The sequence below is a fragment of the Prevotella sp. P5-50 genome (assembly GCF_002251295.1).
Lineage (GTDB): Bacteria > Bacteroidota > Bacteroidia > Bacteroidales > Bacteroidaceae > Prevotella.
The window spans coordinates 1-57,671 of record NZ_NPJA01000052.1; the positions used below are offsets into that span (position 1 = coordinate 1).

A 57,671-nucleotide genomic window follows, 5' to 3' on the forward strand; every position below is an offset into this window, starting at 1 on the left:
CTCCCATCGTCTTCCCATTCCCTCTGCAAAAAATGGGACTTACTTGGGACTTACATGGGAGGAACTTGGGACATACTGCCTCTGTTTCTTTTAGCACCTTCATCCCGAACACATCCCGAATGCATCCCGAACACATCGAGAAGGCATCGAGAAGTCAAGAACTCCAATAGTTTCATTATAAACTTAGCGTAGATTTACCGCTTATATTAATTTGAACTTTCAGAATCTATCGAACAGCGAATGTAACTTTTCCGCAACCCACAATAAGTTTGTATTTGGACTTTAGGTCTATATAAATGCCTTATGAGGCTAAGCGTCCAAGCTACTTACGCTCGGTAATAAAAGAAAAAACGAGTTTTTTCTTTGTATTACGCTCGCTTATTCGTACCTTTGCAAAATGAGTATGCAAACAGAAAAGACAAACGAACAAACACCAGCCAAGACAGACGAAGTGCTGAATGTGGCAGGTAAATTGGCCGATATCAGTACGTCTATCGGACATATCATAAACGCTGACTCTATGAGCCAGATACTACACACATGTCTCAACGCACTAGAACCGGAACAGGCAAACTTCATGTTCCAACTGATTTCACACGTAGTCAACAAGGCGGCGAGACCAGAAGTGACAGAGGTCAGGCCTAAGGAACTGGAATGTGACGTGGTGCGCTTTCAAAACAATAAAGACAAATGGGTGGCACTCGTAGGACTGCTCGACGGATACCCTTACGAGATTTTTACTGGTCTGCAAGACGACGACGAAGGCATTATGTTGCCTAAATCGGTCACACACGGAAAAATCGTAAAACAGGTAAACGAAGATGGAACAAAGCGTTATGACTTCCAGTTCGTCAACAAACGAGGATACAAAACAACCGTTGAAGGACTATCTGAGAAGTTCAACCCAGAATACTGGAACTACGCAAAACTGATTTCTGGTGTGCTGCGCTACCGCATGCCCATCGCACATGTGGTAAAACTGGTAGGGTCGCTCCAGCTCCAAAACGAAAGCATCAATACATGGAAGATCGGTGTGGAACGTGCACTCAAGAAATACGTCAACGATGGAACCTTCACAGAAAAGGAGAATGAAGACACCATTTGATACGAGCATCATCATCAACAAAGCTCGCTTCCATGCCTACCACGGCGTCATGCCGCAGGAACAGACCGTCGGAAACGATTATGAGGTTAGCATCCAGATAGGATACGACTTCACTCATGCCATGCAAACTGATGATCTGAGCCATACCATCAGTTATGCTGACGTCTATCAAACAATAAGTCAGGAGATGCAGACTCCATCAAAGCTGATTGAACATCTGGCGGGAAGAATCTGCAAAAGACTCTTCGACACATACCCCAACATTACAAAAATCGACCTCAACATCATCAAGAAAAACCCACCGATGGGAGCTGATTGCGAGGGAGCCGGAGTAAGGGTAATTATGACAAATGAGCAAAAAACTATGCTTTAGCAGTTGGTTTTTGACTGAAAATGCGTACTTTTGCAAACGGTAAACAATTAATATGTGTAAAAAGAATACCTTATACCTATTATTATTAATGGTGGCGACGGCCTTACAGGCAGCCGCCAAAGATAGATTCACCCTTGTCATCGACCCAGGTCACGGCGGTCACGACGCTGGTGCTGTAGGCTCTTTTTCTAAGGAAAAGAACATCAACCTCAATGTTGCACTCGCCTTCGGAAAATACGTAGAAAACAACTGCCCAGACGTAAGAGTCATCTATACTCGCAAAACAGATATTTTCATACCGTTGCACACACGTGCTGACATAGCCAACAGAAACAAAGCAGACCTCTTTATCTCCATACACACCAACTCACTACCCGGTGGACGCATAGCACGAGGACTCGAAACCTATACCCTCGGTATGCATAGAGCCAACGACAACTTAGAGGTAGCTAAACGAGAAAACTCAGTTATTCTCGTGGAAAAAGACTATAAGCAACGCTATCAGGGATTCGACCCACGGTCAAGCGAGAGCTATATAATGTTTGAACTCATACAAGACAAAAACATGGAGAAGAGCGTCGAACTGGCCCGAGCAGTACAACGCCGCACATGCGCATCAGCCAACAGACCCAACAAAGGCGTTAAGCAAGCCGGATTTCTTGTACTCCGCGAAACATCGATGCCCAGTTGTCTGATCGAGTTAGGCTTCATCTCTACTGCAGACGAAGAGCGCTTTCTGAACTCTAAAGACGGTATTGACAAACTCGGTTTCGGCATCTATCAAGCATTTCTCGACTTTAAAAAAAAATCAGACGCGGCAACACAACCTTCATACCAAATACAGGAACCGGAAAAGGTAAACGTGCCGACAATAGCCACGCCAAGCCAAAAACAACAAGCGCCAAAGACCAAAAACGACAAAACGGACAACAAACCGCTGGCAAACAACATACCGCAGGCAAAGCCAAAAACAGACAACAAGACGCAAAAAAATCAGGTATTGCAGGAACTGGCCAACGCCAGAGCAGGAAGAACAACCGTTGACGACAACAATAAAAAGCCATCAACCGATGTGGATTCTATCCTCATGGCAGATCCAACTCGCAATAACGAGACAGGGAAAGACAGTTCTCAACAAGGAGAACCAATAATGCCGGCTTCAAAACCAACACCAAAGGCGGAAGTAAAACCAGTAGAAAAACCCGTTCATAAGACAGAGGTACGTCACGGCAAAACCATTGTTACACCAACCCCAAAGGCGGAACAAAATGCCGAAACTGCGGCAAAACCAGTACAAAAGACTGAAGCAGAAACCGTAAAGCCTGCGGAGAAACCAACACCAAAGGCAGTTGAGAGATCTACGAGTACCATTGCCACACCTCAACAGACAAGCGGACAACCCATATTCAAGGTACAGATACTTGCCAGTTCAGCTCGTCAGAATCCAAACAGCCCCATGCTGAAAGATTTGGAAAACGTAGATTATTACGAAGAAAACGGCATGTTCAAATATACCGTAGGCGCATCAACCGACTATCAGGAGATTTACCAACTCCGCAAGTCATTATCAGAACGCTTCCCCGAAGCATTCATCATCGCCTTCAAAGACGGACGTAGGGCCAATGTGCAACAAGCAATACAAGAATACAGAAGAAACAAAAACAAGAAATAAAGAAAAAACTTAAATATGAAATTTTTCACAAAAGAAGTCAAAATCGCACTAACTGCCATCTTCGGCATACTCGTGCTTTTCTATGGATTGCAGTTTCTTAAAGGACTCAACATATTCTCAAACACCAACACCTACTATCTCGTGTTCAACGATGTAAGTGGACTGTCGGCTTCATCGCCTGTCTATGCCAACGGATATAAAGTAGGTGTCGTGGAACGCATAGACTATAACTACAACGACCCCAACAACATCGTGGCTGTTGTAGGACTTGATAAAGCCATGCGCATACCTGTCGGATCACGTGCCGAACTGGCAAGTGATCTGCTCGGCAATATCAAAATCAACCTGATTCTGTCGGGCAACCCCACACAACTCATGGCTGCCGGCGACTCTATCAAAGGCGGAATGGAACTGGGACTCATGAACCAAGTGGGACAAATGATGCCGACCGTAGAACGTATGCTCCCAAAACTCGACTCCATCATGGCAAGCCTCAACATCCTATTGGCAGACCCTGCACTACGCAACACCCTGCACAACGTGGAAGGAATGACCGACAATCTCAATAAAACAAGCGTAGAACTCAAATCACTATCTGCCAGTCTGAACAGAGATGTCCCATCGGTTATGAAAAAAGCAGATGGAGTTCTCACCAATACAGAGCAACTCACAGCAAACCTCAGCGCCGTGGATATTGCCACTATGACGGCAAAAGTCAACCAAACGCTGGATAACGTAGAGCAAATGACCAACAGGCTCAACAGCAAAGAGGGCACACTCGGACTGCTCATGAGCGATCCACAACTCTACTACAGACTCAGTTCAACTGCTGCAAGTGCAGATTCTCTACTCATCGACTTGAAAGCACATCCTAAGCGTTACGTACACTTCTCTGTGTTCGGAAAGAAGGATAAATAAGAGAGATGCTTGTTTTTAATTAGTCTAAATAACAACCATCAGAAGCACATGACCCAAAAAGACAGGTCTTATGCTCGTTATCAGACGATTTCGTGACCATCTGAGAGATAGCAGAACAGACCTGCAATAGGTCTTGAGTCACAGCGTTAATAGACTATTATATAAGGAGTTACATTATTACAATAGTGTTTCACGACTACAAAAACAAGCCATATCCCGTAAATACCACAGGAATAGGCAGTTAGAGGAATATATATATAACAAACAAAAAATAAAGATTTGGTTAATTGAAAAAAAAGTGCGAACTTTGTATCCGCTTTACGAAAAGCAACCGTATCTTTTAACTATAAATACAAAAGAAATTCCATAATGGACAAAGCTCCTAGACTGCTTTGGAACGACTGCCTCTCGCTAATAAGAGATAACGTTTCTGAGCAACAGTACAAAACATGGTTTGAACCTATTGTCTTCGACTCTTACGACGAAGACAACAGGACACTTGTCGTGCAAATACCAAGCCGCTACGTCTATGAAGTATTGGAGCAGTATTATGTGGAATTGCTAAGCAAAGTACTGCATCGCTGTTTCGGCACTAATATTGCGCTGAAATATCGTGTTGTGGTTGACAAAGCACACGGTCTTACCGTTGACGAAGAAGGTAGCGAATCTGTTGCTATCGACAAGCCAAAGGTTTCAACACGTGCCAACCAATCCCCCACCACCCTCGATGCAGCAACCCCACAGGATTTAAATCCACAACTGGATCCCCATAAGAATTTCCAACGATACATCGAAGGCGATAGCAACAAGTTGCCACGCACCATCGGTCTCTCCATTGCCGAGCACCCCGGACGCACCACTTTCAATCCATTCTTTATCTACGGTCCGTCAGGTAGCGGTAAAACACACCTTATAAATGCTATTGGTGTGCGCTGCAAAGAGATTTATCCACAGAAACGAGTACTCTACGTATCTGCCAGATTATTCCAAGTGCAATATACCGATGCAGTACGTCAGAACACGGTCAACGACTTCATTCATTTCTATCAAACCATCGATGTGCTCATCGTTGACGATGTTCAGGAATGGGCTGCAGCCACCAAGACCCTCGACACATTCTTCCACGTATTCGATCATCTGTTCCGTTGTGGAAAGCAGATTATATTGGCTGCCGACCGTCCACCAGTTGATTTGGTAGGTGTGAAGGATCGCTTGCTGACTCGCTTCTCATGTGGTATGATAGCCGAATTGCATAAACCCAACGTGCAATTGTGCATTGACATCCTCAATACCAAATGTCGCCGTGACGGTCTAAAATTCCCTGCCGACGTCATTCAGTTTATTGCCGAAACCGCCAATAGTTCTGTACGTGAATTGGAAGGAGTGGTCAACTCATTGATGGCATACTCTATTGTATATAATAGCGATATTGACATGCGCCTCGCTGAACGTGTTATCAAACGTGCCGTGAAGGTGGACAACCGTCCCCTGACCATCGACGATATCATCGAAAAGGTATGCGCACACTATAATGTCACCCAACCCAACGTAATGAGCCGTTCTCGCAAACGCGAATTTGTAATTGCCCGACAACTCTCCATGTACTTCGCACAGAAATACACCAAGATGCCTGCATCGAGAATTGGACAGTTGGTAGGTGGTCGCGACCACTCAACAGTCATTCACAGCTGCAATACGATAGACCAGCGCATGAAAGTTGATAAGGCATTTGTAGAAGAAGTGACCAGCATCGAAAACTCTTTCAAACTGAAACAATAGCACATCAACTCCAATCGTACACATTCCAATTCCTATATTGATTGGGGATGTACCTTACAAACAAGAGGATAAAATACAAGCAGGATTATCATTTTCGATAATCCTGCTTGCGTTTATCTGTCCGTTTGTCTTCAGACGACGAAAGTCTGACAGCTATTCGCCTTTGACATTCATCGCAATTGTCTGATTACAACAGATTGTCTTTCTCTATATCCTTGAAATACTTGTAGGTGGCAACTTTCAGTTCGTCAGCAGCTGGTTCATCAGCCACGATAATACCATGTTGATGCATCTGAAGGGCAGAAATAGTCCACTCCTGAGTAACAGCACCCTCTACAGCCGCCTTCATGGCACGAGCCTTATGGTGGCCGTTGACGAGAATCATCACTTCGCGAGCATCCATCACAGTACCAACACCTACAGTAAGCGCCAACTTGGGCACCTTGTTTACATCATTGTCAAAGAAACGAGAGTTGGCAATAATCGTATCGGTTGTTAATGTCTTGACACGAGTGCGAGATGTCAACGAAGAATAAGGTTCGTTGAAAGCAATATGACCATCAGGACCTATACCCCCAATAAAAAGATCTATACCACCTGCTTCGGCTATCATCTGCTCATAACGAGCACACTCTTCTGCAAGATTTTCTGCATTACCATTAAGAATATGGATATTCTCTTTCGGACAATCAATATGGTCAAAAAGATTACGAGCCATAAACGAATGGTAGCTTTCTGGATGACTTTCAGGCAATCCTACATACTCATCCATATTAAATGTCAGCACATTCTTAAACGACACACGACCTTCCTTGTTGGCTTTTACCAGACAAGCATACATTCCCTCTGGTGAAGAACCAGTTGGCAAACCGAGTACAAAAGGATGTTCTTTGGTAGGTTTGGCAGCATTAATACGCTCAATAACGTGTTCAGCAGCCCATTGCGACAATTTCTGATAATCAGATTCAATAATAACTCTCATATTTAAAATGTATTTGGTGTTAACTTTTGTAACGCAAAGGTAGTATAAATTCATGAAAAATATACATGCTAAAGGCTATTTTTTTCAAAAGAACCCTATAAATCGGAATTTTATGTTTATCTTTGCACATTACATATAATAATATATATAAATACTGAATGAAAGAATTTGTTATTTCAGAAGTCAAGGCCGAAACCGCCGTACTCGTGGGACTTATCACTCAGGAGCAGGATGAGGCAAAGACCAAAGAATACCTTGACGAACTGGAATTCCTTGCGGATACAGCAGGAGCCGTCACCGTGAAACGCTTCACACAGAAGGTGCAAGGCCCCAGCCAGGTTACCTATGTGGGTAAGGGAAAACTGGAAGAAATCAAGCAATATATAAAAATGCAAGAGGATGCTGCCGACGACGACCCTACCGGCGAAACCCAACCTGTAGGTATGGTGATATTCGATGATGAGCTGTCTGCCAAACAGATGCGCAATATCGAGGCTGAACTGAAAGTAAAGATTCTCGACCGCACCTCGTTGATTCTTGATATATTCGCCATGCGCGCACAGACCGCCGAAGCTAAAACACAAGTAGAATTGGCACAGTATCGCTATATGTTGCCTCGTCTGCAACGCCTGTGGACCCACTTGGAACGCCAAGGCGGCGGCTCTGGTAGCGGTGGTGGTAAAGGTAGTGTTGGTCTTCGTGGTCCTGGTGAAACACAGTTGGAGATGGACCGCCGTATCATTCTGCACCGCATTACGCTATTGAAACAACGTTTAGTAGAAATCGACAAGCAGAAAACCACCCAACGTAAAAACCGCGGTCGCCTGATTCGTGTAGCCTTGGTGGGATATACGAACGTAGGAAAATCGACCATGATGAATCTGCTTTCTAAGAGCGATGTGTTTGCAGAAAACAAGCTATTCGCCACGCTCGATACCACAGTACGCAAGATGGTTATCGACAATCTCCCTTTCCTACTTGCCGATACAGTAGGTTTCATCCGTAAGTTGCCAACCGACTTGGTAGATTCCTTCAAATCCACTCTTGACGAAGTGCGCGAGGCCGATTTATTGGTACATGTGGTAGATATCTCGCATCCCGACTTTGAGGAACAGATAAAAGTTGTGGAGAAAACCTTATCCGATTTAGGCTGTGCCGACAAACCGTCAATGATTGTATTTAACAAAATTGATGCCTACACCTGGATAGAAAAAGAGGCAGACGACCTCACTCCCTCTACCAAAGAGAATGTGACACTCGACGAATTGAAGAAAACCTGGATGGCAAAAATGCAGGGAGACTGTCTTTTTATATCAGCCAAAGAAAAGCGAAACATCGACACGCTTCGTGAGATCCTCTATCAAAAGGTTCGCCAACTCCATGTACAGAAATATCCCTACAACGATTTTCTCTATCAAGTAGAGGAATAAGAAGCATTGTGAGCAAAAACGTCATATAGAACATACAACAACAAAGTAAAGCATGTACAATCAAACACAGATAGAAATGAGAGATTACAGACAATTGACCCAAGAGGAAATAGACATCCTCGAACGGAATAACTGCTGGGCAGAAAATTGGGAAAGCGTTAAAGTGGCAGATGATTTCTCACCATACGGATTCCACCGCGTGATGTTTTATGGCGACATTCGGCTTGGCGTATTCGACCTTCAAGTAGAAGTCACAAAGGGATTTACCAAACATGCAGGCATTAACGATGCCACACTTCGCAACGTAACCATTGGTGACAACTGTCTGATAGAGAAGATTGGCAATTTCATCAACAACTATACCATCGGCGACAACTGTTATATCTCTAACGTATCAACAATGGAGACGACAGAGGGAGCCACCTATGGTGAAGACCACATGATATCGGTGCTAAACGAAATGGGCGATGGCAACTTGGTGCTTTTCCATGACCTCAACTCCCAGTTAGCCGCTTTCATGGTGAAACACTTCAACGATAAGGTATTAAAAGAGAAGATTACTCGTCTCATCCGCGAAGAAGTGCGTTTCTCCCTTCCCGACCGTGGTACCATCGGCAACAACGTAAAGATTATCAATACCAAGGAGATTACCAATACGGTTGTGAAAGATGACTGTGAGATCAATGGCGCATCACGATTGAGCGATTGCACGATCCTCAGTTCGAAAGATGCCTCTGTATATATTGGCACAGGTGTAATCTGCGAAAACTCCATCATTTCCAATGGTTGCAGTATCACCAATTCTGTCAAGATGCAAGACTGTTTTGTAGGCGAAGCCTGTCAGGTGGCCAACGGATTCACAGCCCAAGCCAGCGTCTTCTTTGCCAATTCCTATATGGCCAACGGTGAGGCATGTGCTGCCTTTTGCGGACCATTCTCAGCCTCCCACCACAAATCAAGTTTGCTCATCGGCGGCGAGTTTTCGTTCTATAATGCCGGTTCAAACACCAATTTCTCCAACCATGCTTACAAAATGGGACCATTACATTACGGCACTCTGGAGCGCGGCACCAAGACGGCCAGTGGTGCCTATGTCCTTATGCCAGCAAAGATTGGAGCCTTCTCCGTATGTTTCGGCAAACTGATGAACCACCCCGACATGCGTTGTCTGCCTTTCGCCTATCTGCTGGCTTACGGCGACACCATGTATATCGTACCTGGACGCAACATCACCACGGTAGGTCTCTACCGCGATATCAAGAAGTGGCCCAAGCGTGACAAGCGTGCCGCCTCCTGTCGTAAGAGCATCATCAACTTCGACTGGCTATCACCCTTTACCGTGGGCGAAATCGTGCAAGGCAAGAAAATCCTTGAAGCACTTCGCCAAGCCGGAGGTGACAACGTATCTTCATACAACTACCATGAATACATCATCAATGCCACATCGCTACGCAAAGGCATTAAGTATTACGATATTGCACTTCGCATCTATATGGGTGCCGTTCTAAAGCGCGCCATCAAAGGCGGATTCCTCGGCAAACCAACATCAGATATCGGTTTGGGCCACTGGACAGATCTCTCAGGCCTTCTCTTGCCCATCAGCGAAGAGGAACGACTTATTGATGATATCAAGAATGGCAACATTGAAAGCATCAAAGAGATTCTCGACCGCTTTATCGATATCGACAACCACTATCGCCAATACCAGTGGACCTGGACCTATCGTCTCATTCTCGACTACTATGGACTCGACGAACTGAGCGATAGCGACCTGCCCCGCATCCGCGAAGACTATATCCGCGCACGTCGTGCATGGGTGGCAGAGATTCGTAAGGATGCCGAGAAAGAGTTTGCCATGGGCGATGTAGAACAGTCTGTCTTCGATGATTTCATCACAAAACTCGATCACGAAATAGACTTTGAAGACTAAGCCGATACGATAGCTAAGTGTTGCAGCGACGCAGAACAACAAAAAGACAACTCACACGCTTCTCAATCCGCAAACATCGGAAGTAGGCAAAACATCTGGAAGAATAACAGAACAAAGTATAAAACATCCGCATATGAAATTAAAGAGTATCCTCTCCCTGTTGGCACTTGCTGTTGCCACCACAGCGGCAGCCAAGGACTACAAGTTTGAGACCGTCAGCGGCGACATGACGAAAACCCGCATCTACACGCTTGACAACGGTCTGAAGGTTTATCTTAGCGTCAACAAAGATAAGCCACGTATTGAGGCACACATCGCCGTTCGCACCGGTTCGAAGAACGATCCTGCCGAAACCACGGGTCTCGCCCACTATCTGGAGCATCTGATGTTTAAAGGCACCAACCATTTCGGTACCAATAATGCCGAATCCGAAGCACCATTGCTTGCCGACATCGAGGCTCGTTATGAGCGTTACCGCCAACTGACCGATGCCATGGCACGCAAGCAGGCCTACCACGAGATAGACAGCGTGAGCCAAATAGCAGCCCGCTACTTCATCCCCAACGAGTATGACAAACTCATGTCAACCATCGGCGCACAGGGTACCAATGCTTATACCAGCAACGATGTGACCTGCTATACAGAAGATATTCCCTCCAACGAGATTGACAACTGGGCCAAGATTCAGTCTGATCGTTTTCAGAATATGGTAATTCGCGGCTTCCATACCGAACTTGAGGCCGTTTATGAGGAGTACAATATCTATCTCACCGACGATAACGACAAACTTTGGAGCGCCATTGGCAAGAAACTTACCCCAACCCATCCCTATGGCACACAGACTACCATCGGTACCCAGAATCACCTGAAGAACCCTTCCATCACCAATATCAAGAACTATTTCAGGAAGTGGTATGTGCCCAACAATATGGCGATCTGTATGGCTGGTGATTTCGATCCCGATCAGGTAGTAGCCATCATCGACAAGTATTTCGGCACTATGCAACCCGGTCAGGATGTCAGCCAACCAATATTCCCTGCCCAACCAGTATTGACCACTCCGTCCGATACAACTATCGTTGGTCAGCAGGCAGCCTTTGTCTGTGTGGCATGGCGTGGCGAAAAGGCAGCATCTCTGCAGTCCGACACCCTTGACGTCATTTCTTCTATGCTGAGCAACGGTCGTGCCGGACTCTTCGACACAAACCTCAATCAGCCTATGAAGGTTATGGCAGCACAGGCTTTCTGTCAAACTCAACAAGACTACTCCAGCTTTGTGCTCTATGGCGTTCCCCGTCAGGGCCAGACACTGGAAGAGGTAAAGGATCTGATGGTAGCCCAATTGGATAATCTGAAGAAAGGAAACATCGACGATGACCTGTTGCCTTCTATCGTCAACAATCTCAAGCGCAAATATATGCAAGCACTCGACAACAACAGATGGCGCGTCTCAGAGATGGTCAACTCGTTTGTCAATGGCGACAGTTGGCAACAGCATGCCAATAGCATTGCACGCATTGAGAAGATGACAAAGCAGGATATTGTGGCTTTTGCCAATCGTTTCTTCACCAACGGTTATGCTGTAATCTACAAAACACAGGGCACCGACAGTCTTGCCAAGAAGATTGACAAGCCTGCCATCACTCCTATTCCTGCCAACCGCGACATGGTGAGCCAGTTTGTGAAAGACATTCAGAACACAGAGGTGACGCCCATCCAACCCGTCTTTGTGGATTTCAAGAAAGACTTGACCCTTGCCACCACCAAGAAAGGCATACCCGTTGTCTATAAGAAGAACACCGATAATGGTCTCTTCTATCTCGGTTTCGCCTACGATTTCGGTAATCAAGACGACAACCGTTACGATATGGCAAGCAACTATCTGAATTATGTTGGAACCGACAAATACTCGGTGGCAGAACTTAAACGCAAGTTCTACAAGCTGGGTTGTGACTATGGAATTAGTGTATCTGGCAACCGTATCACCATCCGTCTGAACGGCTTGAGTGAGAATATGGCAGAAGCACTGTCACTGATGGAGAATGTGCTCCAAAATGCTCAAGCCGACCAAGCATCCTACGACCAGTTCGTATCGCTCATCTTGAAAGAGCGCGACGATGACAAGAAAGACCAACGTAACTGCGCCGAACATCTATACGCTTATGGTGTATATGGTAGCCGTAATATCTATACCGACATGATGAGTGCCGACCAGTTGCGCAATACCAATCCACAGGAGTTGCTCGATCTCATCAAAGGTCTCCGCAACATGAAGCATGAGCTCTACTACTATGGTCCGATGGAGTTGAAAGACATGACAGCCGTTATCACAAAGTTGCACGCCACTCCCAAAAAACTTCAGGACGTGCCCCATGCCACTCCCTATCAAGCCACTCAGACTCCAACAAACGAAGTGTTGATGGCACCGTTTGATGCCAAAAACATCTATTTCCGCATGTACCACAATGAAGGCCGTCCCTTCAATCTTGCCGATGCAGGAAAGATTTCCGTATTCAACGAATACTTCGGTGGCGGTATGAACAGCATCGTATTCCAGGAGATGCGCGAAGCACGCGGTCTTGCCTATAGCGCCGGAGCCGTATATACCCGCCCTTCAAAGAAGAGCGACAAGGAGAGTTTCTTTGCAAATATCATCACTCAAAACGATAAGATGGGCGATTGCATCAGCGAGTTCCACAACATTCTCGATACCATCCCACAGAGCGAAGCAGCCTTCAATATTGCCAAGGATGCCGTCATCAAGCGTCTTGCCAGCCAGCGCGTCACCAAGTCATCGGTTATCGACCGTTACTTCAGCATGCGCAAATTGGGATTCGACTACGATATCAACGAGACCATCTACAAGGATGTACAGCGAGTAACGCTACAGGACATTGTGAATTTCGAGAAATCACAAGCAGCCGGTAAACCCTATCGCTACATGATCCTTGGCAATGACAAAGAGCTCGATATGAAGGTTCTGGAGCGCATAGCACCAGTAAAGAAACTCACTCTTGAGGATATCTTCGGTTATTGATAAACCAATCAACAGGTATTAATTATTCATTATAAAAAACTAAACGAATATGAATCCAGAATTCAAGTATGCCCCTATGTTCCAGTTGGGCAAGGACGACACTGAGTACAGACTGCTCTCGAAAGAAGGCGTCAGCACAGCTGAATTTGAGGGTAAAGAAATCGTAAAAGTATCGAAAGAAGCCCTGACGCTGTTGGCTCAGCAGGCATTCCACGATGTAGAGTTTATGCTGCGTCGCGCCCACAACGAGCAGGTAGCCCAGATTCTTACCGATCCTGAATCGTCTGAAAACGACAAGTATGTAGCCTTGCAGTTCCTGCGCAATGCCGAAACAGCTGTCAAAGGTGTTCTTCCTTTCTGTCAGGACACCGGCACAGCCATTATCCATGGTGAGAAAGGTCAGCAGGTATGGACCGGATTTGAGGATGAGGAAGCCCTCAGCCTTGGTGTATATAACACTTTCACACAGGACAATCTGCGTTATTCTCAAAACGCCCCGCTCAACATGTACGACGAAGTCAACACCCGTTGCAACCTTCCCGCACAGATTGACATCGAGGCTACAGAGGGTGCCGAATATCGCTTTGTGATGGTTGCCAAGGGTGGTGGTTCTGCCAACAAGACCTACTTCTACCCCATGACCAAGGCCACCATTCAGAATGAAGGCACGCTGTTACCATTCCTCGTAGAGAAGATGAAGAGCCTCGGAACTGCTGCATGTCCTCCTTACCACATCGCATTTGTTATCGGTGGAACTTCAGCAGAGAAAAACTTGCTGACAGTGAAACTGGCAAGTATCAAGTACTACGACAACCTGCCTACCACTGGTGATGAGACAGGACGCGCTTTCCGCGATATCGACCTTGAGGCAAAACTCCTCGACGAAGCCCACAAGATTGGACTGGGTGCACAGTTTGGCGGTAAGGCTCTGGCTCACGACATCCGCGTGATCCGTCTGCCTCGCCACGGCGCATCATGCCCCATCGGTATGGGTGTCAGCTGTTCGGCAGACCGCAATATCAAGGCTAAGATCAACCGCGACGGTATCTGGTTGGAGAAGATGGATGAGAACCCCACAGAGCTTATCCCTGAGGAACTGCGCAATCCGGGCGAAGGCACCAAGGGTATCGAGATTGACCTCGACAAGGGTATTGATGCTGTTCGTGCCGAACTGTCTAAATATCCCGTATCTACTCGCGTCAACCTGAAAGGTACCATCATCGTGGCACGCGACATCGCCCATGCCAAGCTCAAGGCACGCCTCGATGCAGGTGAAGACCTACCACAGTATTTCAAAGACTATCCCGTGCTCTACGCTGGTCCTGCTAAGACTCCAGAGGGTTATCCTTGCGGTTCAATGGGACCAACCACAGCCAACCGCATGGACCCATACGTTGATGAGTTCCAGGATCACGGTGGTTCACTGGTGATGATAGCCAAGGGCAACCGTTCACAGATGGTTACCGATGCTTGTCAGAAGCATGGTGGATTCTATCTCGGCACTATCGGTGGTGTGGCTGCTGTACTGTCTCAGTCGAGCATCAAGAGCATCGAATGTGTGGAATATCCCGAACTGGGTATGGAAGCCATTTGGAAAATCACTGTTGAAGACTTCCCCGCATTCATCCTTGTTGACGACAAGGGCAACGATTTCTTCAAGCAGTTGAAGCCTTGGACACCTTGCAAAGCCTAATGGCAATATGGGGTTCTAAGCTATAACCCAACTCCTTACAAAAGAGGAAAAATGTTGATTTACTCGGCAATTCCACGTGAATTGCCGGGTAAATCAATTTTTTATTGCCTAAATGCCTGTTCCTCTTTCAGACAATAGCGCAACACACAAAGACACCATGTGTGCATACATTTTTTCAGTTTTTCAAAAATATTCGACCACAAGGCCACACCAAAAGTTCAAAACACTACTATTCAATATCTTAAGCTGTGGTCGATGGCGGTTGCTACGGTATTTTCGACCATGCTTCGACCACACTATAAAAATTGTTGGCAACATGACCATCTTCAAAGCGAACGATATTTTCTGAGTTTTTCAAACCGCTGATAAAAGTATTATCAAACGTTGGATAAATGTATTATCAAACGTTGGATAAAAGTATTATCAAACGTTGGATAAAAGTATTATCAAACGTTAGAAAGAAGTCTTTTCAAACGTTAGAAAGAAGTCTTTTCAAACGTTAGAAAGAAGTCTTTTCAAACATTGGAAAGAAGTCTTTTAAACGTTAGACAAAAGTATTGCCAAATATAGGGCAAAGGTATTGGCCAAACATTTGGCAAAAACATTTTCAGCATCATGATTTACTCTGTCAAAATACAAACATCGTCTTTATGGCAACCTCACGCTTACAACAAACAACACTTGTGGTGGTCGAAAGGTGGTCGAAAACACCCCTCAAAAACGATTCGACCACCAGCATAAGGCAATATTGCTCAACCTGTTACAACACGCTGGTGGTCGAGTGGTCGATTTCTTGCGACATCGCGTGCGCGTGCGCGTATAGAAATAAAAGAGGTTCGTCCGACAGCATCGGACGAACCATCTTATATGTTTAGATGTTATCTTGCAGGTTACAGTCTATCAGTCACGCTGATAGTCGAAGCTATCCACATCGACCCATCCACCTGTCTGACGTGTGGCAAAGTTATAGATAGCGAAACGTGTGCCCATAAACAATCGGCGATAATCATAAATCATACGGAAATCTTTGATGGCATCTGTCCATTGTTTACCATCTGCGCTGTACGACAGTGTGGCAAGGTCTTTGCCCAATCGGAAGTCGCACGCCATGCGCAACCAAACCTCTTTACCCTTGAGTTCGCGACGGAACACTTCCTCTCGTTTTACACCCACAACAGCTTTATCCTTATCGGTCAACTCCACCGACTCTTTCGTTGCTACAATATATAGGCGTTTGCCTTTCTTCACAACCGACAGTAAGGCTGCATCGCCTTGGAAGGCAGAGAGTCCAGCCACGTCGCCATCCTTCATATTGCTCAGATCCAGATGTATTGTTCCTTGGCATGCAGGACCCTCGGTACGGTTTGTCAGCGTATTGGGAGCAAGGAAGATGTGTGGTGCGATGCGTGATGTCTTCAGTCGGAGCCAACCTTTGCGATCGGTCAGCGACCATGCCTCATCCACTGGATTGTGGTTCCACTGCCATTGCAGCGCCAACTTATCGCTGTCAAAATGGTCGCTATAGACTATGGATTTCTTCTCAAATCCCTTCACAGGAACAGGCATTAAATAGGGAATCTTACCATCCCAATCGGTCAAGATAGGCCATCCGTCGAGCCAGCGAACGGGTTCGAGCGTTGGTGTGCGCCCCACTCCGTCACGGTCTTGGAAGATGATAGCATACCAACGTCCGTCGGGTGTATCGACAATGGTGCCTTGTCCCACACCGCCTTTACCTCCAAATTCGGTTTCAAGAATAACCTTTTTCTCGTATGGACCGTAGATATGGTCTGCACGATAGCACACTTCACGACGCGGATGTCCATTGGTCAAAGATATCATCAGCAGGTAGTATTTACCATTGTGCTTAATCATGCGAGAGCCTTCAAGTAGGTTGGTTTCGGTTTTATCGCGTTTGAAAAGTATATGATGACTGCCTTCTACCACATCGGTCAAATCGTCATTGAGTTGCATGATTTCTCCTGTACCATACACGATATAGCCCTTTCCGTCATCGTCGAACATCAACGTAGCGTCGTGGAAGTGTCGCATACGGCTATGAATGGTCCATTCTCCCTCTGCACGGTCAGCCACACAGAGATAGGTTTCACCATCAGAATTATCGTTTGGTGCAAAGAGTGCATAGAATTTGCCTTTGTGATATTTCAGCGAAGTGGCCCACTGACCACGCCCATAGACAGTACCTTCGCGCATATCGTAACGTGGCGAGCCGGTCAGTCGGGGGAAGATATAGTTGACAATCTCCCAGTTGACCAGATCTTTCGAAGCCATGATAGGAGCTCCGGGCATGAGATGCATGGTGGTGCTGACCATATAATAGGTGTCACCCACACGAATCACATCGGGATCGGGCACGTCGCTCCACAGCACAGGATTGTGCATCATGCCTTCTGCTGCCACTTGATTCTGATCGAAACGCCACCAGTCGAAGGTGAAGAGTTTTAGACCTTTCAGGCCTTTGAATACGAAATAGAGATCGTGTTTGCCCACAAGAGGACGCTCTACAAGTGTCTCTACAGTCTGCCACTTCTCCCATCCACCGGTATAGGGCACTTTCACTTGTGCCACAAGTGGACCTGCCACGCTGTCGGTACGCACTTCAAGCCATCCGCCTTGTAGGGCGCTTGCCACACGAGCTTCGAAACGCAACGGTTGTTGCTGACCGAAATCCACTTCACGCACTTTGATATAATCGCCATTATGAATATCTGAAAGATACACACCGGTATCTTCATTCCACTCTGACTTAACGCCCTTCGACCATGCCATAGTCTCTGCTTCCACACGATTGTATGGGCAAAGGGTACCTATAGGACGCACTCCTTCGGCTGTAGCATTGATGATAGGGAATGTACCATCTGGTTGATAGGTAAACTCTTCAACTGCTACGCTGCGACCAAAGCCACCTCCCAACTTGCCGGTATGATAGAAGAAATAGGAATGTCCCTTGAAATCAGCTACACCACAATGGTTGGTGAACGAACCTGTGTCCTGCAGTGGCATGATGTTGCCCATGTATTTCCAAGGTCCTGTAGGCGTCTTGCTCATAGAATAAGCAATATGTTCGGGCACTCCACCTGCGGCATAGAGCATGTAATAGTTGTTGCCACGCTTACTAATCCATGGACCTTCAGTATAGCAATCTTTGTATTTTACATTTTTGTCGCGCTTTTCCATATCGGGAGCGCCGAAGCCTTCAACACGCTGTTCGATGCGTTCCACTTCGCCACGGATAGATATCATATCATCGTTAAGACGGGCACAGTAGAGATGCGGATTGCCCCAATAGAGGTATGCCTGACCATCGGTATCTATCAAAACCGTGGGGTCTATATTGTCCCACGAACCGTTATCGAATAATGGTTTGCCTAAGGCATCACGGAAAGGACCTGTCGGTGTGTCGCCTACAGCCACACCGATAGCCATGCCACCGGTTATTTTGGAGTGGGCACAGACATACCAATAATACTTTCCATTGCGCTCGATTGCCTGTGCTGCCCATGCACGGTCGTCAGCCCAAGCAAATGACGATTGATTGAGTGGTGAACCATGGTCAGTCCAGTTGACCATATCGGTTGAAGAATACACACGCCATTCATTCATCCAGAAGAAATCGGCATGGTCTTCATCGTGGCCGGTATATACATAGATGCGGTCACCACACACCAAAGGAGCTGGATCGGTAGTCAGCTGGGTTTGAATAATAGGATTCTGTGCTAAGGCTGCAGTAGAGGATGCCAAAGCTATGGCGAGAAAAAGAATGTTGTTGTTTGATTTCATCGTTTTATTTTTTAAAAAGGTGTGGAACAAACTGGCGAAGACAACGACGCCAGGTGAGCCATTCGTGGGCAGTACCCTTCGACTCATAATAAGTAACATTGATGCCAAGGGCCTTCAGGTCGTTGACCATCTTGCCTGTACCGAAGTTTTCCTCCGTACCGCAACCCATGAACATATACTTCATCTGCTTGTTGAAGCGGTCAGCATCGGCAAACACACCGTTGTGACAGGTCTTTACATCAACACCGAATATGGCACCACTAAAGGTTCCAAGATATGCAAACCGGTCGAGATGGGTCAATACGGTATTGAAACTTTGGAAACCGCCCCAAGACAGTCCTGCCATTGCACGACTTTCGCGATCGGTTTTAGTACGGAAGGTCTTGTCTATCATCGGGATGAGGTCGTCGTTGAGAACCTGATAGAACGATGCACCATAACCGTTGCGCGATGCATCAGGAGTCGCTCCACGCTTAGGTACGAAGGGCGCTTTCACATCACCACTCTCCATAACAACTATCATGGGCACACACTCGCCAGTGGCTATCAGATTGTCGAGAATATGGTTCATGTGGCCTTGATGACTCCATCCGGTTTCATCTTCACCCATGCCATGCTGCAGATAGAGCACAGGATAGCGCTTGCTCTTATTACGTTCGTATTCGGCTGGCGTATATACCATAGCGCGACGGAACTTGCCTTGCGAAGCTGCAAAATAAGTGCAAGAGCGTACTTGTCCCTGTGCCACGCCCTGTTGGGGATGGTAATAGTTACCCTCGTCACCTTCAGGAACATCCAAACCGCTCATCAGACGGTGGCATCCGAAATAAGTATCACAAGCAGGATCAGTAACCGAGACACCATCTACATTGAAGACATAATAGTGGAAACCAACAACCAACGGATCGGTCACTCCATACCATTCGCCGTTGGAATCGCGCAACATGGGATATTTCTTGCCACAGATATCTACCTTCACATCACGTGCTTCGGGAGCATGCAGACGGAAATAAGCACGATGCTGGGCATCAATGCGAGGAAATTCGTTGCCTTCAATAGCATTTTCTGCCAAACTACCTTTTTTGGCAGAAGCATGCATCTGCTTGGGGGCACCCAATAGTTGAAGCATTACATCGGCATAGCGTTTGCCAAGGATTCGATAGCCTTCCGCGGTGAAATGCAGTCCATCGCCACGCTGAGGGCAATCCTTCGACGATATCACATGAGCGGTTGGTATGGTCTTGGCAATATCATCTATGATAGCATTGTGTGAACCACAGTGTCCTCCCTGATCGGTCTGAACCACCTCGCCCATCAGCAATGGGACGTCGACTGCTTGCAGGCCGAGGTCGGCAAGAATATCATCATAGACCGTTTTTACACGTGCTGGCCATGTTGGATCGGCAGTATTGGTCTCACCCTGATGGAAGAGTATTCCCTTAATGACACCTTGCTTCATGGCCTCACGAGCGGCTGCTATCAAGCAAGCATAAGGGTTGCCGTCATAGCGGCGAGCAAAGTTTTTCATCCAATCGGGCTGTTTCTTGAGGTAATCGCTATAGAGGCGCTTGTCAAACAGGTCGATGCTGGCGCCGCCAACAGCTGCCATTACCACACCCACCCTGACTTCTTCGGGCAGAAAATCCACCATACGACGACCGAAGTAATCGGCAGGAGTAAGACCTGTCTGAGGTGCTACCAATGGCGGAACAGCTGTGCGCCATTGGAATTTGTGCCATCCAGCCTTTTCATCGTCAAATACATTCATCGACACAAAGCGGGGATTTACACCTACACGGTCACATGCCTCAGGAGTGGCATTGCCTTCCATGTTTGACTGTCCCAAGCAGAGATAGATTTGGAAATTTGGATCTACTCCAACCGATAAGACCGTCTGGTCTGCTGACGATGCACTGACATGCAATATCATCAACAGCAACATACTGATAATAAGTTTGAGTCTTTTCATCATTATTGGTATTTTAGGTTTGAATTAGTATCACTACCTGCCGTCCCATGACAAACGCACTGTGGATTTCTTCATACAGTCAGCAGTCAGCGCAACGGCTTTCGTTTGCAAATATAGCAATTATTCCACGTGCGGTCTTTGTCTTATGTTACACCTTTTATCCAAAATTGTTCATGAGGTCAAAAAATAGTTTTCAAATACCCAAAAGCAACAGATGATGGTAGGGATAATAATATCCCTTCCACACCATAGGTGCAACTGGGAATAAATGAATATATCAGTCGTGCGACACTATGAGAAGGCCGCTTCTGTTGACAGTTACTGATCAGGATCACCCAAATAATGGTATTCCTGCACATTGGGATTCTCACCCAAGTCATCATCGGTAATAACCGGTGGAGTGATAATATGTGTCTTGTTGTAGTTCTTGATTGGACTGACAAATAGTATCAAATCCTTATAACTCACCGTAGGAATGACAACACCAAACACACCGATACCGACACGGACGCCACTGGGATGAATATTATTAATAATGTGTGCGGTAGAATAGAATGGATGCTGGTATACTTCCAAACGGTTAAACTTCTTGTAAGCAGCAACGACATCACTGTCGGAGGCTAACTCACCGGCAGTTGTGAAGATGTTGCAGAAGTTGTTGACAACATCATCAACGCCATCTGCCTTGATGCTATCGTTTTCCTGGAGGCATTCGCGAATGTTGTCTTCCATCTCATCGAGCATCTGCTGCTTTGTAGGACGGGTAATCAATGCCACAAACAGCAACAGTGCCATCATCAGCAACAGGATTATAATCTTGCCGAAACAACTGTGATAGAACTCTTGCAGAAGGTTCTGATTGGTCTTGTATGATTCTTTCTGATTGGCTGCCATGGGTGTATGTTTATTAGTTTTATGAATGATTAGGAGTTACTTATTATGGATGAGGTTCATGAATTCTTGGCGAGTTTTGGCCTGGTTGAAGGCACCACTGAAGTCGCTCGTGGTAGTGATAGAGTTTATTTTCTCTACACCACGCATCTGCATACACATGTGCTGAGCCTCGACCACAACCATCACACCTAGCGGATGCAAGGTCTGTTCGATACATTCCTTAATTTGCAGGGTCATACGCTCTTGCACTTGAAGGCGATGACTAAAGATATCTACTACACGGGCAATCTTTGAAAGGCCAGTAATATATCCATTGGGAATATACGCCACATGCACTTTACCATAGAAAGGCAACATATGGTGTTCACACAATGAAAAGAAATCGATGTCCTTGACAATGACCATCTGACTATAATCTTCCTTGAAAAGTGCATCGGTCAGCACTTTATGAGCGTCCATTTTGTAGCCACGTGTCAACACCTGCATGGCCTTTGCCACACGCATGGGGGTCTTAAGCAATCCCTCTCGTTCGGGATCTTCACCCAGTAGCGACAACACTTCATGGTAGTGCTCGGCCAACTGGTCAAGTCCTTCTCTATATTCTGTTTCTGGATTCATTTAATACTGTACGGTTATTTTTCCTTTCACAATGGATGCCTGCTTATAGCCAAGCCGTTGCAGGTTAACCAACATATGGTGCGCTTCCTCGTATGTACGGTAGTTGCCGACACGACAAATCCATCTAGGAGAATAGAAATGCACATAGACAGGTACATGAGGATAGTGAGCTTTGATAGCGTTGCGGGTGCGTTCGGCATTCTGACGATCTTGACGCGAGTTGCCACCGGCAAAGGCCTGTACACGATAGCCCATGACTTTTTGGGCATTACGCATCACCTTTTTAGACATATCGACCTCTGCTTCACTGCTACTCTCCGGCGCATTAACTTTCGCTATTGGGGAATTAGCAGCAGAAGGGTTGCCGCTGTTTTTGTCTGCACCTGATGGTGTCGGAGTATTGGATTTGCCACTTGACACAGCCTTATCCGCAGAAGGTTTAGTTGCTGTAGTACTGCTGGGCGATGTGGGTTGCACATTGACCAGTCGGTCTATCTCCTGACTATGATGAATGGTAACAGTACCCTGACCATCCACTTTCTTCTGGATGCGTTGTGTAAAAGACTGTGCACCGGCATGGATTGCCATGCCGATACACAGAATCATGGTGACTATCCAACGGTCACGACGAAGAGTCTGATGCTTCATCTTGAGTCCGGTTGGTTTGAGCCTTATTTCTTCCAAGCGTCGATAATGCCCTTGAAGTCTGCACATTTTAGTGAAGCACCTCCGATAAGACCACCGTCGATGTCGGGCTTTGCAAAGAGTTCAGGAGCGTTGCTGGCTTTGCAGCTACCACCGTAAAGGATAGTTGTGTCATCAGCCACAGTTGCACCATACTTCTCTGCTACGATAGAGCGGATATAGGCATGGATTTCTTCTGCCTGCTCTGCGGTAGCGGTTTTACCGGTACCAATAGCCCAAATTGGCTCGTAAGCGATAACGATGTTGCGGAATTCTTCCTCGCTAAGGTTGAAAACGCTTCCTTCGAGTTCAGCCTTCACTACTTCGTTCTGCTTGTTAGCCTCACGCTCTTCGAGAGTTTCACCGATACAGAAGATAACCTTAAGGCCGTTCTTCAGTGCGAGTTGCACCTTCTCTTTCAGGATCTCTGGAGTCTCGCTGTAATACTGGCGACGCTCTGAGTGGCCCAGAATAACATACTGTGCACCAGTGCTCTTAACCATTTCAGCGCTAACCTCACCGGTATAAGCACCCTTTTCCTTGTCAGCGCAGTTTTCTGCACCGAGGCCAATAACATTGGCATCAAGCACCTGAGCTACAGAAGCCAGATGGATGAATGGTGTGCAGATGATAACATCGCAATTGGGTTTGTCTGCAGCAAGTGCCTCGTTAAGTTCTTTGGCCAAAGCCACACCGTCTTGCAGGTTCAGGTTCATTTTCCAGTTTCCTGCTACAATTTTCTTTCTCATTTTCTTTTTTCTTAAGAGTTTAAATATCTTGTTTGTTTCTTCTTTGCGTTTCATCCATTTCGACCAAGCCCAGAGTCGGTCTGCTATGGTCAGTAGGAAGAGGGGCAACATATACCACAATACGATATCAAGTATCTTTCTTGGAGTGGTATCTTTTGGCAGATGTCCAATATCCAACTGCTCCAAAGACTTGTTTGCCTGTTCTTCATCGAGTTGTGGCAGATTGTTATGACTCCATTTGCGCACGATTGTTCCGTCTTTCAGCAACAATAGTCCTGGGTTACTACGTATGATGGTCTTCAACACCGTTTCGTCTGATTGACAGAAAGTGTATTCAGCCCCTGTCATGTCGCGCCATTGTCCTATGGCTTTTTCATCGCTTGCGGTGAGTCCATAGAAGCGGTAACCATGATCGCGCGAATATTCATAGAGTTCGTTGATGCGGTCAAACTGGCTATCGTCTGCACTCCCAAGATGTGGTGTCACCAGCAGGAATAGGTATCCCTTCTGTTCCAACAGTTGCATGGTGATGTCTTCTCCTGTTTCTATGTCATTGATATAGAAATCGTGGATGGGCGGTTCATATCCCTTGGTCAGTTGTCGAGTATTGGCCTCAATAAGAGTCCAGGTAGAATCAGGATAGTGGTCTATATCGAATGTCTGCCTCTTACCGTCCTTCTCCATCAGGTATGTCGTTTCGAAGGTTGGCATTTCTGCACCTTCTGGAATCTCCATTCCCTTCAAGATATTGGTTCCTACATGATAAGGACGAAAGTCAAATTGTGGCAAATCATATAGCGACCATGCCGATACAGCAAAGATGAAGAGCATCGAATAGTTGGTCACAATCCATTGATTGGTCTTCGATACAAAGCGCATCATATCAAGCGGCCTGTATCTCACGATAGCGACACAACCCAGAAGCACCACATTTTTTGTAAATGTCTGCCAATTGGTGAGGGTGACAGCATCGCCGAAACACCCACAATCGGTGACAGGGTTGGCCACTGCCAACCATAGTGTTAATGCCGTCATGGGAATCATCATGCAAAGTGCAAGTAGTGACACCAACCGACGGCGTATAGCAAAGAGCATACAGATGCCCAATCCAAATTCCACTGCCGACAAAAGTACAGATGCAGTAAGTGTGAGGAAATCGGGTACAAATGTCCCCAGCTGCATTGCCTTGAGATAGTCGACAATCTTATATTGTGTGCCCAGCGGATCTACAGCTTTGACAAATCCTGATAGGATAAATGTCATTGCGATGACCAAACGGGCAACGTTTACTGCTATTTTTCTAACCATCATTCACTCAACTTGATTGCTCCAAAGACGGCATAGTTGATGATGTCCATGTAATTGGCATCAATGCCTTCACTGACAAGGGTGTCTCCACCGATGTTCTCTATCTCTTTGATGCGTTCTATTTTGGTGAGGATGAAATCGGTATAACTGCTGACGCGCATGGATCTCCATGCCTCATCATAATCGTGATTCTTACGTATCATCAGTTGCAAGGCATCATCGGCATACTTGTCATAGAGTGCAAGGGCTTCATCGGGTTGCATATCGACAGTATCAGAAAATCCGTGGCTGAGCTGTATCAATCCAATAATGCCATAGTTGATGAGGGCTATAAATTCTGGTCGTATGCCTTCGCCCACAAGCGATTCCTTCTTAATTTCCAAGGAGCGTATGCGCTTGGCCTTGATAAACAATTGGTCGGTAAGCGACTGTGGGCGCAGTATTCGCCATGAAGCTCCATAATCATGCAACTTCTTGGTGAACAAGGTGCGACATTCACTCATCACCTGTTCAAACTGGGCCTCTGTCGTGTGGTTATCTTTTGTCATAATCGATTGCAAAATTAAAAAATTCCTACCATATCACCAAGGTTTAGCGTCAGGAAAATGCCTATTTATTATATTTCTTTCTGCTTTTTATGAATATACTTGATTTTGGCACATGCCACATCGAAGCGATTCTGAAGCGAGTCTTTACGCGCTTTCAACTGATTCGCTGTGCGGTTGTGGCGCTTCCATGCCTCTTGATCACCTGATTTATCGGCCTGATTTTGCAGTTGACGGACTTCATTGTAAGCACTTCCCACCACCGCCAACAGGGAATCAACTACTGCCAGTTCGTCTTGAGTGCGCAAAAGTTCTGCTTTTTGCCATAGCGGTAAAGCCTGTTTTCGCTCTTCAATGGCACGTGGATATTTATTGCGCAAGGTGTCAATCTTGGCAAGCACATCATCGTAACGCCGTTCGTCTAGTGCCAAACGCGCTTCATCGAGCAATGCTTTCGCTTTGTTGTTGGTATTGCCACAAGCCACTATAAATAGCACTGCGGATAGTATGATAATCAGTTTCTTCGTCATTCTAAGGTGCAAAGTTACAAAAAAATGCGCAATGAACAGCCGAAATAGATGAAATTTGCGTACCTTTGCACACGACAAAGTAGAAAAACATACCATCATGAAGCTATATTCAGACGCTGCACTGGCTAAAATACTCGATAAGCCGATATTCCGCCAAATCAGTGCTTCCGCCGACGAACTGGGGTTAGAATGTTATGTTGTGGGCGGATTTGTTCGTGATATATTCCTCGAACGCCCCAGCAACGACATTGACGTAGTTGTCGTAGGCAGTGGCATTGAAGTGGCCCGACAACTGCAAAAGAATTTGGGAAAAAACCCAAAGACTGGCAGATGGCGTGCACACCTCTCGGTATTTCGTAATTTTGGCACAGCACAAGTAAAGATGGGAAACATGGAAGTGGAATTTGTGGGAGCTCGCAAAGAGAGCTATAGCCACGATTCACGCAAGCCTATTGTGGAAGACGGTACGCTGGAAGATGACCAAAACCGTCGAGATTTCACCATCAATGCTATGGCAATCTGCCTCAACAACGCTCGATTCGGCGAATTGGTAGATCCATTTGACGGTATTGCCGATATGGAAGACCGCATTATTGCTACTCCACTCGACCCTGAAATCACATTCTCCGACGATCCTTTGCGTATGATGCGCTGCATTCGTTTCGCCACTCAGCTCAATTTTCAAATTGAGGACGATACGTTTGAAGCTTTGGAACGCATGGTAGACCGTATCAAGATTGTTAGCGGAGAGCGTATCGAGGTGGAGCTCAATAAAATCATGATGGCACCACACCCAAGCATTGGCTTCGAATACCTACAACGTAGCGGCTTATTACAGCGCATGCTTCCTGAACTTTCCGCACTCGACATTGTAGAAAAGAAAGAAGGCCGGGCTCATAAAAACAATTTCCACCACACCATGGAAGTGCTGGAAAACGTCTGCCAGCATAGCGATAACCTATGGTTGCGATGGGGGGCGTTACTCCACGATATCGGAAAAACGCGTGCCAAGCGTTGGGAGCCTAAGGCTGGATGGACTTTCCACAACCATGACTATCTTGGTGGAAAAATGGTGCCGGAGATATTCCGCCGGCTGAAATTGCCTATGGGCAGCGAGATGCGTTTCGTACAGAAAATGGTAGAACTGCACATGCGCCCCATAGCCATTGCCGATGAGATTGTAACCGATTCTGCCGTTCGACGCCTGCTCAACGATGCCGGTGACGACATCAACGATCTAATGACCCTATGCGAAGCCGACATCACCTCAAAGAATGAGGTGCGCAAACAAATGTTTTTGGAGAATTTCCGCATGGTGCGTGAAAAACTCACCGATTTACAAGAAAAGGATTATAAACGGTTGTTACAACCTGTAATTGACGGCAACGAAATCATGGAGATGTTCCATCTGAAACCCTCTCGCGAGGTGGGAACACTCAAACAATACCTAAAAGATGCCGTACTCGACAATCGGGTGGAAAATGAACGTGAACCATTGATGCGTCTGCTCATGGAGCGCGCCAATGCCATGGGGCTCTCCACCGAACATCAGGAGCAACAATGACCATAGAAAAATAGAAACTATCACAACACTTCAATCTATTGATCGTGACAGTCTGCCAAATGGTACCATACCACCATCGGCATTATCTTCTACGACGAGGCTTTGTGCAGTTTGCGCAAAGCCTTGTCGCGTATTTGGCGCACACGCTCACGCTTCAACCCAAGTTCACCACCAATTTCCGCCATGGTCATACGATCAAAACCTAATCCGAAATACCTTTTAATGACTGCTGCCTCGCGCTGGTCGAGCAGATAGATACAACGCTCCAAGTCTGACTTCAACAGTTCCCGTTCCATCTCGGCATCAGCCCGTTGCGAGTTTTTATCCTCCAACACATTTAGTAGCGTATAATTATTACGTGACCCTGCAGGGATACTCTCGTCCGTCGATTTCACTGTCACTTCACCAGTCACTCGACGTATAGCAGCTTCAATGGCGGTACGAATATAAGGTGCGGCAAAAGTAACAAAAGGCTTACCCCGATTCGGATCAAACTTTTCCGCCGCCTTGATAATACCGATAGTTCCTTCATTCACCAAGTCATCTGTATCAAGAAGTTCGCAGGAATATTGGCGTGCCAATGTGACCACATACCCCATATTATCTGTTATCAGTTTTTCTTTATCTGTCATATTCGCTATTTTTAGTCATTATTCTACCTTGCAAAGATACGAATAATTCCGCAAACCACCAAACTTCATCAATCATGCAAGCAAAACCCTTATCATATATTCAACAAAACTAAAAAAAACAGTTTATATAAACAAGGAGATACAGACATAACAAAATAGCGGGCTGCAAAACGAATTTTGCAGCCCGCTACATACGTTTATGTTAAAGTGACTATACTTTCAGCTACGTTATGCAATCTCAATTGCACGTGCCACTTTACTCTCTTCCTTCTTCAATTTAGGCATCACCACAGTAAGAATACCGTTGTCAACCTTAGCAGAAATTCTATCCTTAGCTACATCGTCAGGCAAAGTGTAAGTCTGCTGATAGTTTGTATAACTGAACTCACGACGCAGATAATGCTGTTTCTTATCCTCATCCTTATGTTCCATCTTGTTTTCAATGGCTACATGAAGGTTGCCGTCATCGGTCAACTGTACACGACAATACTCTTTTTTGATACCAGGCACAGCCATCTCCATGGTATATTCATTAAGATCTTCTCTGACGTTGACTGCCGGAGCGGTCGTTGTGGCAGTTGCCATTGCATCACTGTTGAAGAAATCATCGAACACTGTTGGGAACCAACTGTTTTTAAACATTACTGGTAACATAATCATACCTCCTAATTTTATTTGTTTAATTGTTCTGTTTTATATGTTGTTTACCGAGCGCCTCTGCCTTCGCTTCCGCGTTCACTAACAATTAATGCAAGTCTCATACCACACCAATAAAACATGCCACATTGTCACCTTTGTGTGTCATATTGTCGTTTTGTATATAAAATAGCATGCTATTCACTCGTTTATATTCCTCACGAACAACAATTACCGACCAACACTATGGACCACATATGTTTTCCGTCTTTTATAGGCAAATATCTGGCATTTATTGGTTGCGTAGCATAAATATTGTTAAATGTATTATATATATTATATATTTATATATAAGAGTATTTTTTTTTATGTATCTTTGCACTCTGAAAACCAAACTTAAATATTCGGTTTTCCAGTACACAAACAAATAGTATTGAATTTAAGAATAGTTTAAATAAATAGGTATGAAAAGTAAAAACGTTATTACCATTGCGGTTTTTGCTGCAATCGCGATTTTAACCTCATGTGGAGGAAGCAAGAAGGATGGTCTGCCCAACTTCAGTGACGACGAGTTTGCCGTAAGCACCATCAGCACATCAAGTGCTGCTTTACAAACCACGTACCCCGCCACCATTAAAGGTATTCAGGATGTTGAGGTTCGCCCAAAGGTTTCAGGATTCATCACAAAAGTATTTGTCCATGAAGGCCAAACGGTATCAGCCGGTCAACCATTGTTCTCTATTGACAGCGAGACCTATCAGGCTGCTGTCCGTCAATGTCAGGCCGCAGTCAATACGGCAAAGGCACAGGCTAACACCGCCAAGCTGACTTACAAAAACAACAAGAATCTTTTCGATAGTCACATTATCGGTGAGTACGAACTTTCAACCGCAGCCAATACTCTTGCTACCGCAGAAGCACAGGTTGCACAGGCAGAAGCTGCATTGGCATCAGCTCGCGAACAATTGGCATGGTGTGTAGTAAAGAGTCCTTCGGCTGGTGTTGTGGGAAGTCTCCCCTTCAAAGAAGGTGCTTTGGTTAGCGCTTCTGGCCAGGCATTGACCACCGTTTCAAACATCAGTACCATGGAAGTTTTCTTCTCTGTATCTGAGTCTGAACTCTTGAATATGGGCAAAAACAACGGCAATATGCAGGCTGCCATCGCAGCCTTCCCTCCCGTCAAACTGCAACTTGCAGATGGTTCATTCTACGAACAACCGGGTAAGGTTGTAAAAATGAGTGGCGTCATCGATGCTTCTACAGGTGCCGTATCGCTGATTGCACACTTTGCCAATCCCGACAAACTGCTGAAGAGCGGTGGTTCTGGCTCTATCGTTATTTCTAACGACAACAGCAACGCCATCGTTGTTCCACAGGAAGCATGTTCTCAAGTACAGGATAAAATTTTTGTTTATGCCGTAGGCAAAGACAACAAAGTGAAATATACAGAAATCAAAGTAAATCCACAAGATGACGGCAAGAACTACATTGTGACCTCTGGACTCCGTACCGGTGACCGCATCGTTGTAAAAGGCATTACCAAATTGACTGATGGCCAACAGATTAAGCCTATCACACTAGAGCGCTACAATCAGAAGATAGCCGAAGCAGCCAAGCTCGCAGAGTCGCAAGACAATGCCCATGAGTTTGCCAAAGCCATGAGCGGCAAGAAGTAATTGCATCATCACTATCAAGCAAGAAGCAATTCTTCAGCAAATAACCATTTATAATATAAGGTATAAAGAAAATAGTAAATTATGACATTTACAAACTTTATAAAACGCCCAGTACTATCGACGGTGGTTTCCATCTTCTTCGTCTTGCTGGGTACCATCGGCTTGATATCGCTACCTATTGAGCAGTATCCAAATATCGCGCCGCCTACTATCTCGGTATCTACCACCTATCAAGGTGCCGATGCCCAGACGGTATTGAATTCAGTCATCGCCCCGCTGGAGGAGAGTATCAACGGTGTGGAAAACATGACCTACATGACCTCTTCTGCGTCAAACTCAGGTTATGCCAGCATCACCGTTTACTTCCAACAGGGTTCAGACCCTGATATGGCTGCCGTCAACGTGCAGAACCGTGTATCACAGGCACTGTCTTTGTTGCCTGCCGAGGTTACACGTGTAGGTGTTACGGTTACCAAACGTCAGAGTTCTAACGTGATTTTGTTCTCGCTAACCACAGACGACGGACGCTACGATGACCAGTTTGTGACCAACTATGCTTTGATCAACGTGGTTCCACAGTTGAAGCGTATCAATGGTGTGGGTGATGTGCAGAGCCCTTCTACCCGTAACTACTCTATGCGTATATGGCTGAAGCCTGAGAAAATGAAGGAGTTTGGTCTCGTACCATCTGACATCTCCAATGCTTTAGCGGAACAGAACATCGAGGCTGCCCCTGGTAGCTTTGGTGAAAGTTCTGATATGCAGTACGAATACACCCTGCGTTACAAGGGTCGCTTGAAGACTCCTATTGAGTATGAGAACATCCTCATCAAGAGCAATACTTCTGGTCAGACACTCCGCCTCGGCGAGGTTGCCAAGGTAGAACTGGGCGGTCTGGTATATAGCGTAAACCTGCTCAACAACGGCCAACCTGCCGTAATGGGTATGGTACAGCAAATTGCTGGTTCTAACGCCACACAGATTGCAACCGATGTTAAGAAGGAACTGGAAGAACTGAGCAAGAACTTCCCTCCTGGCCTAAAATACACCATCGAGCAGGACATCACCGAATTCCTCTTTGCTTCTATTGAGGAAGTAGTATTTACGCTGATTATCACCCTTTTGTTGGTATTCGTCGTGGTATATGTCTTCCTGCAAGACTTCCGATCTACTCTAATACCTATGATTGCCGTACCTGTGGCATTGATTGGTACATTCTTCTTCCTATGGATATTCGGTTTCTCCATCAACCTATTGACGCTGTCAGCCTTGTTGTTGGCTATCGCCATTGTGGTCGATGACGCCATCGTGGTGGTTGAAGCGGTCCATGCCAAACTCGACCAGGGTTATAAGAGTGCACTTACAGCATCTATCGATGCCATGAACGAAATTTCGAGCGCCATCATCTCTATCACATTGGTAATGTCAGCCGTGTTCGTTCCTGTATCATTCATCGGTGGTACTTCCGGTTACTTCTACCGTGAATTTGGTGTGACCATGGCTGTATCTATCGTAATTTCTGCCGTCAATGCGTTGACACTATCTCCTGCACTCTGTGCCATCTTCCTGAAACCACACGAAGAAGGACATGAGAAGAAAATGTCGATCATCGACCGTTTCCATACAGGATTCAACTATCAGTTTGAGAAGATTACCAATAAATATAAGAAAGGTGTACAGTGGGTCATTGGGCATGGCGTCATCGCCGGAGGTGTTGTTGCAACAGGTATTATAGCTCTTGTAGCACTAATGGGTGTCACCAAAACAGGTTTGGTACCTAACGAAGATACTGGAACACTGTTTGTTTGTATCTCTACAGCCCCAGGTACTACACAGCAGCGCACAACCGAAGTAGTGAAGCAAATCGACAAAATGCTGGAAGCCAACCCAGCCATCCAGCGCCGTGAAGCTATCATGGGTTATAGCTTTATCGCTGGTGCCGGTTCCAACCAAGGTACTATCATCATCAAACTCAAACCTTTTGAGGAGCGTCCAGGTGGATTCTTCCATCGCATCAAGAGTGCGCTGACAGGTGGTGGCATCGAAGCATTGTTCGTCAACCCCATGGAATATACTTCAGTTTTGGGTATGATTTACAAACAGACCGCAACCATCAAGGATGCTCAGATCCTTGCATTCTCACCGCCAATGATTTCAGGATTCTCTGCCCAGAGTGGTATTACAATGACCATGCAGGACAAGACCGGTGGTGATCTGAACCGTTTCTTTGATATTGTAAAGAATTTCCTAAAGGAGCTCAACGACCGTCCGGAAATCCAGACTGCACAGACCCAGTATAACCCTAACTATCCCCAGTATATGGTGGATGTGGATGTGGCAAAGACCAAACAGGCAGGCATCTCGCCATCATCCGTACTTGCTGTCATGCAGGGCTACCTCGGCGGACTCTACGCCTCCAACTTCAACTCATACGGTAAACTCTATCGTGTAATGATACAAGCAGGTCCCGAAAGCCGCATGCGTCCTGACGATATGAGCAAAATCTATGTGCGTTGCGCCAACGGCACGATGTCTCCCGTGAGCGAGTTTGTTAATCTGAAGAAGGTTTATGGTCCTTCAAACATCACCCGTTTCAACCTGTTTACGTCTATGGACGTATCAGTAACGCCTAACACGGGATATTCTTCAGGTGATGGTATGAAGGCAATTGCCGAAGTGGCTAAGACCACTTTGCCCGAAGGTTATAGCTACGAGTATTCTGGCTTGACCCGTTCAGAGGCTGAATCAAGCAACTCTACTGGTCTGATTTTCGCACTCTGTATTGTATTCGTTTACTTGATTCTGAGTGCCCAGTACGAGAGTTACATCTTGCCATTGTCGGTAGTACTCTCTATTCCATTCGGTCTGGCAGGTGCATTCACCTTCACCAACATCTTCGGCCACGCTAACGATATCTATATGCAGATATCACTCATTATGTTGATTGGTCTGTTGGCGAAGAATGCCATCCTTATCGTACAGTTCGCCCTTGAGCGTCGCCGTACGGGTATGGCCATTAAATACTCTGCCATTCTGGGTGCAGGAGCTCGTCTGCGTCCTATTTTGATGACTTCATTAGCTATGATTATCGGTCTATTGCCACTGATGTTCGCATCAGGTGTAGGTAAGAATGGTAACCAGACTCTAGGTGCTTCTGCTGTAGGCGGTATGCTGATTGGCACCCTACTCCAGATATTCATCGTACCTGCGCTATTCGCCGTATTCCAATGGTTGCAAGAGAAGATTTCTCCGCTCCGTTTCGACGATGAAGACAACGAAGAGGCTGCTGCAGAACTGGCTCAGTATGCAGAGGCTTCTGCCCGCAAAGATTCAAAGAAATAAGGTAGAACACGCAAGTGTAGAATAATAAATGCAAAGCAAAAGATGAAAAAGAATATCACATGCATCATACTGTGTCTCGCAGCGCTCTCTCTGAGCAGCTGCAAGACTCTCTACGGAAAATATGAGCGTCCGGATGTGAAGACCAGCGGTATCGTTCGCGATGTAGCTTCTGATACAGATACTTTGGCTGTAAAGGATACTACTACCTTCGCCAACATCCCTTGGCGCAGCGTCTTCACCGACCCTCAGCTCCAGTCGATCATTGAGAAGGGATTGAACAATAATGTCAACCTCCTCAATGCGGCTTTGAACGTGAAGATGGCAGAGGAACAGTTGAAATGTGCCAAGTTGGCATTCGTGCCTTCTTTGTCTTTCACTCCTCAGGGAACTATCGCTTCCTGGGATGGTAACGCTGCTACCAAGACTTACAGCTTGCCTGTTACAGCCAGTTGGACGGTTGACCTCTTCGGCAACCTGCTCTCTCAGAAGCGCAGTGCCCAGATGGCTCTGCTCCAGTTGAAGGACTATCAGGTGTCTGTACAGACCAACCTCATCGCCAACATCGCCAACATGTATTATACCTTGTTGATGCTCGACAAGCAGGTGGAGCTGGTTAACAATATGGAAGGATTGACCAAGGATACCTGGGAGACCATGAAGGTGCTGAAGGATACCAAGATTGGTTATCGCGGAACTTCCGTGCAGGCTGCCGAGAGCAACTACTATGCAGTGTTGACTCAGAAGACCGACCTGATGCGCCAGATTCGTGAGACAGAGAACTCCCTGAGTCTTCTCATCGGCGACCAGGCTCATTCCATTGCCCGTGGCAAGCTGGAGAATCAGAGTCTTCCTGCAACCTTCTCTACCGGTGTAGGCATCCAGTTGCTCAACAACCGTGCTGATGTTCACGCAGCCGAGATGAATCTGGCTCAGTGCTTCTATGGCATAGAGACTGCCCGCAGCAAGTTCTATCCATCTATCACCATCTCTGGTACAGGTGCATTCACCAATTCTGCTGGTGCAGGTATTGTGAATCCAGGCAAGTGGTTGCTTTCTGCTGTTGGTTCATTGGTTCAGCCAATCTTCCAGAATGGTAGAATCATTGCCGGCTTGAAGGTGGCTAAGATGCAGTACGAGCAGGCTTACAATACTTGGCAGAACACCGTACTGAAGGCTGGTAGCGAGGTGAGCAATGCCCTTGTGCTCTACAACTATTCTGACGAAAAGGGTAAGGTGGAGGCTAAACGCATCGCCGTACTCGAGAAGAATGTGGAGGATACACGTAAGTTGATGTCAGAGGCTGGCGGTTCTTATCTGGAGGTAATCCAGGCGCAGTCTTCACTGCTCAACGTACAACTCTCAAAGGTAGCTGATGACTTCTACAAGATGCAGGCAGTGGTAAATCTCTACTATGCATTAGGAGGTGGCGCAAAATAATCATCGGATGTTACATCCAGGAAGCATATCAACCATCATTGTCATGGCGATTTAGCTGCTGGATCTATATAAATATATAAATCAGAAATTATGGCAAGTATTATCAGTCCCAAAGCAGACGTTTCGCCCAAAGCAAAGATTGGCGACAACTGCAAAATATACCCCTTTGTCTATATCGAAGACGATGTAGTGATTGGCGACAACTGCGTACTCTACCCCTTCGTAAGTATCCTCAACGGCACACGCTTGGGCAATAACAACAAAGTGTTCCAAGGCGCAGTTATTGCTGCCTTACCTCAGGATTTCAATTTCGAAGGTGCTGAGAGCTTTGTGGAAATTGGCAACAACAATACCATCCGCGAGAATGTTGTCATCAACCGTGGCACATACGCAGGAAGCAAAACCGTATTGGGCAATAAGAACTTCCTGATGGAAGGTGCACATATCTCCCACGATACTGTAGTGGGTGATGGCTGTGTATTCGGCTATGGTACGAAGATTGCCGGTGACTGCGTCATTGGCAATGGTGTCATCTACAGCACTTCGGTGGTGGAGAATGCCAAGACTCGTGTGGGCGACCTCGCCATGATCCAGGCAGGTACTACCTTTTCGAAAGACATTCCTCCCTACATCATCGCAAGTGGCAAACCTGTGAAATACAGCTGTCCTAACAATGTCATCATGGAAGCAGCAGGTTTCGACCCACGTGTTCGCAAGCATATTGCCAACGCCTACCGCTTGGTATTCCACGGTCAAACATCAGTTTTCGATGCCGTCAACCAGATCAAGGATCAGGTGCCCGATGGTCCAGAGGTGCGCAACATCATTTCGTTTATCGAAGGTACCAAACTTGGCATCATCTCTAAGATGTAGTCCAACCGCTTGGTAATTCCACCGAGCACAACAAACAGTAACCATCCACTACAGTTTGTTTGTAGCCGGAACATCATAATACTTTCATCCGCAATACCGAGACATTTGGTATTGTGGATGATTTTGTTTTTGTTAGGATCTCAAAGCAAAATCAGCAAATATCGATAAATTGTTTTTGCATTCCATCTAACAACCAATTATGGACTTGTTATCCACAAAAGATACAGCATCTATTGATTGACTACTCATCTCTATCAAAGGCGTTTAGTTATTTTTTACGCAGAGTCTATGCAAAAGAGTCTATAAATAAGTTAAATAAAATAAAAAACAAGCATAGAGAGTGACAAAGGCGGACATCTGGGTTTTGTGATATTGTATCTTTGCAAACCAACCTGAGAATAAATTCTCAAACAAGAAGGCACCTTGGTAACAAACTATTGATCGTACAATTAAAAAAGGTGTTTATGTTTACAGAAACGACATTCAACAACCCAAACTGGTTACAACAGAAGGACCATGAGTCTTCAATTAACACCCGACTGGTTCTCGTTAACTTCTCGTTCGTCGCTCGTTCGTTATTCGTTAGTCTATCGTAGACCGATCGAGAACCGAACGAGGATCTATCTAAGAACGAAAGATGAACGAGAAGTTATCGAAGACACGACGAAAAAATGTCAAACCTGACGAGAATGGCAGACTTCAATTTCCGGACTCTTTCTGGTTATGCCAAACAAATACAAAACGCCCCCGTAATGCATTTAATAACTTACTGAGCAAGGGATGCCAACTGCAACAACCCGATCCCGAATGGCATCAAGCTGTTCATGGGTAGCTTTGAGAAGTCCATGGGCAGGTGTTTCTCGGTCTATCGTATAAACCATTACTTGTTGAGGTGCAATCGTCTTGACCGCTTCAAGCCAAGGAACCACATATTCCTCAGCAGTATTATCCACACTTTCACCATTACAATCCCCACGCATAAACATCGTCTGAATGATGACATGTCCGTTGAAAGCCTTCATACGTTCAATAATCTGGTTGACGTCATAGTTGCCAGCCGGACGATCCACCCGAAGGATGTAAGCGCTATCCACGGTATCGAGTTTGAGAATATTGTCATCCACCTTCATCAGCGCATCATGTACCGATTGACGATGAATCTGCGTAGAGTTGCTCAACACACAGACTTTGGCATCCGGACAATATGCATTACGCAAACGAATGGTATCATCTATAATTTCCGGAAAATGGGGATGACATGTCGGTTCACCATTTCCAGCAAACGTCAGCACATCGGGCAACTGTCCCTCGCTTTTCATACGCTGTAGTGTCAGTTGGAGTTTTTCTGCAACATCCTGCCTTGTAGGCATCGTTTGTTTAGGTCGATGATCCTCGTTGAACCCACATTCACAATAGATACAGTCAAACGAGCAAACCTTGCCATCGGCAGGAAGCAGGTTGATGCCAAGCGAAATTCCCAAGCGTCGGCTATGAATGGGACCGAAGATGGGAGATGGATAGATAATTGTACTCATAAATCCAAATGTTTTGTTATCGACTGCAAAATTAGCAAATAAAACGTAATTTGTTTTGCAATCTGAGTGAATTATTGTAATTTTGCAAGAAATTAGGTATATTACGGACATTTAGGAACAATGGCAAAAAAAAGAAAAGCTATCAGTTGTCGTAGAGGTATGCAGGGAGTCACCTTATGCATCAGTACCGCCATGGTACTTATCTTGCTTGGAATGGTGGTATTCTCCGTACTATTGGCACGCAACTTATCCAACCACATGAAAGAAAATCTGACCATGAGCGTCATGTTGAAAGACTATGTCACGGTCAATCAGGGCCACCTGCTCTGCCGCGATCTCTATCATAAGCCTTGGTCACACCATATCGACTATATCAGTAAAGAACAGGCACAGCGCGAACAGATTAAGGAGTTGGGCAGCGACCCATCAGAGTTTCTCGGCTTCAACCCGTTTCCTGCCACACTGGAGATATGGCTCAATGCCAACTACGCCAACCGCGACTCCTTGCGCATCATATCCAAAGAGTTACGCAAGGATGCCCGCATTAGCGACGTAGCATATATGGAAGACCTTGTGGATCAAGTCAACTACAATCTGAGCCGTATCAGCATCATCCTCCTTGTGCTTGCCATCCTGCTGACATGCGTTTCCTTCTCGCTCATCAGCAATACTGTCCGACTTAGCGTCTATGCACGACGTTTTCTCATCCACACCATGAAACTTGTGGGTGCCTCTTGGGGATTCATCCGTCGTCCGTTCCTTTACCATGCCATGGGAGTGGGTATCATCGCTGCACTCATAGCCATTGCCGTATTGGGCGGATGCTTCTACGGACTCTACGTGATGCAGCCTGGCATACTAACCGTCATCACTTGGGTGGAACTTACTATCACCGGCGTAGCAGTATTTCTCTTCGGTTTGCTCATCACAGCCCTCTGTGCATGGCTTGCCGTCAACCGTTTCTTGAGAATGACAGCTGGCGAACTCTACAAAATCTGACAACACATCAATTTGCGAACAATACATTATGAACAAAAGAAATCTCGCTTTTGACCGCACCAACTATCTGCTTTTGGCATTAGGCATGGCTATCGTCATCATCGGATTCATTCTGATGAGTGGCAGCGGTTCCGACTTAGAGGCATACAATGCCGACATCTTCAGCACACGCCGCATCACCATAGCTCCTATCACCTGCTTGTTCGGGTTTGTATTCATGATCTATGGTGTGATGCGCAAGCCCAAAAACACCGAGACAACAGCTAACGAAACAGAGGAGGGTTGCGCACAATGAATTGGTTTGAAGCACTTATACTCGGACTCATCCAGGGACTGACAGAGTATCTCCCCGTCAGCAGTAGCGGTCACCTCGCCATTGGCGCCTATCTCGTCGACATCAACGGTGAAGACAACCTCACTTTCACCATCATGGTACATGTTGCCACGGTATTGAGCACCTTAGTTATTCTGTGGAAAGAAATCGACTGGATACTGAAAGGACTCTTCAAATTCCAGATGAACGATGAAACCAAATACGCCCTCAACATCATCATCTCTATGATACCTGTGGGCATCGTGGGTGTGTTCTTCAAAGACCAAGTAGAGGAAATATTCGGTTCGGGCCTGCTCATAGTAGGTTGCATGCTTCTCGTAACAGCACTACTTCTGTCGTTCTCCTACTTTGCCAAGCCCCGTCAGCGTGAAAACATCAGTCCACTGCATGCTTTCATCATCGGTTTAGGTCAGGCTCTTGCCGTACTGCCCGGACTCTCCCGTTCTGGCACTACCATTGCCACAGGTCTCCTATTAGGCAATAAGAAAGAAAAGATGGCACAGTTCTCGTTCCTCATGGTCATCCCTCCTATCCTTGGTGAGGCATTACTCGACCTATTGAAAGGACTGAAAGGAGAAGAAACCCTTGGCGGCATCGACACCTTCCCCATGGTAGTAGGATTCGTTGCAGCCTTCTTGTCTGGATGCCTTGCCTGCAAGTGGATGATCAACATCGTGAAGAAAGGCAAGCTCATCTATTTCGGTATCTATTGTGCCATAGCAGGTGCTATCACCATCATCTGCTCACTCATTTAATACTCACATTTACCTTATGCCCCTGACCTGGTTAGGACATATTCTAAATAAAATATATGAATTTTACACAAGGAGAAGTCATCTATATCGATAAGCCCTATCGCATGTCGAGTTTCGGCGCGTTGGCACACATCCGCTATCTCGTATCCCGTAAGATTGGTGTAAAACGAGTGAAGATGGGACATGCAGGAACACTCGATCCCCTTGCCACTGGTGTACTCATACTATGTACCGGCAAAATGACCAAGGAGATTGAGCGCATGCAGTACCACACCAAGGAATATACAGCCACGCTGCAACTCGGTGCTACCACAGCCAGCTACGACAAAGAGCATACCGTCAATATGACCTACCCCACCCAGCATATCACACGCCAGCTCATCGACGACACGCTGCCACAATTTCTCGGTGATATCCAGCAAGTGCCACCACAGTATTCGGCAGTCAAGGTAGCCGGTGAACGTGCCTACCGCATGAAGCGCAACGGCGAAGAAGTGAAGCTTGCAGCCAAAACCGTACATATCGACGAGATTGAGGTAACGTCATTCGACCAACAGCTCATGCAGCTCTCCATCCGAGTGGTATGTGGAAAAGGCACTTACATCCGGTCGCTTGCACGCGACATCGGTCGCGCATTAGGAAGCGGTGCCTACCTCACCGCACTACGCCGCACCCGTTTGGGCGAAGTCAGCATCGAACATTGCATCCAGATGGACGATTTCCCTGCATGGCTTGCCCAACAAGACATAGAAGACATCAAGAAGAAAAAAACAACTTAAAAAAAACTATAAGCAATGAAACTGTCACAATTTAAATTCAAGTTGCCCGAGTCACAGGTAGCCCTTGAGCCACCACACAAAGCATTCGAAAATGAAGACGGAACCATTGATAAAGTATATCGGCGCGATGAATGTCGCCTGATGGTTGTACACCGCAAAAGTGAAACATTCGACATCTTCAAGAAAGATGATGAAGGAAACGACACCAATCAACCGCTGTTATTCCGCGACATCATCAACTATTTCGATGAAGGTGACGTAATGATTCTCAACGATACAAAGGTGTTCCCTGCACGCCTCTATGGCACCAAAGAAAAGACCGACGCAAAGATTGAAGTATTCCTGCTTCGCGAACTCAATGAGGAACTGCGTCTTTGGGACGTACTCGTAGAACCAGCACGTAAGATACGTATTGGCAACAAACTCTTCTTCGATGAAGACGGGCCTATGGTAGCAGAAGTCATCGACAATACCACCAGCCGTGGACGCACATTGCGTTTTCTCTACGACTGTCCCCACGATGAGTTTAAGCGCGAGCTCTTTGCCTTGGGCTCTGCCCCACTACCACGCTATATCGTTGACAAACGTGATGTAACTCCCGAAGACGAAGAAAACTTCCAGACCATCTATGCCCGCCATGAAGGAGCTGTTACCGCTCCAGCCTCAGGTCTCCATTTCAGCCGCGAAGTGATGAAACGTTTGGAAATCCGTGGTATCGACTTCTCCTACATCACCGTACACTGTGGTCTTGGCAGTTTCGACGCCATTGAGGTAGAAGACCTCACCAAGCACAAAATGAATTCCGAGCAGATGATTATCGACAGTAAAGCCTGCTCTACAGTCAATAATGCCAAGAAGGAAGGCCGTAAAATCTGCGCCGTCGGCATTTCTACCCTACGTGCTACAGAGAGCGCCGTCGGCACCGACTGCATGTTGAAAGAGTTTTCTGGTTGGACCAATAAGTTCATCTTCCCACCCTACAACTTCAATCTGGCAGATTCGCTGATAGCCAATTTCTATCATCCCGAATCAACCATGATGATGGCAACCGCCGCCTTCGGTGGTTACGATCTCATCTACAACGCCTACGAAGCTGCCGTCAAAAATGGTTTCATGTTCGGTTGCTATGGCGATGCAATGCTCATCCTTAATGACTAACATTTCTCAGCAACAGACAGAGACAACAAGCGACGATCACCTCCATGAGGTGTATCTCGCTTTAGGTTCCAATCTGGGCAACCGTCAGGAAATGCTCGACGAGGCAGTTAGACAGATAGGTCGCCGCATCGGCAAGGTCATTCGTCGATCATCATGGATAGAGACCGAACCTTGGGGGTTTGAATCTTCCAACCGTTTCCTCAACGGCGCAGTATGTTGTCACACCAATCATACGCCCCACGAAGTGCTTCTGCTGACGCAAGCCATTGAACGCGATATGGGTCGTAAGCGCAAAACCGATAGCCATCATGGCTATTCTGACCGCACAATCGATATCGACATACTGCTCTATGACGATCTGCGAATAGACAGTGCCGAGCTAGTCATTCCCCACCCGTTAATGGAAGAACGCGATTTCGTAATGATTCCCCTTCACGAAATTCTGCGAAAAGTTATGTAGCGAATAATTGATACTACAATGTAATCAAGCATCATGCTGACGGTAGATAAACATCACGTCAATATGCTATAACAAAAATTATCCCGCTTTCTCTTACGAGTCAGCGGGATAATTTTTGTTATGTACCTTTCGTTATTACTTACGCAGTCCGAGGGCTTTGATCAGTTCACGATAGCGGTTGATGTCCTTGTTGTAGAGATACTTCAAGAGTTTACGACGACGACCTACCATTTTGGTCAAGCTACGAGCTGTACCGAAATCCTTGCGGTTCTGCTTCAGATGCTCGGTGAGGTGACTGATGCGATAGGTGAACAGAGCTACCTGGCTTTCGATAGAACCGGTGTCAGTAGCCGACTGTCCGTGCTTCTCGAAGATTTCTTTCTTCTTAGCTGAATCTAAATACATAATTGTTGATGATTTAATTAAATTGTTAATAATATGACATCTTTCAGATGCTCCCCGTCTTCATCACGGCGGTTCACATTTTCAAATGCGGGTGCAAAGGTACGAATAAGTGAGCGAAAAACCAAATAAAACCTTATATAATTATTTATTTTCATAATGCGAGTAGCTAAAATTGGACGTTTTCGTTAAACCATGAGCAGAATAAAGCTCGCTTTAATTATGCCATGGCGAGAAAAAGTGCCATGACTATGGAAGATTAGAGGTAGGAACATCTCCCTTCTGCTACCTTTATTTTCCCATTCGTTTCCCAATTTTTAATAGGAACTAGAAAAAGAGCACATCAATCACCAAAACGCAGCCTGTTAGCAGGAAATCCCCTATAACGTATGCATTTATGCATTATTCCTCAAAAAAACGTTAAAAAGCAAGCAAAAAGGCCGTGTTAGTTCCAAAAAAATGTTACTTTTGTGCAAACAAATCATACACTTCAATAATTATAAAACAAAAACTATGGAACAGCAGCAAACAGGAAGCAGATCCTATTTGATTTCTATTGTGATGGTTGCCGTATTAGGCGGCCTTCTTTTTGGTTATGACACCGCAGTAATCTCTGGCGCAGAGAAAGGACTTCAAGCCTTCTTTATGGGAGCTAAAGACTTCCAATATACCGATTTCTGGCATGGCTTCACCAGTTCAAGTGCCCTCATCGGTTGTATCATCGGTTCAGCCATCTCTGGTTTGCTCGCTACAAAATTTGGAAGAAAACGTTCATTGATATTCGCCGGCACCATGTTCTTCATATCGGCATGGGGTTCTATGTGTCCTGAGAGCATGTTGTTGCCCGAAGGCAAACCCACCCTCACCCTGCTCATCGTGTTCAATCTCTATCGTGTGATAGGTGGTATCGGCGTAGGCCTTGCCTCTGCTGTTTGCCCCATGTATATTGGTGAGATTGCGCCAAGTGGTATTCGTGGCATGTTGGTATCATGGAACCAGTTTGCTATCATCTTCGGACAGTTGGTGGTTTATTTCGTCAACTTCTTCATCCTTGGCGACCATATTGCCCCAGCCATTGCAAGTGTTGGTGGCGGTTTGAACGAAATACTCAACGGCACAGAAGCCCAATGGGCTATCGAGACTGGCTGGCGCTATATGTTTGGATCGGAAATGATTCCAGCCGGACTGTTTGCCATCCTCATCTGCTTTGTACCTGAGACACCACGCTATCTTGCTATGATTGGCGAAGATGCCAAAGCAGAGCGCATCCTTGCAAAGATCAATGGTGCAGCAGCAGCCAAACAGATTCTGTTTGACATTAAGAACACCGTTACAGAGAAGACCGAGAAACTCATGACCTACGGATTCCTTTGCATCTTTGTTGGTGTGATGTTGTCGGTATTCCAACAGGCAGTAGGTATCAATGCTGTGCTCTATTATGCCCCACGCATCTATGAAGCCATGGGTTTCGACAATCCTATGATGCTTACCGTATTCAACGGCATCGTCAATCTGAGCTTCACCTGTGTAGCAATCTTCACTGTAGAGAAGCTCGGTCGTAAGCCCTTGCTCATCGTTGGTTCTCTCGGCATGGCAATAGGTGCTATCGGTGTAGCATGCACCTTCGGCAATCCCGAACTGCAGCTCGTCTGCATGGTATCTATCATGATCTATTCAGCATCATTCATGTTCTCATGGGGTCCCATCTGCTGGGTACTCATCGCCGAAGTATTCCCCAATACCATCCGCGGTGCAGCAGTAGCCATTGCCGTAGCCTTCCAGTGGATATTCAACTGGATCGTATCAACATCGTTTGTCCCCTTGGCCAACAGTCTGGGTTATTGGTTCACCTATAGCCTCTATGGTGTTATCTGTGTGCTGGCAGCCCTCTTCGTATGGAAGTTGGTACCTGAGACCAAAGGCAAGACCTTGGAGGATATGACCAAACTCTGGAAAGACAGAAAATAAGAATAAAACAAAAGAAATGAATATGAAACGTATCTTAGTAGCAGAAGACAACGAAAGCAACTACGTGCTGATGACTTACGTATTGAGAAATCGATATGAAGTGGTACGCGCCAGCAACGGCAAAGAAGCTGTTGAACTGTCTGACCAACAACAATTCGACTTAATCATGATGGACATGAAGATGCCCGTGATGGATGGTCTTGAGGCAACACGCCTCATCAAGGAGAAACATCCAGACCTCCCCATCATCGCATTGACTGCAAACGCTTTTGAAACCGACCGCCAAGCCACATTTGAAGCAGGCTGCTGCGATTTCATGTCGAAGCCATTTAGCAGAGAAAAGTGTTTGGAAACCATCGCAAAGTATATCGGTGAATAAATCCGAAACCTCACTACCAGTACGATAGTCACACGATGACAACTATCGTCTGCTTCTAAAGAAATCTTGCATAAGTTGGCGACATTCTTCCTCAAGAATGCCGCCACTTATCGTTGTACGAGGGTGTAATGCCTTGGGGGCATAGACATGGAATCCTCGTTTATCGTCGGCAGCACCATAGACAATACGCGGAATCTGCGACCAGCCCAATGCACCTGCACACATAGGACAGGGTTCTACGGTAACATAGAGTGTGCAATCGGTCAGATACTTTCCTCCCAATTCGTTTGCAGCTGCCGTTATGGCTTGCATCTCAGCATGCGCAGTAACATCGTTGAGAGTTTCCGTGAGGTTGTGGGCACGGGCAATAACCCTGCCCTGACATACGATTACAGCACCAATAGGTATTTCACCTGCTGCTCCAGCAGCTTCAGCTTCCACCAATGCCATACGCATATAGCGTTCGTCGGTTTTCAATTGTTCTTCTTGTGTCATGGTTGCGAAATTACAAAAAAATAGTTGAATATCCTCAGAAAAGGATCATAAATGCAGAAGAAAACCGTTTTCACACTAAAATCTCATATACCTTGTTTCATTTAATAAAGGTACACATGCTTGCGTACGCGCACGCGTTATCATCAAACACCTGCTATCAAACAGCCATCAAAACAGCAAGTTGCCTGCTGTTGTAAGCAAGAGAAATCACAGGCGAATGGTCGTACCACCTACACATATAGTTAATTCAGTTTTCAAAAAAATTCGACCACTCGACCACCGATACTTGCATCATACTATCCTTCAATCTATTATAGGTGTGGTCGATTGTCATTTTGTGGGGTTTTCGACCACCATTCGACCATCATCCGATTTTGGTTTTCACTAACCAGTGATTACCATCTTAAGTAGGCAGCACCTCGGGAATAAAAATAAAAACGAGTTTTTATTTTGTATTCCATTCGGTTTGCACTACCTTTGAAAGGATTTCTTAAGTAGGCGGCATCTCAGGAATAAAAATAAAAACGAGTTTTTATTTTGTATTCCATTCGGTTTGCACTACCTTTGTACTATGAAAGAAAAAATAGTGTATATCGAGGAGACAGATTCCACGAACCGATGGCTGAGAGAACATGGCAGTGATGAAGACTGTGTGGTATGGGCAAACTATCAGACAGATGGACACGGACAAGGATCAAACCATTGGGAATCGGAACGAGGCAAAAACCTCACGTTCTCGGTATTGATGCACCCCACACACGTACCAGCCAACCGACAGTTTCATATCTCTATGGCAGTATCACTGGCGGTGACCGACGCATTAGGACAATATATAGGCGACTTAAGCGTGAAATGGCCTAACGATATCTATTGGCGAAATGCTAAGATCTGTGGCATGCTGATAGAAAACAGACTGAAAGGCATGCAGATATGCGATAGCATTGCGGGCATAGGCATCAACGTAAACCAACGCGAATTTCAAAGCGATGCCCCAAACCCCATATCGCTCTGGCAGATAACCGGACAGGAAACCAACCGGCAAGCACTATTGGAAGATATTATCTGTCGCATTGAAAGCTATATGCTGCAGGATGTAAGGGAACGCTACATGCAGGCCCTATACCGCCGAAAAGGCTTTCACCCCTACTGCGATGCGCAAGGCGCTTTTATGGCACGCATAGAAGATGTGGAGGAAGACGGACACCTGGTACTGATGACCGAAGATGGGGAGCAACGCCGCTATGCTTTCAAAGAAGTATCGTTTGTGATCTGAACACCCCTACTACATGATGATAGACAATAATCAATAAAAAACAAAGATAATATGGCAAGATTTAAGAGAATCCTTCTGAAGCTCTCTGGTGAGAGTTTGATGGGCAATCAAGGTTACGGCATCGACGCAGAACGCCTCAGCGACTATGCCCGACAAATTAAGGAAGTCAGTGAGATGGGCGTACAGATTGGTATCGTCATCGGCGGTGGCAACATCTTCCGCGGACTTAGCGGCAGTCAGAAAGGCTTCGACCGCGTGAAAGGCGACCAGATGGGCATGTGTGCCACAGTAATCAATTCGCTGGCACTATCATCAGCTTTGGGAGCTATCGGTGTGAAGAACAAGGTGCTGACAGCCATCCGCATGGAGCCTATCGGCGAATTCTACACCAAATGGAAAGCTATCGAGGCGATGGAAGCAGGACAGGTATGCATCTTCTCTGCAGGTACTGGCAACCCCTATTTCACTACCGATACCGGCAGTAGTCTGCGTGGCATAGAGATAGAAGCCGACGTGATGCTGAAGGGCACACGCGTGGATGGCATTTATACCGCCGACCCCGAAAAGGACCCAACCGCTACTAAGTTTGACGAAATCTCCTATAAAGAAGTATTGTCACGCGGTTTGAAGGTCATGGATCTTACCGCTATCTGCATGTGTCAGGACAACAATCTGCCTATCTATGTATTCAACATGGACGTGGTGGGCAATCTGAAGAAAGTCATGGAAGGTGAGGAAATTGGAACCCTCGTACATCCTTAATCCCACTTACTTATACCAACAAAGCGAGCCGCAACACAGAATGTTGCGGCTCGCTTTGTTATTGATATACTATTTGGATTATTTCTCTTCCTTGAAATCGACGTATTCTCCATCGCCATCATCAAAGATCTTCTTGTTTTCACGACCTCTGCGGTCTATGATGGTTTCACCAAATTGTGTCGTGGTATGCACCTCGACAGGATCTTCCTCTACCGTTTCATTCTCCCATCGACTATTGGTATAACCAGCCGTCTGTGCACGACGGTCATACTGTTGGCGCTGCCGTCCAGTCTCATTGCGATACTGTCTGGCATGTTCGCCTGCAGCATCACGCATCTGTCTCTGCATGCGGCGAATCATTCGCAACACCTGTCCCCCCACAAGTAGGACAAGAAACACGATAAAGAAAAAAACAAAGAGGATCATTCCTCCTATGGCTTTAAGCATGACTATAGGGTTTACTTATTTCTTCTTGTTGATATTGGTAAACAATGACAATACCACATACCAGGCAATGATAACGGCAATGCCGCTGACCTGGAGCAGTAAGAGCAATGGAATGCAAGAGAGAATGAATATATACTTCACCTCGTTGCCACGCCATCCCCAATGTTTAAACTTCAAAGCGAAAAGGGGAATCTCAGCGATAAGCAGATAGCTGGTGAAGAAGATGGCAGCCACCACAACATAAATGCTGTAGGGTAATGCCTCAATAGCTTTGCCACTACCCACAATCAAAGACCCCCAAAAGAGGGCATTTGCAGGAGTGGGCACACCGATAAACGATGTGGTCTGACGCTCATCGAGATTGAATTTAGCCAAGCGCAACGCTGAGAAGGCAGCCATCACAAAGGCGACATAAGGCAACAGGGAATATAATCCTCCCATGCCTTCAACCTGACAATACAGATAGTCGAAGAGGATTGCAGAAGGTGCAAAACCAAAAGTGATGTCATCAGCCAACGAGTCGAGTTCCTTACCAATGGGTGAGCTAACACCAAGGAGGCGTGCACTCATACCATCGAAGAAGTCGAATACCGCACCAATAACGATAAACAGCAATGCCTTATCCCATTCGCTGTAGAATGCCATACATGTTGCGATGCACCCAGAGATGAGATTGCAACAGGTTATGGTGTTAGGAATATGTTTTTTGATGCTCATAATGTAGAATTCGTAAAATGTAACTGTATTACTTCAATACCGCCAATACGGTTTGGTCGCCAGTGGTAGGCTGATCCATGCGGACACGCACCTCTGTACCTATTGGCAGATAGACATCCACACGCGATCCGAGCTTGATGAAGCCTAAGTGCTCGTCGATGTTACATTCCTCTTCAGCCTTTGCATAGGTAACTATGCGACGGGCCATAGCACCGGCAATCTGTCTGACCAGCACATCCTCACCTTCTGGAGTGGTAATCATGATGTCTGCATGCTCGTTTTCCTCACTGGCTTTGGGCAACCAAGCCTTGTGATAATTTCCATTGTGATGACTCACAAACTTCACCTTACCGTCAACGGGAAACCAGTTGGCATGCACATTGAGCGGACTCATAAAGATGCTGATGAGCAAACGCTTATCGTGGAAATAGACATTCTCATCCACTTCCTCAATTACAACGATCTTTCCATCGGCAGGTGCCACGACCATCTTGTGGGTATCTCCATTGAAATAACGGATAGGACAGCGATAGAAATTGAGCGCCAGCATCCATGCCGTGCCCAAACCAAGTATGCTAATCCAAAAAGGAATCTTCGTATCGAAGGCAAACCACAATCCGATAGCCAAAACAATGATAAGTATCATGCTAATGGCCAATTCGCTTGTACCTTCACGGTGTATTCTAATTTTCTTAAGTTTCTTTAGTCTTTTTCCCATACGTAGTGGTACGATTGTTTTATTCCATCTGCAAAGGTACGCTATTTTTATCTATTTCACAAATTTTTTATTCCATTCTTTTGGAGTTCTCACCTTTTAGGCGTAACTTTACACCACATTTATCAAACAATAAACAATAGATATGCAAGATTTCATACATTTACACGTCCACACCTATTACTCTATTCTCGACGGTCAGTCGAGCATTAAGAAACTGGTGGATAAAGCCGTTGGGAACGGCATGCGCGGCATGGCCATCACCGACCACGGCGACATGTTTGGCATCAAGGAATTCCACGATTATGTGGGCGGTGTCAACAAGGGACGTAAGAAGGAAGGTCTCGAGCCTTTCAAGCCCATATTCGGATGTGAGATGTATGTGGCTCGCCGTGGTAGCAAGGAGAATCGCCAAGGCAAGGAAGACATGGGCGGTTACCACCTCATTGTGCTCGCTAAGAATTATAAAGGTTATAAGAATCTGATCAAACTGGTGAGCAATTCCTGGGTTGATGGATTCTATATGCGCCCTCGTACCGACCGTGCCGACTTGGAGAAATACCACGAAGGACTCATCATCTGCTCGGCATGTATTGCCGGCGAAGTGCCCAAAAAGATTCTTGACGGTGATATGGCTGGTGCACGCGAAGCTTTGGAATGGTATCACCGCGTGTTTGGCGACGACTATTATCTTGAACTGCAGCGCCATGAAGTGCGCGATCCCCACCAGCGTGCCAACCGCGAAACCTTCCCTTTGCAGCAACAAGCCAACAAGGTATTGATAGAACTGGCACACGAATACGGCATCAAGCTCGTCTGTTCAAACGATGCCCACTTTGTGGATCAAGAGAATGCCGAGGCCCACGACCACTTGCTCTGCCTCTCTACGGGTAAGGATTTGGACGACCCTACACGTATGCTCTACTCCAAACAGGAGTGGTTTAAGACCCGCGAAGAGATGAACGAGGTGTTTGCCGACATTCCCGAAGCCCTCTCGAACACAACCGAAATACTCGATAAGGTTGAGATCTACAGTCTCGACCACGACCCTATCATGCCTTTCTTCCCCATCCCTGAATCGTTTGGTACCGAAGAAGAATGGCGCCAGAAATACACCGAACAACAACTCTACGACGAGTTTACCACCGACGAGAATGGTGAAAACCCTCTCTCGCCAGAGGAAGGAGAGAAGAAAATCAAGAAACTTGGCGGTTACGACAAAATATACCGTATCAAGTATGAAGCCGACTATCTGGCAAAACTCGCCTATGAGGGTGCCCGCAACCGCTATGGCGACCCTATCCCCGACGAGGTGCACGACCGTGTAAAGTTTGAACTGCACATCATGAAGACGATGGGTTTCCCCGGCTACTTCCTCATTGTGCAAGACTTCATCAACTCTGCACGCGATGAACTCGGTGTAATGGTAGGCCCCGGACGTGGCTCTGCTGCCGGTTCTGTGGTAGCCTACTGTCTGGGAATTACAAAGATTGACCCGTTGAAATACGACCTGCTGTTTGAGCGTTTCCTCAATCCCGACCGTATCTCACTCCCTGATATCGATACCGACTTCGACGATGACGGACGTGGTAAAGTGCTGAAATGGGTGGAAGATAAATACGGTCATGAGAACTGTGCGCATATTATTACCTATGCGTCGATGGCAACCAAAAACTCGCTGAAGGACGTGGCTCGCGTGGAAAAGCTGCCCCTTGCCGAAGCCAATGCCCTCTGTAAAGCCATTCCCGACAAGTTGCCCGATGGCAAAAAGATGAACCTCACCAATGCCATAGCCTGCGTGCCGGAGCTGCGCGATGCCGAGGTATCGACCGATTCGAAGATGGCAAACACTATCAAATATGCGAAGATGTTGGAGGGAACGGTGCGCGGTACGGGTATCCATGCCTGCGGATTCATCATCTGTCGAGACCCCATCAGCGACTGGGTGCCGGTATCTACTGCCGACGACCCCGATTTCAAGGGTGAGAAAACCAACTGCACCCAATACGATGGTCACGTCATTGAATCGACCGGACTGATCAAGATGGACTTCCTTGGACTGAAGACACTGTCGGAGTTGAAGGAGGCCTGTGCCATTATCAAGCAGACCCGTGGCATAGAAGTGGATCTCGATACCATCCCGATAGACGATGCCAAGACCTACGAACTCTATCAGCAAGGACGCACCATCGGTACCTTCCAGTTTGAATCGGCAGGTATGCAGAAGTATCTTCGCGAGCTCCACCCTACCGTTTTCGAAGACCTTATCGCCATGAACGCCCTCTACCGACCGGGGCCAATGGACTATATCCCATCGTTTATCGCGCGTAAAAACGGCAAAGAGGAAATCTCCTACGATATTCCCTGCATGGAGAAATATCTGAAAGACACCTACGGCATCACCGTTTATCAAGAGCAGGTGATGTTGTTGTCACGTCAGTTGGCAGACTTCACCCGTGGTGAGAGTGATGCGCTGCGTAAGGCGATGGGTAAGAAGAAAAAGGACATCGTTGATGCGATGAAGCCTAAATTCATCGAAGGCGGCAAGAAAAACGGACACGATCCTAAGGTATTGGAGAAGATATGGGCAGACTGGGAGAAGTTTGCATCCTATGCGTTCAACAAGTCACATGCGGCATGTTACTCATGGGTGGCATTCCAGACAGCCTATATGAAAGCCAACTACCCTGCCGAGTTTATGGCAGCCATCATGAGCCGACGTCGCGATCAGATTACAGAAATCACCAAACTGATGGATGAATGTAAGGCCATGGGCATTGCAACACTGGGTCCCGATGTGAACGAGAGCTATCAGAAGTTTGGTGTGAACAAGAAAGGAGAGATACGTTTCGGTCTCGCAGCCATTAAAGGCGTGGGCGACCCTGCCGCCATAGCCATCATTACCGAGCGCGAGAAAAACGGTCTTTACAAGGACATCTTCGACTTTGTGCAGCGTGTAAGCCTCAGCGCTGTCAACCGCAAGACGATAGAAAGTCTTGCGCTGAGCGGTGGCTTCGACGGTTTCCGTATTCCGCGCGAAAATTTCTTCGCAAAGAACAACAAGGGCGAATCGTTTCTCGACACCCTTGTGCGCTACGGACAGATGTATCAGGCCGAGCAGCAAGAGGCGCGCAACTCACTCTTTGGTGGTGAAAACGCTGTGGAGATAGCCACACCGCCCATTCCCAAAGGCGAACAGTGGAGCAACATTATGCGACTAAACAAGGAGCGCGATCTGGTGGGCATCTATCTTTCTGCCCATCCGCTCGATGAATATAAAGTGGTAATTGACGCACTTTGCAACACCAAATGTGCCGAACTGGCAGACATCAATGCATTGGCAGACCGCGAAACAGTGGTGCTGGGCGGTATTGTCACCAATGTGGAACAGAAGTTTACCAAGCGCGGTGACCCCTGCGGCTTTGTCACCATCGAGGATTTTGAAGGTTCAGGGCGTCTTGCACTATTCGGCGAAAGCTGGGGACAGATGCGCGGCATGTTTGAAGTGGGAGCCACGGTCTATGTGACCGGCAAGGTGGTTTCGCGCTACTCTCAGTATGGCAATAAAGATGACAACGGCCCTAAAGACCTGCGCGTCTCCTCAGTAGAATACATGCAGAGTGTCAAGGACAAAGCCATTGAGCGCATCACCATCTCTATCGACGTATCGCAACTCGACTCACAGATAGTGACCGAACTAGGCGAACTGGCTCACGAGAGTCCTGGCAAGACTCAGCTGTTCTTCCAATTTGTGGATCAGAGCAAGCGCCGCCGCATACTGTTGCGCAGCCAATCGACCGCTATTGATGTGAAACCCGCATTGCTCAACTATATAGAGCAATCGTCTGCCCTGTCGTATAAGATTAACTAAACGGGGAAAATGGCACGATGTTTGCCTTTTAACCCATGAGTGTATAAATACCTATAGTATTAATTAACAAACTTACAATTATGGAATTGAATGTCACAAACGAAAACTTTGCAGAGCTGAAAAACAGCGATCTGCCCCTTGTAGTAGATTTCTGGGCCACATGGTGTGGTCCCTGCCGCATGATAGCTCCTATAGTAGAAGAGTTGGCAAAAGAATATGAAGGTCGCGTCAATGTGGCTAAGTGTGATATTGAGGAGTGTGAAGATATTGCCGCCGAACTGGGCATTCGCAACATCCCCACCCTGCTGTTCATCAAAGGCGGACAGGTTGTTGACAAGTTGGTAGGTGCCCAATCCAAGACTAAGTTGCAGGAGAAGATTGAAAATCTGCTGTAGTACCAATACCCTGACAACAATGACAAGCATTGAAGAAGAGCTTCTCATGGACGAAGAGAACGATGCCCGTGAGGCGGAATATATTCTCCACACCTTGTCCAGCGAACTTCAAGACCGATACACCACCGATGATATCCGTACTATGATGGATCTCATCGTGGAGTATTACTACGACAGCGGTATGCTGGAGTGTACCGATGCGGAAGTAGAGATAGACCTTCAGGATGTGGCAGACTATGTGGCCAAGCATGCCAAGGAGTACCACGAGAAGGATTATCCGGTAGAAGACGTGTTCTTTGTGGTGCAAGCCGATTTCGACTGGCAGGAACAAAACCTGTAGGAGCCACTCTCGGTTCTGCTACCGCCATACCAAGAACAGGAGGCAATCACGACCTGAAGTCGGTGATTGCCTCCTGTTATGATATGGTTGAGACGGATCAGAACGTCAGCAGACGACTACCGTCGGCTTGTTCTTCGATGGTGACGCGGACGGTATCATCGGGCAATACGTCTTCAATGAGTTCGGGCCACTCTATCAGACAAAGTGCCCCTGAGTAGAAATACTCTTCGTATCCCATGTCATAGACCTCTTCGAGTTTCTTAATGCGATAGAAATCGAAGTGATATACAGGTTGTTGTTCGCCGTCAGTATATTCGTTGACGATGGCAAAGGTGGGCGAAGTGATGACATCGTCACACCCCAGTTCTTCACAAAGTGCTTTGACAAATGTGGTTTTTCCTGCACCCATCTTGCCATAGAAGGCAAAGACACGCGAGCTACCGATATTCTCGATAAACTGTCGTGCGGCGCTTCGTATGGTGTCGAGACCGTTGATAGTGATTTCCATATCTTTATTGTTTTATCTGTTATCTGTTTTTTCCTTTCAGTGTGACCAGTGGGATGATCATCTCTTCCATAGAGATGCCGCCGTGCTGGAACGTGTTGCGATAGTAGGCAACATAGTAGTTGTAGTTGTTGGGATAGGCCAGGAAGGTGTTGCCCGTGGCAAACACATAACTGGTGCTTATATTTGGCGAGGGCAGAAAGACGCTCTTAGGATCTTTGACGGTAAACACATCGCGGCTTTCACAAGCGAGGTTGCGTCCCAACTTATAGCGCAGATTGGTGTTGGTATTGCGATCGCCAATGATTTTCACCGGTGTATCGGTGCGAATGCTGCCGTGGTCGGTGGTCAGCACAACGCGACAGTCTGTCTGTGACAACCGATGGAGCAACTGGCTGATGGCGGAGTGGCGAAACCAAGAGAGCGTCAGCGAACGGTAGGCAGCCTCATCGTGAGCGAGTTCGCGCACCATCTTTGATTCGGTTCGGGCATGCGACAACATATCGATGAAATTGACCACCACAACATTGAGGCTGTTGCGTTGCAAGAGTTCGTCGGCTTCTGCCAAGAGTTGTTCGGCTTCATCGGTGGTGTTGATCTTATGATAGGAGAAGGTATCGCGACGACGCACGCGGTCGAGGAAAGCTTGTATGAGGTGTGGCTCATTGAGGTTTTTGCTCTCTTCGGCATCTTCTTCAGTCCACCAATCGGGATAGCGTTGCTTGATTTCGCTGGGCATCATTCCTGCAAAGAGGGCATTGCGAGCATATTGCGTGGCAGTGGGCAGAATGCTGCAACACAGTTGTTCGGTGATGTCGTAATCGGTCAGTTCGGTTTCGATAGCCTTCCACTGGTCGTAGCGGAAATTGTCGAACACCACGAGAAAAACTCTCTCACCCTGTTTGAGCATAGGCAATATGTGGTGTTGCATGACGTCGTGGTTCATCGTGAAATCGTGGTGTTGCATCCAATCGGCATAGTTGCGCTTCACGAATTTGGCAAATCCGAGATTGGCTTCTGCCTTCTGCATGCGGAGCATGTCTGCCAGTGCAGGATCAGCCGAAACGAGCTTGAGTTCCCAATCTACGAGTTGTCGGTAGAGCGCAGCCCAATCGTTCCAACAGCAACAATCCATCATTTGCATGGATATTTGCTGAAAATGCTGCTGATAGGCAGTTTGCGTGGTTTCTGCCACCAGTTCTTTACGATGGATAAGTTTTTTGAGCGAGAGCAGAATCTGATTGGGGTTGACGGGTTTGATGAGGTAGTCGGCAATATTGCGGCCCACCGCTTCGTTCATGATATTCTCTTCTTCGCTCTTCGTCACCATGACTACGGGCACCGTGGGTTGTATCAGTTTGATCCGTTCGAGCGCTTGCAGTCCGGTAATACCGGGCATCATTTCATCGAGCAGAATCACATCGAACTGCTGTTGCTGACAGAGTTCTACGGCGTCGGTACCGTTGGTAGCGGTCACGACATCGTAGCCCTTTCTTTCCAGAAAGAGCAGATGAGGACGGAGCAGTTCCATCTCATCGTCAGCCCAAAGTATTCGTCCGTTGGTCATTGCTTATTATCAATATGTGTGCAAAATTAGTGTTTTTTTCTGAAAAAACCTGCTTTCGCTACTGATAAATGCCATCTGCCTTGGTCATCGACCGCACATGGACTGCCCCAAAACGTCAGCTATCACTGATTAAAATAGCAGATAGAAAAGTAAATTCAATGAATTTGCTGAGGAAACTCCGAATTTCAGTCCGTATTTTTCGCATGCCTTGGATAGTTCTCCAACGATATCGCCTTCTCCGTTTTTGTATGGAGTATTGCGGATACAATAGTCGGTGGCATGTGTTGGCCAAAGACAGAAACCATCATGGTGCTTGGCGGTAATAATTACGCCCTTCATACCTGCGGCAACCAAGGTCTTTGCCCACTGTTCACAATCCAACTTTTTGGGATTGAATGTCTTCACATCAGTATTGCCATATCCCCATTCCTTATCGTTGAATGTATTGAGGCCGAAGTGGATGAAGGCATAAGTTGGTTGTTTTAAGTTATTGATATTTTATTTATTATAGTTTATTCAACAGCCTGTATCTTGCCATGAGGCAGGCTCCTGTAATGCCGGCAAGTCCTTTGAGGCTTGAGGTCACTATCTGCGAATCCTCGTTCATGATGTTGAGCGAGAATTTCTTAATGCCCATCCTTACCGGAAGTGTGAGGTAATCGCCTGTTACTGACATTTCTCCACCGATGACCAACATTTCTGGATTGAAGATGTTGATGACGCCAGCCAACTGTTTGCCGAGTTCGTCAGCATTTGTCTGCAATGAAGCAAGACTGAGCACATCTTCTTTGGCGATAGCGTCGAGAAGGTCTTGCAGGGTGAGTTCCTCTTTCTTGTTGAGCACCTTATCAGAGAGGATTGACGTCTTTCCATTCAAGATTTTCTCTGTCAGTTTTCTCTTAAGTGCCCTTCCTGAAACTGCTGTTTCTATGCAACCGATCTTTCCGCAATGGCAGATGATGTTATTATTATAGGCTGTCATGTGTCCAAATTCGCCAGAATATCCCGACTTTCCGTAGTAGAGTTTGCCGTCAATAATAATGCCGATGGCTAAGCCCCAACATACGTTGGCAAAAATGACATTCTTCAGTCCTTTGCTTCGTCCCTTGATAAACTCAGCAAATGTCATGCTTCTTGTGTCGTTTTCGATGCAGACGGGAATCTGAATGAGTTTGGTGAGTTTACTGGTCAGCGACTCCTCAAGGAAGGTAAACATGTTATAGGCATTTCCCTCAAAAGGATTCACACGCTCTGCGATATTCACGCAAATTTGGAGGATTTCTTCTTTAGCGTAAGGAAGTGTAGCAATGAAATCGTTGATAATCTTAGCCATTTGCTCCAGATTCTCTGGAGTATTTTCGTATGTATAAGGAACTCTTATCTTTTCTGTTATCAGATTGCCGCAGAAATCGCTTGCAGCAAGAGCCAAACAGTCCATTTCTGGATTCACTCCCACGAAATAGCCAGCTGCCGGCATGAGGTCATAGACCATTGGTATGCGTCCGGCAGAGTTATCTTTCTTCCCTGCCTCTCTTACAAGCCCTGCCTTCATGAGTTCGTTGATGGCGCATGTAGTAGTAGGAAGACTTACTCCGACCGCCTTCGACATCTCAGGTATTGTAAAGGCACCTTGCGAGA

45 protein-coding genes and 3 pseudogenes are annotated in these 57,671 nt (G+C 46.4%); 26 read left to right on the forward strand and 22 right to left on the reverse strand.

From position 1 onward, the window contains the following. Positions 1 to 616 precede the first annotated feature (616 nt). The 5 genes and pseudogenes from CIK88_RS11395 to dnaA all read left to right on the forward strand — a co-directional run. Positions 617 to 1,072, forward strand: a pseudogene (locus tag CIK88_RS11395) (ribonucleoside-diphosphate reductase, adenosylcobalamin-dependent); the annotation flags it as partial. Between the two features lie 16 nt (positions 1,073 to 1,088). Further along, a complete protein-coding gene (gene folB / locus CIK88_RS11400; RefSeq protein WP_094390179.1) occupies positions 1,089 to 1,478 on the forward strand; it encodes a dihydroneopterin aldolase in 390 nt (129 codons plus the stop codon). Positions 1,479 to 1,530: 52 nt separating this feature from the next. Further along, positions 1,531 to 2,281: pseudogene (locus CIK88_RS11405) on the forward strand (N-acetylmuramoyl-L-alanine amidase); the annotation flags it as partial. Positions 2,282 to 3,165: 884 nt separating this feature from the next. Next, complete coding sequence (locus tag CIK88_RS11410; protein WP_094390180.1) at positions 3,166 to 4,068, forward strand: MlaD family protein; 903 nt, start codon at positions 3,166 to 3,168, stop codon at positions 4,066 to 4,068. Between the two features lie 369 nt (positions 4,069 to 4,437). Further along, on the forward strand, positions 4,438 to 5,847 hold the full coding sequence (dnaA, locus tag CIK88_RS11415; protein WP_094436583.1) for a chromosomal replication initiator protein DnaA: 1,410 nt from the start codon (positions 4,438 to 4,440) through the stop codon (positions 5,845 to 5,847). 187 nt (positions 5,848 to 6,034) lie between these two features. Here dnaA and nagB read toward each other — a convergent pair whose 3' ends face one another. Next, on the reverse strand, positions 6,035 to 6,829 hold the full coding sequence (gene nagB / locus CIK88_RS11420) for a glucosamine-6-phosphate deaminase (RefSeq protein ID WP_094436585.1): 795 nt from the start codon (positions 6,827 to 6,829) through the stop codon (positions 6,035 to 6,037). Between the two features lie 158 nt (positions 6,830 to 6,987). Between nagB and hflX the strand changes: the two genes are divergently transcribed. The 4 genes from hflX to CIK88_RS11440 all read left to right on the forward strand — a co-directional run bounded on the left by hflX (position 6,988) and on the right by CIK88_RS11440 (position 14,919). Further along, complete coding sequence (gene hflX / locus CIK88_RS11425; protein ID WP_094436587.1) at positions 6,988 to 8,259, forward strand: GTPase HflX; 1,272 nt, start codon at positions 6,988 to 6,990, stop codon at positions 8,257 to 8,259. Positions 8,260 to 8,335: 76 nt separating this feature from the next. Continuing rightward, positions 8,336 to 10,189: a DUF4954 family protein gene (locus tag CIK88_RS11430; protein WP_094436631.1), complete on the forward strand. Its 1,854-nt coding sequence runs from the start codon at positions 8,336 to 8,338 to the stop codon at positions 10,187 to 10,189. A 133-nt stretch (positions 10,190 to 10,322) separates the two neighbouring features. After that, positions 10,323 to 13,226, forward strand: coding sequence for a pitrilysin family protein (locus CIK88_RS11435; RefSeq protein WP_094436589.1), 2,904 nt, complete (start codon positions 10,323 to 10,325; stop codon positions 13,224 to 13,226). Positions 13,227 to 13,275: 49 nt separating this feature from the next. Further along, complete coding sequence (locus tag CIK88_RS11440) at positions 13,276 to 14,919, forward strand: fumarate hydratase (protein ID WP_094436591.1); 1,644 nt, start codon at positions 13,276 to 13,278, stop codon at positions 14,917 to 14,919. Positions 14,920 to 15,819: 900 nt separating this feature from the next. Here CIK88_RS11440 and CIK88_RS12660 read toward each other — a convergent pair. The 8 genes from CIK88_RS12660 to CIK88_RS11485 form a co-directional block, all read right to left on the reverse strand. Further along, entirely contained in the window at positions 15,820 to 18,720 is a 2,901-nt protein-coding gene (locus CIK88_RS12660; protein ID WP_254046895.1) for a family 43 glycosylhydrolase, read from the reverse strand. A gap of 4 nt (positions 18,721 to 18,724) precedes the next feature. Further along, on the reverse strand, positions 18,725 to 20,650 hold the full coding sequence (locus CIK88_RS11455; RefSeq protein ID WP_371591592.1) for a sialate O-acetylesterase: 1,926 nt from the start codon (positions 20,648 to 20,650) through the stop codon (positions 18,725 to 18,727). Between the two features lie 357 nt (positions 20,651 to 21,007). Then, positions 21,008 to 21,583: a hypothetical protein gene (locus CIK88_RS11460; RefSeq protein WP_094391290.1), complete on the reverse strand. Its 576-nt coding sequence runs from the start codon at positions 21,581 to 21,583 to the stop codon at positions 21,008 to 21,010. A gap of 36 nt (positions 21,584 to 21,619) precedes the next feature. Beyond that, positions 21,620 to 22,201 carry a GTP cyclohydrolase I FolE gene (folE, locus tag CIK88_RS11465; RefSeq protein ID WP_094436593.1) on the reverse strand — a complete coding sequence of 194 codons (582 nt, stop codon included), beginning with the start codon at positions 22,199 to 22,201 and terminating at the stop codon, positions 21,620 to 21,622. After that, positions 22,202 to 22,915: an SPOR domain-containing protein gene (locus CIK88_RS11470; protein ID WP_254046319.1), complete on the reverse strand. Its 714-nt coding sequence runs from the start codon at positions 22,913 to 22,915 to the stop codon at positions 22,202 to 22,204. Beyond that, entirely contained in the window at positions 22,873 to 24,945 is a 2,073-nt protein-coding gene (locus CIK88_RS11475; RefSeq protein ID WP_254046666.1) for a BT_3928 family protein, read from the reverse strand. The genes CIK88_RS11470 and CIK88_RS11475 overlap by 43 nt, the downstream gene beginning before the upstream one ends. Next, positions 24,942 to 25,490 carry a DUF1599 domain-containing protein gene (locus tag CIK88_RS11480; protein WP_094391287.1) on the reverse strand — a complete coding sequence of 183 codons (549 nt, stop codon included), beginning with the start codon at positions 25,488 to 25,490 and terminating at the stop codon, positions 24,942 to 24,944. Before CIK88_RS11480 ends, CIK88_RS11475 begins: the two co-directional genes overlap by 4 nt. A gap of 68 nt (positions 25,491 to 25,558) precedes the next feature. Continuing rightward, positions 25,559 to 26,017: a hypothetical protein gene (locus CIK88_RS11485; protein ID WP_094391286.1), complete on the reverse strand. Its 459-nt coding sequence runs from the start codon at positions 26,015 to 26,017 to the stop codon at positions 25,559 to 25,561. A gap of 97 nt (positions 26,018 to 26,114) precedes the next feature. Between CIK88_RS11485 and CIK88_RS11490 the strand changes: the two genes are divergently transcribed. Next, the gene (locus CIK88_RS11490) at positions 26,115 to 27,581 is read left to right on the forward strand and encodes a CCA tRNA nucleotidyltransferase (RefSeq protein WP_094391285.1); all 1,467 of its coding nucleotides are present in this window, start codon (positions 26,115 to 26,117) and stop codon (positions 27,579 to 27,581) included. An 89-nt stretch (positions 27,582 to 27,670) separates the two neighbouring features. Here CIK88_RS11490 and CIK88_RS11495 read toward each other — a convergent pair whose 3' ends face one another. Both CIK88_RS11495 and CIK88_RS11500 read right to left on the reverse strand, forming a co-directional pair. Further along, positions 27,671 to 28,213 (reverse strand): sigma-70 family RNA polymerase sigma factor, encoded by a 543-nt coding sequence (locus tag CIK88_RS11495; RefSeq protein WP_094436595.1) that lies wholly within the window; start codon positions 28,211 to 28,213, stop codon positions 27,671 to 27,673. 228 nt (positions 28,214 to 28,441) lie between these two features. Then, positions 28,442 to 28,873 carry an Hsp20/alpha crystallin family protein gene (locus CIK88_RS11500; RefSeq protein WP_254046321.1) on the reverse strand — a complete coding sequence of 144 codons (432 nt, stop codon included), beginning with the start codon at positions 28,871 to 28,873 and terminating at the stop codon, positions 28,442 to 28,444. A gap of 440 nt (positions 28,874 to 29,313) precedes the next feature. Here CIK88_RS11500 and CIK88_RS11505 point away from each other — a divergent pair, with 440 nt between their 5' ends. The 4 genes from CIK88_RS11505 to lpxA all read left to right on the forward strand — a co-directional run bounded on the left by CIK88_RS11505 (position 29,314) and on the right by lpxA (position 36,177). Further along, a complete protein-coding gene (locus tag CIK88_RS11505; protein ID WP_094391283.1) occupies positions 29,314 to 30,525 on the forward strand; it encodes an efflux RND transporter periplasmic adaptor subunit in 1,212 nt (403 codons plus the stop codon). An 81-nt stretch (positions 30,526 to 30,606) separates the two neighbouring features. Further along, on the forward strand, positions 30,607 to 33,867 hold the full coding sequence (locus tag CIK88_RS11510) for an efflux RND transporter permease subunit (protein ID WP_094436597.1): 3,261 nt from the start codon (positions 30,607 to 30,609) through the stop codon (positions 33,865 to 33,867). Between the two features lie 42 nt (positions 33,868 to 33,909). Continuing rightward, positions 33,910 to 35,304: an efflux transporter outer membrane subunit gene (locus CIK88_RS11515; protein ID WP_094391281.1), complete on the forward strand. Its 1,395-nt coding sequence runs from the start codon at positions 33,910 to 33,912 to the stop codon at positions 35,302 to 35,304. Positions 35,305 to 35,394: 90 nt separating this feature from the next. Further along, positions 35,395 to 36,177, forward strand: a complete 783-nt coding sequence (lpxA, locus tag CIK88_RS11520; RefSeq protein ID WP_094391280.1) for an acyl-ACP--UDP-N-acetylglucosamine O-acyltransferase — start codon at positions 35,395 to 35,397, stop codon at positions 36,175 to 36,177. A gap of 758 nt (positions 36,178 to 36,935) precedes the next feature. Here the strand turns inward: lpxA and CIK88_RS11525 are convergent. Beyond that, positions 36,936 to 37,712 (reverse strand): radical SAM protein, encoded by a 777-nt coding sequence (locus CIK88_RS11525; RefSeq protein WP_094436599.1) that lies wholly within the window; start codon positions 37,710 to 37,712, stop codon positions 36,936 to 36,938. A 120-nt stretch (positions 37,713 to 37,832) separates the two neighbouring features. Between CIK88_RS11525 and CIK88_RS11530 the strand changes: the two genes are divergently transcribed. Genes CIK88_RS11530 through folK form a run of 6 tightly spaced genes read left to right on the forward strand, consistent with a single transcriptional unit; the run spans position 37,833 to position 42,197 of the window. Beyond that, positions 37,833 to 38,711: an ABC transporter permease gene (locus tag CIK88_RS11530; protein WP_094391278.1), complete on the forward strand. Its 879-nt coding sequence runs from the start codon at positions 37,833 to 37,835 to the stop codon at positions 38,709 to 38,711. Positions 38,712 to 38,739: 28 nt separating this feature from the next. Then, positions 38,740 to 39,006, forward strand: a complete 267-nt coding sequence (locus CIK88_RS11535; RefSeq protein WP_094391277.1) for a DUF3098 domain-containing protein — start codon at positions 38,740 to 38,742, stop codon at positions 39,004 to 39,006. After that, a complete protein-coding gene (locus CIK88_RS11540; RefSeq protein ID WP_094436601.1) occupies positions 39,003 to 39,800 on the forward strand; it encodes an undecaprenyl-diphosphate phosphatase in 798 nt (265 codons plus the stop codon). Before CIK88_RS11535 ends, CIK88_RS11540 begins: the two co-directional genes overlap by 4 nt. Before the next feature lie 56 nt (positions 39,801 to 39,856). Next, entirely contained in the window at positions 39,857 to 40,579 is a 723-nt protein-coding gene (gene truB / locus CIK88_RS11545; RefSeq protein ID WP_094436603.1) for a tRNA pseudouridine(55) synthase TruB, read from the forward strand. Positions 40,580 to 40,594: 15 nt separating this feature from the next. Beyond that, the gene (gene queA, locus CIK88_RS11550) at positions 40,595 to 41,737 is read left to right on the forward strand and encodes a tRNA preQ1(34) S-adenosylmethionine ribosyltransferase-isomerase QueA (RefSeq protein WP_094391274.1); all 1,143 of its coding nucleotides are present in this window, start codon (positions 40,595 to 40,597) and stop codon (positions 41,735 to 41,737) included. Then, the gene (gene folK / locus CIK88_RS11555) at positions 41,730 to 42,197 is read left to right on the forward strand and encodes a 2-amino-4-hydroxy-6-hydroxymethyldihydropteridine diphosphokinase (protein WP_094436605.1); all 468 of its coding nucleotides are present in this window, start codon (positions 41,730 to 41,732) and stop codon (positions 42,195 to 42,197) included. The genes queA and folK overlap by 8 nt, the downstream gene beginning before the upstream one ends. 135 nt (positions 42,198 to 42,332) lie before the next feature. Here folK and rpsO read toward each other — a convergent pair whose 3' ends face one another. After that, positions 42,333 to 42,602: a 30S ribosomal protein S15 gene (gene rpsO / locus CIK88_RS11560; protein ID WP_094391272.1), complete on the reverse strand. Its 270-nt coding sequence runs from the start codon at positions 42,600 to 42,602 to the stop codon at positions 42,333 to 42,335. A gap of 510 nt (positions 42,603 to 43,112) precedes the next feature. Here rpsO and xylE point away from each other — a divergent pair. Further along, positions 43,113 to 44,567 carry a D-xylose transporter XylE gene (gene xylE / locus CIK88_RS11565; protein WP_094436607.1) on the forward strand — a complete coding sequence of 485 codons (1,455 nt, stop codon included), beginning with the start codon at positions 43,113 to 43,115 and terminating at the stop codon, positions 44,565 to 44,567. 22 nt (positions 44,568 to 44,589) lie between these two features. Continuing rightward, positions 44,590 to 44,946, forward strand: a complete 357-nt coding sequence (locus CIK88_RS11570; RefSeq protein WP_094391308.1) for a response regulator — start codon at positions 44,590 to 44,592, stop codon at positions 44,944 to 44,946. 42 nt (positions 44,947 to 44,988) lie between these two features. Here CIK88_RS11570 and CIK88_RS11575 read toward each other — a convergent pair whose 3' ends face one another. Then, positions 44,989 to 45,441: a nucleoside deaminase gene (locus tag CIK88_RS11575; RefSeq protein WP_094436609.1), complete on the reverse strand. Its 453-nt coding sequence runs from the start codon at positions 45,439 to 45,441 to the stop codon at positions 44,989 to 44,991. 571 nt (positions 45,442 to 46,012) lie between these two features. Here CIK88_RS11575 and CIK88_RS11580 point away from each other — a divergent pair. Beyond that, positions 46,013 to 46,714: a biotin--[acetyl-CoA-carboxylase] ligase gene (locus CIK88_RS11580; RefSeq protein WP_094436611.1), complete on the forward strand. Its 702-nt coding sequence runs from the start codon at positions 46,013 to 46,015 to the stop codon at positions 46,712 to 46,714. 51 nt (positions 46,715 to 46,765) lie between these two features. After that, entirely contained in the window at positions 46,766 to 47,476 is a 711-nt protein-coding gene (pyrH, locus tag CIK88_RS11585) for a UMP kinase (protein ID WP_094436613.1), read from the forward strand. Between the two features lie 78 nt (positions 47,477 to 47,554). On the opposite strand, the gene CIK88_RS11590 is transcribed toward pyrH, so the two are convergent. Genes CIK88_RS11590 through CIK88_RS11600 form a run of 3 tightly spaced genes read right to left on the reverse strand, consistent with a single transcriptional unit; the run spans position 47,555 to position 49,358 of the window. Next, a complete protein-coding gene (locus tag CIK88_RS11590; RefSeq protein WP_094391267.1) occupies positions 47,555 to 47,923 on the reverse strand; it encodes a DUF4834 family protein in 369 nt (122 codons plus the stop codon). A gap of 15 nt (positions 47,924 to 47,938) precedes the next feature. Further along, positions 47,939 to 48,640: a CDP-diacylglycerol--serine O-phosphatidyltransferase gene (gene pssA, locus CIK88_RS11595; RefSeq protein WP_094391266.1), complete on the reverse strand. Its 702-nt coding sequence runs from the start codon at positions 48,638 to 48,640 to the stop codon at positions 47,939 to 47,941. Positions 48,641 to 48,668: 28 nt separating this feature from the next. Further along, entirely contained in the window at positions 48,669 to 49,358 is a 690-nt protein-coding gene (locus CIK88_RS11600) for a phosphatidylserine decarboxylase family protein (RefSeq protein WP_094391265.1), read from the reverse strand. Positions 49,359 to 49,500: 142 nt separating this feature from the next. Here CIK88_RS11600 and dnaE point away from each other — a divergent pair, with 142 nt between their 5' ends. Together dnaE and trxA are read left to right on the forward strand one after the other, a co-directional pair. Beyond that, positions 49,501 to 53,226: a DNA polymerase III subunit alpha gene (dnaE, locus tag CIK88_RS11605; RefSeq protein ID WP_094391264.1), complete on the forward strand. Its 3,726-nt coding sequence runs from the start codon at positions 49,501 to 49,503 to the stop codon at positions 53,224 to 53,226. An 80-nt stretch (positions 53,227 to 53,306) separates the two neighbouring features. Then, positions 53,307 to 53,621 (forward strand): thioredoxin, encoded by a 315-nt coding sequence (trxA, locus tag CIK88_RS11610; protein WP_094391263.1) that lies wholly within the window; start codon positions 53,307 to 53,309, stop codon positions 53,619 to 53,621. On the opposite strand, the gene CIK88_RS12835 is transcribed toward trxA, so the two are convergent. The 5 genes and pseudogenes from CIK88_RS12835 to CIK88_RS11635 all read right to left on the reverse strand — a co-directional run bounded on the left by CIK88_RS12835 (position 53,587) and on the right by CIK88_RS11635 (position 57,642). Beyond that, a complete protein-coding gene (locus CIK88_RS12835; protein ID WP_371591591.1) occupies positions 53,587 to 53,952 on the reverse strand; it encodes a hypothetical protein in 366 nt (121 codons plus the stop codon). The genes trxA and CIK88_RS12835 overlap by 35 nt on opposite strands. A gap of 106 nt (positions 53,953 to 54,058) precedes the next feature. Then, entirely contained in the window at positions 54,059 to 54,469 is a 411-nt protein-coding gene (gene tsaE / locus CIK88_RS11620; protein WP_094391261.1) for a tRNA (adenosine(37)-N6)-threonylcarbamoyltransferase complex ATPase subunit type 1 TsaE, read from the reverse strand. A 19-nt stretch (positions 54,470 to 54,488) separates the two neighbouring features. Beyond that, positions 54,489 to 56,033 carry a bifunctional response regulator/alkaline phosphatase family protein gene (locus tag CIK88_RS11625; protein ID WP_094436615.1) on the reverse strand — a complete coding sequence of 515 codons (1,545 nt, stop codon included), beginning with the start codon at positions 56,031 to 56,033 and terminating at the stop codon, positions 54,489 to 54,491. Positions 56,034 to 56,207: 174 nt separating this feature from the next. Continuing rightward, a pseudogene (locus CIK88_RS11630) lies at positions 56,208 to 56,516 on the reverse strand (alpha-L-fucosidase); the annotation flags it as partial. A 22-nt stretch (positions 56,517 to 56,538) separates the two neighbouring features. Beyond that, a complete protein-coding gene (locus tag CIK88_RS11635; RefSeq protein WP_094436617.1) occupies positions 56,539 to 57,642 on the reverse strand; it encodes an ROK family protein in 1,104 nt (367 codons plus the stop codon). Between the last annotated feature and the right edge of the window lie 29 nt (positions 57,643 to 57,671).

Bases quoted from the DNA above. Each gene is read 5' to 3' on its own strand.
- CIK88_RS11470 (WP_254046319.1), bottom strand. From the start codon at position 22,915: ATGTGCAGACTTCAAGGGCATTATCGACGCTTGGAAGAAATAAGGCTC.
- CIK88_RS11525 (WP_094436599.1), bottom strand. From the start codon at position 37,712: ATGAGTACAATTATCTATCCATCTCCCATCTTCGGTCCCATTCATAGC.
- CIK88_RS11510 (WP_094436597.1), top strand. From the start codon at position 30,607: ATGACATTTACAAACTTTATAAAACGCCCAGTACTATCGACGGTGGTT.
- dnaA (WP_094436583.1), top strand. From the start codon at position 4,438: ATGGACAAAGCTCCTAGACTGCTTTGGAACGACTGCCTCTCGCTAATA.
- truB (WP_094436603.1), top strand. From the start codon at position 39,857: ATGAATTTTACACAAGGAGAAGTCATCTATATCGATAAGCCCTATCGC.
- CIK88_RS11490 (WP_094391285.1), top strand. From the start codon at position 26,115: ATGAAGCTATATTCAGACGCTGCACTGGCTAAAATACTCGATAAGCCG.
- pssA (WP_094391266.1), bottom strand. From the start codon at position 48,640: ATGAGCATCAAAAAACATATTCCTAACACCATAACCTGTTGCAATCTC.
- CIK88_RS11495 (WP_094436595.1), bottom strand. From the start codon at position 28,213: ATGACAGATAAAGAAAAACTGATAACAGATAATATGGGGTATGTGGTC.
- tsaE (WP_094391261.1), bottom strand. From the start codon at position 54,469: ATGGAAATCACTATCAACGGTCTCGACACCATACGAAGCGCCGCACGA.
- CIK88_RS11460 (WP_094391290.1), bottom strand. From the start codon at position 21,583: ATGGCAGCCAATCAGAAAGAATCATACAAGACCAATCAGAACCTTCTG.
- CIK88_RS11500 (WP_254046321.1), bottom strand. From the start codon at position 28,873: ATGATTATGTTACCAGTAATGTTTAAAAACAGTTGGTTCCCAACAGTG.
- lpxA (WP_094391280.1), top strand. From the start codon at position 35,395: ATGGCAAGTATTATCAGTCCCAAAGCAGACGTTTCGCCCAAAGCAAAG.
- folB (WP_094390179.1), top strand. From the start codon at position 1,089: ATGAAGACACCATTTGATACGAGCATCATCATCAACAAAGCTCGCTTC.
- CIK88_RS11430 (WP_094436631.1), top strand. From the start codon at position 8,336: ATGAGAGATTACAGACAATTGACCCAAGAGGAAATAGACATCCTCGAA.
- CIK88_RS11590 (WP_094391267.1), bottom strand. From the start codon at position 47,923: ATGCTTAAAGCCATAGGAGGAATGATCCTCTTTGTTTTTTTCTTTATC.
- CIK88_RS12660 (WP_254046895.1), bottom strand. From the start codon at position 18,720: ATGAAATCAAACAACAACATTCTTTTTCTCGCCATAGCTTTGGCATCC.
- CIK88_RS11515 (WP_094391281.1), top strand. From the start codon at position 33,910: ATGAAAAAGAATATCACATGCATCATACTGTGTCTCGCAGCGCTCTCT.
- CIK88_RS11535 (WP_094391277.1), top strand. From the start codon at position 38,740: ATGAACAAAAGAAATCTCGCTTTTGACCGCACCAACTATCTGCTTTTG.
- CIK88_RS11580 (WP_094436611.1), top strand. From the start codon at position 46,013: ATGAAAGAAAAAATAGTGTATATCGAGGAGACAGATTCCACGAACCGA.
- CIK88_RS11635 (WP_094436617.1), bottom strand. From the start codon at position 57,642: ATGTCGAAGGCGGTCGGAGTAAGTCTTCCTACTACTACATGCGCCATC.
- dnaE (WP_094391264.1), top strand. From the start codon at position 49,501: ATGCAAGATTTCATACATTTACACGTCCACACCTATTACTCTATTCTC.
- rpsO (WP_094391272.1), bottom strand. From the start codon at position 42,602: ATGTATTTAGATTCAGCTAAGAAGAAAGAAATCTTCGAGAAGCACGGA.
- CIK88_RS11480 (WP_094391287.1), bottom strand. From the start codon at position 25,490: ATGACAAAAGATAACCACACGACAGAGGCCCAGTTTGAACAGGTGATG.
- queA (WP_094391274.1), top strand. From the start codon at position 40,595: ATGAAACTGTCACAATTTAAATTCAAGTTGCCCGAGTCACAGGTAGCC.
- CIK88_RS11440 (WP_094436591.1), top strand. From the start codon at position 13,276: ATGAATCCAGAATTCAAGTATGCCCCTATGTTCCAGTTGGGCAAGGAC.
- CIK88_RS11410 (WP_094390180.1), top strand. From the start codon at position 3,166: ATGAAATTTTTCACAAAAGAAGTCAAAATCGCACTAACTGCCATCTTC.
- CIK88_RS11530 (WP_094391278.1), top strand. From the start codon at position 37,833: ATGGCAAAAAAAAGAAAAGCTATCAGTTGTCGTAGAGGTATGCAGGGA.
- xylE (WP_094436607.1), top strand. From the start codon at position 43,113: ATGGAACAGCAGCAAACAGGAAGCAGATCCTATTTGATTTCTATTGTG.
- folK (WP_094436605.1), top strand. From the start codon at position 41,730: ATGACTAACATTTCTCAGCAACAGACAGAGACAACAAGCGACGATCAC.
- CIK88_RS11625 (WP_094436615.1), bottom strand. From the start codon at position 56,033: ATGACCAACGGACGAATACTTTGGGCTGACGATGAGATGGAACTGCTC.
- CIK88_RS11575 (WP_094436609.1), bottom strand. From the start codon at position 45,441: ATGACACAAGAAGAACAATTGAAAACCGACGAACGCTATATGCGTATG.
- hflX (WP_094436587.1), top strand. From the start codon at position 6,988: ATGAAAGAATTTGTTATTTCAGAAGTCAAGGCCGAAACCGCCGTACTC.
- CIK88_RS11475 (WP_254046666.1), bottom strand. From the start codon at position 24,945: ATGATGGTTAGAAAAATAGCAGTAAACGTTGCCCGTTTGGTCATCGCA.
- CIK88_RS11485 (WP_094391286.1), bottom strand. From the start codon at position 26,017: ATGACGAAGAAACTGATTATCATACTATCCGCAGTGCTATTTATAGTG.
- CIK88_RS11600 (WP_094391265.1), bottom strand. From the start codon at position 49,358: ATGGGAAAAAGACTAAAGAAACTTAAGAAAATTAGAATACACCGTGAA.
- nagB (WP_094436585.1), bottom strand. From the start codon at position 6,829: ATGAGAGTTATTATTGAATCTGATTATCAGAAATTGTCGCAATGGGCT.
- trxA (WP_094391263.1), top strand. From the start codon at position 53,307: ATGGAATTGAATGTCACAAACGAAAACTTTGCAGAGCTGAAAAACAGC.
- CIK88_RS11435 (WP_094436589.1), top strand. From the start codon at position 10,323: ATGAAATTAAAGAGTATCCTCTCCCTGTTGGCACTTGCTGTTGCCACC.
- folE (WP_094436593.1), bottom strand. From the start codon at position 22,201: ATGAATCCAGAAACAGAATATAGAGAAGGACTTGACCAGTTGGCCGAG.
- CIK88_RS11505 (WP_094391283.1), top strand. From the start codon at position 29,314: ATGAAAAGTAAAAACGTTATTACCATTGCGGTTTTTGCTGCAATCGCG.
- CIK88_RS11570 (WP_094391308.1), top strand. From the start codon at position 44,590: ATGAAACGTATCTTAGTAGCAGAAGACAACGAAAGCAACTACGTGCTG.
- pyrH (WP_094436613.1), top strand. From the start codon at position 46,766: ATGGCAAGATTTAAGAGAATCCTTCTGAAGCTCTCTGGTGAGAGTTTG.
- CIK88_RS11540 (WP_094436601.1), top strand. From the start codon at position 39,003: ATGAATTGGTTTGAAGCACTTATACTCGGACTCATCCAGGGACTGACA.
- CIK88_RS11455 (WP_371591592.1), bottom strand. From the start codon at position 20,650: ATGATATTGCATGTCAGTGCATCGTCAGCAGACCAGACGGTCTTATCG.